This window comes from Herpetosiphon geysericola (assembly GCF_001306135.1).
GTDB classification, from domain to species: Bacteria; Chloroflexota; Chloroflexia; order Chloroflexales; family Herpetosiphonaceae; genus Herpetosiphon; species Herpetosiphon geysericola.
Genome location: NZ_LGKP01000032.1, coordinates 57,672 through 115,342 on the forward strand (window position 1 = coordinate 57,672; position 57,671 = coordinate 115,342).

Here is a 57,671-nt window from a genome sequence, read left to right on the forward strand (position 1 = left end):
TGGCGCTGATGTGCTGGAAATTCCGTTGCTGGTGGTGCTTGGCCATGAGCATTGTGGGGCGGTCAAAGCAACAATTTCGATGCTTGATCAGCAGCAGACTGCGCCCGATCGGATTGCTGTTTTAGTTGATCATCTGCGGCCTGCGGTTGCTGAAATTGATATTCATGATCCAAATCGATTGGATGCAGCGATTCGGGCAAATGTGCTGCATACGGTGGTGGAGTTGCAGCAGATTCCATTATTGGCCCAACGTGAGCACGCTGGGTTGCTGCGCATTGTGGGAGCCTACTATAGTTTGGTGAGTGGCGCAGTCGAATTACTGACTACGCCACATGGCTAAGCCTATTTTTCTTCGATCGTGACGGTCAAAATTGCATCGCCAGGTGCGCCGCCCATGCCTGGATCGCGGGGCGTAATTTGATCAACCACATCTTGGCCAGCGGTAACTTGGCCGAAGATTGTATAGGCATCGGGGGTCAAATGCAACGCTGGAGCCAAGGTGATGAAAAATTGTGAGCCATTGGTATTTGGGCCAGCGTTTGCCATTGCCAAAACCCCGGGCTTATCGAACAGCAAATTGCTGGTTTTATCTTCGTATTCGTTGACAAATTCATAGCCTGGGCCACCCATACCGGTGCCGGTTGGGTCGCCACCTTGCGCCATAAAGCCAGGAATCACACGGTGGAAGGTTACATTATCGTAAAAACCTTCGCGGGCCAAGAACACAAAGTTATTGACCGTGCGGGGGGCATTTTTGGCGTTGAGTTCAATCACAATATCGCCTTTTTGGGTTTTGAGCGTGGCGATGTATTGCTTATTGACATCAATCGTCATTGCTGGTTCGCTGGCATATTGCTTGGACGAACCTGGATTCGTGTTGCTGCCAGTATCGCTTGGAGCCGTCGTTGGGCGGCCAGTGCTGGCCTCGGTTGGGGCAACTTCGGCAGTTGGTGCGCTGGTTGGGCGCGGCTCAAGCGTTGGCATTGCGGTTGATTCTGCTGAACCACAGGCGGTTAATACAAGCGCTAAAAGCGCAATCGTGGTTGTTCGGCGCATTCGTTTGATACTCCTCACAGGACATAAAAAATTCACCGTGGGATTATAGCACGGGAGTGAGAACAAAGAGCAAAGAACAAAGAGCATAGAGCATAGAGCATAGAGCATAGGGTTGAAACCGCGAAGAGCGCGAAGAGCACGAAGGGCGACGGGCTTTAACGCCGTGGTTCTTGCGCAATGCGTCGGTAAAAACCGATGCTCCCCTCGCCCGCGTTCAGTGGGAGAGGGGCTGGGGGTGAGGGCATGTCCAGCGTTGCCAATCCAATGAACCAATACATCTATGTTCTATGCTCTATGTTCTTTGCTCTCATTCGCCTTTGGCAAACACCCCATCGAGGTGGGCTGCATCGTTGACCCGCAAAACGCGCCATTCATCGCCATGGGCCACAATTTCGACGAATGCGCCGTTATCGAGCCACAAACGGCCAAAATGGCGCAGTGGGGCTTCCAACAGATGGCAAACCAAGGCTCGAATAGCCCCACCATGCGAAACTGCGACCACAGTTTGGCCGCGATGATTGGCTACGAAATGATCGAATGCGTTGGCCATGCGTTGTTGCAACTCTCGATACGATTCGCCATTGAGCCGTTGAGTGCTGTCGGGGTTGAGTTTGATTAATTGCATATGATCGGGAAAGAGATCGTGCAATTCCTCTGGCGTGTGGCCAGCCCAATCACCATCGTTAATCTCGCGTAAATCGCTCAATGCTAGGGGCGCCAGCCCAATGTGTGCGCCAATGATGCTGGCAGTTTCCCAAGCGCGGGCAATATCGCTGGCATAAAGCTGATCAATTGTTAATGTGGCGAGCCGCTGACCAGCACGTAACGCTTGTTCGCGTCCACGCGCATTCAAGGGAATGGGCAAATGGCCTTGATAACGACGTTCAGCATTCCAGGCTGTTTCACCATGACGAACCACGATCAACCGCATAAGACGACCTCGCTTGACACTAATGCTAGGCTATTGTATCAAAGCCAAAACTTGGCTTCGTTGTCAAATCAATCTCTCCTCGCTATAATACGCCCTAAAGCGATAACTTTGCATTTTTTAGTAACCCACACTTCGTGGGGGAGGCGAGCCGAATGTCTCAAGTTGCCTTAACACCACGTTCTCAGCCAACGACTGTTTGGCAGTTACGGCGCAAAAAAGTCCCCGATCAACTTTCGTTGCCTGCTGACTACGTTCCAACTGACTATACCTCCTTGCCAACCCCCGAAGAACCCAAAAAAGGTGGTGGGCTTGGCATGATTTTGGTCGGCCTTGTGCTGCTGCTGGTGCTTGGTGCGGTGGCCTATGGCGTAATCAGCCAAGGTGGTGACGAAGAAATTGTGCCAACCCCCGTGGCCCAAACCGCGCTCGATATTGAGCGGGCCAGCATGATTGTAAGTGATGGCAAGTTAACGGCTCAAATCAACATTAGCACAGATGCCCCTGACAATAGCCAAGTGGGCGCAATCTTATTGGAAGATGGCCGCCCCTTTGAGTTTTTTGATACCGATGCCATGACCACGACTGTGGCTGCTGGCAAAGCGCGGTTAACTATTCCCGAAATCGAAGACCACGAAGATGGCCGCAAATCATCGGAATATACTGTCCAAGTGACGGTTGCCAACGCTGAGGGTGCGGTTTTGGCCACAGCCAACGAACCAATTGAAATCAAGGGTGATGCTCTTGATCGTTTCTTGGGCGATGCAGGGGTGACTCCAGTCGATGTTACTCCAACGGTTGAGTCAACTGAGCCAGTTTCTGGAACCGTCGTGCCAACCCCAGCTGATGGTTCGACGCCAGTAACCCAAGTTACTCCGCCAGTTCAACCAACTGTCGTTGCTGGTGGTGTGCCAGTGCCATTGGATAATGTTGTGATTAGCCGCCCAGGCATTATTTACACCACCCCATATGGCCCAGCCAACCAACGTGGCAACGTGACCGCTGGCGAAATTGCGCGGATTGTCGTGAAAATGCCAGTCAACGGCGAAGTGTGGTACTTGGTAGCGATTAGCCAAAGCGGCCAATCGGGCTGGCTTAATAGCAGCACGATCGATTTGCCTGCTACTGAAGTTAACAAAATTACCCCAGTGAGCGGCGATGCACCATTTGCCGTAACCTTCAATGGTGGTAATGTGCGCTCAGCGCCTGGTGCCGCGGTTGTCACGACGGTCGATGCAGGTGTAAACCTGACTTTGACTGGTCGCAGCAGCGATAGTGCTTGGTTCAAAATCAAGCTTCCCGATGGCACCGAAGGATGGGTCGTTGGTCAGATCTTGACTATCAACCCTGCGGTGCTAAATACCATCCCTGTAGCACCATAAAAAACAGGACTAAGCATCCTTGACTCAGCAAAAACCCGTGGGATACAATAGTCTCACGGGTTTTGCCATGGTTGCCGTATCTGTCTTGGAGGTTAAACGTATGGATGAACAGCAAAAAACACCGATCAGCGGTTCCATGCAACGAGCGGTGCGCGGTGATAAAAACCCACTCGATGCGGTTGAACAAGAATTACGCAGCAGTGTCTTTGGCCAAAATCGGGCGATCGAAAGCTTAATTCGCGCCTTAAATCGCGCCCGCTTTGGGTTTAGCGCTGGCAGCCAGCAACGCCCACGCGCAACCTTGCTTTTTCTGGGGCCAACTGGCGTTGGTAAAAGTGAATGCGCCAAGCGCTTAGCTGCCTTTTTGCATCCGCAAGGCGGTGGCTTCCTCAAGCTCGATTGTTCGCTGTTTAGCCAAGGCCACGAAGTTTCAGCCTTGCTTGGCGCTCCTCCCTCCTACGTCGGACGCGATCAGAAGCCATTGCTCGACCCCGATTTAATCGAGCAAGAAAATGCCGTGATCTTGTTTGACGAAATTGAAAAAGCAACATCCGAGCTGTGGAATTTGTTGTTGCAAATTATGGAAGATGGCGAGATTACCTTGCTCAACGGTGGGCGCAAAGTTTCGTTCCAACGCGCTATTGTTATCATGACCACGAATGTTGGCGCTCAGGAAATGGCAAATTATGTCTCGCAACGCACGATTGGCTTCCGCACTCCCAATCGGGTCGTCGAATCAACCGGCCAACAAATTTACCAAATCGGCTTTGAATCGCTGCAAAAGGTCTTTAGCCCTGAATGGATCAACCGGATCGATGAAATTATCGCTTTCCGTCCATTAAGCAGCGATACCTTGCGCCAAGTGCTCGATCGCATGGTTGCCGAATCGAATGATCAATATCGCCGCCATGGGGTTGAAATTAGCCTCAACGAAGAAGCGCGCGATTATATTTTGCGTCGTGGTTTCGACCCACGCTTTGGGGCGCGCCCATTGCGCTCTCGTTTGATGAAGGATATCGATGCTCCGTTGGCCGATTTGCTGGCTTCGGGCGGGATTCCGAATGGAGCGAAAGTGCAAATCGTGGTCTCTGAAGAAGAAGCCAAAGATGGGAACAACCTTGATTTCTTCTACGAGCCTGATGCTACCTTAGCCGCGTTTGCCGCCGATTATGCAGCCCAACAGCAGCAAGCGCCTCCATCAGTCCGCGAAGTCGCAGGGCCACCATCTCACACTCCAGGCCCTTCGATCGCCCGCTCGACCGAAAATAATAATCGGCGCTAGTGCGAACTGCAAACCAAAGCCCCGCTCCTCCGTTTGGGAAGAGCGGGGCTTTTTGGTTTATCGGCAAGCAATTGCCTAAAAGCGTTGGCTAGCGCTTTGTTCGGCGGTTTGATCACGTAATTTTACATAACTTTGATGGCGCGCTGCGCTGATTTGACCAGCTTCAACCGCTGTCAAGACTGCGCATTCTGGCTCGTGGGTATGGGTGCAATCGCTAAATTCACATTGGTCGATAAACGGGCGGAATTCGCGGAAGCACCATTCGAGTTCATCTGGCTCCATTTGATACAGGCCAAGCTCGCGAATCCCAGGCGTATCGGCCACGAAGCCGCCAGCATGCAAAGGTACCAATTCGCCAGCAACGGTGGTGTGCTGGCCTTTATTAACTGCATCGCTCACATCGCCAGTCCGCAAATTTAAGCCTGGTTGAATGGCGTTGAGCAAACTCGACTTCCCAACCCCAGAAGGGCCAGTAAAAGCCGAAATTTTATTATGAATTGCTTCTTGAACTTGCTCGATGCCTTGGCCGGTGGCGACACTGGTATAAAACATCGGGTAGCCAATTTGTTCGTAGATATTGAAAACCTCTTGTTTGCTCTCGCTGGCTAAATCGCATTTATTGGCGATAATCGCCACATCGAGGTTGTTGGCCTCGGCAATCACCAAAAAGCGATCGATCATGCGCACATGGGGCTCAGGGTGAGCAACAGCAAAGGTAATTAACACAATATCGAGGTTGGCGACAATCACTTGTTCAAAGCGGGCACCTTTGATTGCGGTTCGCGCAAGCTTGCTGCGCCGTGGATAAATCTCTTCGACAGCGCCCTCGCCGGGCATGGTTGGGGTAATGCGCACATAATCACCGAGCGTTGCGAGGTCGCTATATTGTTTGGTTTTTTTGAGCCGCCCGCGCAGGGTGCAGCGCAAGGTTTCGCCAGTTTCGTCGAGTTTTACCCAGAAAAAGCCACTTTGGGCCCGCATGATTGTTCCGTTCATTCACGCTCCTTCAATGCTTTGTTCAGTTGTGTGATCATGGTTTTGCTCCATAGAATTACTATCTTTGTCTATAAAATCTTCGTCGGCCACCGGGCGGCCTGTGAGCGGCATAAAAACGGCGTCCATTAAGGTTTCTAAGGCGCTCAGATGCTTAAAAATCGTAGCCTCGATGCTGAACCAATAAGCATTTGACTGCTTTCTCGTCGTTGCGCAGAGCAAGGCCAAAACCGGAATCTGGCCAGAATCGGCAATTAGTAAAGTTGTGATCAAGCGAATCAAGCTTGATTTGCTTGAACCATTGGCCCCGAGCAAGCCAAAAATTTTGCCTTCGGCCACATCGAGGCTCCCTTAATCAAGCGCAACGCCCGAGTGTATGGTTGGAATGTGGGCGACGAGTGAGCCAATCTTTGACTTCACTCGTGCCACATTGTTAAGCGCTATGGCACCCCTAAAGCGGGTGCTTGATTGTTGTACTCCATCCAATGCTTGCACGAACCGGTCAACTGCTAGGGATGCTAGCAATTCCATGATATGCGATAGATGGAATCGATCAACACTCGCTCTTCGTTGAGGAGAATTATCGACGTTTGCTGGCGTGGTCGTCGCTGACATGTAACTCCAAGCGCCGGAAGCCAAGTTGATCGAAGGCCAAGTCGACCAAACGGCCAATGCGGCTAGTTTGATCTTGATCTGGCTCGTGGGGCAACTCAGCATACGCCCGTTTCATGGCGTTTGGTTTGGGCTTGGGCTTTTCTACACACAGGACGGTTCCATCGCGGTCGAGCATTAACACTAGGAGCCTCCTAAACAAACGTAATAGACCATGAGTATCTTGCTTGAAAGAATGCTCACGGCCCATCATAGAAAGGCAGGTCCACAGCCGCAGAAAACAAGAGCCGTGAGCGTTGTTAGAATCACGCCCACGGCCCTCGGTGCTTATTAGCGTATCGCTTTAGGAGAGAAGCACGAGGTAGATGGGCGCATGGGTGCCTGCATCACTTGCAGTGCGCACTGGATTGTTGATCAAGTTGATCATCATGCAGCCTCCATCTAAGAAAATAGCAGAATTGATTTCGAACAGGCCTAGAATAGCATAGCGGCTTGCAGGCCGTCAAGTAGCGATCTCTCAGTCTTTAGGCGGATTATCAAACTAGGACTCTTGGGGGAGCTAGCAATCGTTCGGATTGCCCAAAAATATGGTAGCATAGCCTTATTCGCGATCTCAAAGGATACCCCATGGATGACTGGCAAACCTTACACTCGGCAACTCGGCTTGGCGTGCTTGATGCCCCGTACCCGTTACGCTATTTAAGCACCGACGATGGGGTCGATTTGGGTCGCTTGGTGCATGCCGCTGGCCTGCCGCTGCCCAACGAGCCTACGCCAACCCTCTCGGCTTGCATCGATTGGGCCTTTGCTGCCTTACAAGGTGACTATGGCCGCTTACTCGATGCTTGCTCATTTGTAATCGAAACTCGCAGCGGTTTGCTGGGCGCGATTGTGGTGGTCAAACAGGCCAATACGGTCGAAATTTTGCAGCTGGCGGTTGATCAGGCGTTTCAACAGCAACACTTTGAGCGAGCCTTGCTCAGTGCAGCCCTCAACGGCCTGGCCCAAGCGCGCTATCCACAGGTTCAAGTCCGCGTACTCGCCAATAGTTCACAGGCCCACTTTTTTACCAATCACGGTTTCATGCTAGCAGAGGACGTGAACGATGCATCCACTTCAAACCACGATTGATCAGTATGCAGCCCAATTTGATCGTCGGCGGATGACGATTTTAGCTGCCCACGTCGAAGAAGACAATGGCACGGTGCTCCGTGGTCGGGTGTTGGATCGGAGCCAGCATGATGCGCTTATGGCCTTGTTGCCGAATGTGCGCGATGAGTTGATTGTGCTGCGCGAGCAGCCAGAACATGGCTTTGCAACGGTTGGGTTTGGGGTTTTGGATGTGCGCTGGCAGGCCACCCGCGATTCTGAATTGGTCACCGAGGCCAGTTTTGGCGAAGGCTTAGAGGTGCTCGCTCATGATCAACAATGGTTAAACGTTATCACGAGCGATGGTTATCTTGGTTGGGTGCATCGCAACGGCGTTGTGCTCCACGAGCAGCCTAGTGATTATCGCAACGCTGCTACCCACGTCATCACGAGCCGCTGGTTGCCATTGTTTGGCCTAGAAGGCGAGCAAATCGGCTTGTTGCCATGGGGCATTCGGCTTAAAATCGATGAATTTCGCGATGGCAAAGCTTTTATAAGCACCCCTGCTGATGTGCCTGGCTGGCTTGAAGCCGATTCATTAACGCCTGTCGATGATTTGGCTGTTGATCACGCTGGAATCGAGGATATGTTGCGGGCGGTTCGCCAATTAATCGGCGTGCCCTATCTTTGGGGTGGCACTACCAGCTTTGGCTTCGATTGCTCTGGCTTGGCGCAGGCGGCCTATCGTTGGTTGGGCGTGCAATTGCCCCGCGACGCCGATCAGCAATCGCAAATTGGTCATGTGATCAGCCGTGAAGAGGTTGCTGCTGGCGATTTGCTGTTTTGGGGCGTGCTGCGCAACATCGAAGATTATCGCCACGAGCGGATTAACCATGTCTCGATTGCGCTTGACAACGAGTGGATGATCCATGCTAATCAGCGTAATTGGAGTATCTCGCTTGATCGCATTGATGAAGTCCATCAGCAAGTGTATCAGGCCCAAGGTAACCCTGGTTTGGTGGTTATTCGACGGATTCGCGAGGAGCAATAGCCATGGAATGGGCGCTTTATCCGGTTGAACTTCGGCTACGTAATACCTTTCGGATTGCCCACGGGGCCAGCACAACGCGCCATAATGTGCTGTTGAATTTAGATGATGGCTGGGGTGAGGCCGCTGCTGTAGCGTATCACGGCGAAACTGCGGCCAAAATTCAGGCGTGGCTCGAACGCTATCGGGCCACAATCACCAGCAGCTATGATCCAGCGGCAATTAGCTGGCTTTTGGGCAAGCTGGATTTTGAAAGTCGGGCTGCGCGTGCTGCCGTCGATTTGGCCTTGCATGATCGTTTGGGCCAGCAACTTGGCGTGCCCTTGCGCCACCTCTTGGGCTTGAATGGCTTGGAATTGCCCCAAACCTCAGTGACCTTGCCAATTGAAGAAGCTGAAGCCTTGCGCCAACAAGCCTTGGCCGTCGCCCATTATCCCATTCTCAAGGTAAAATTGGGCGGGCCTGCCGATTTGGCCAGCGTGGCGATTATTCGCGAAGCTGCGCCCAACAGCCGCATTCGAGTTGATGCCAATGCTGGTTGGAGCCGCGAAACCGCTGCTGAATTGATTCCAGCTTTAGCCGAGTTAGGCGTTGAGTTAATTGAGCAACCTTTCGCGGTTGATGATTTTGCTGGTTATGCGCAGCTCAAAGCTGCCAAGTATGGCGTGCCAATTTTTGCTGATGAGCCAATTAAAAGTGCTGCTGATGTAGCGCGCTGGGCCAGCTTGGTTGATGGTGTGAATCTTAAATTGATGAAAACTGGGGGCATTGTTGGCGCCCAAGCAGCGATTGCTACCGCTCGCGCCCATGGCTTGCAGCTGATGCTTGGCTGTATGATTGAAACCAGCATCGGCGTTTCGGCAGCTTGGGCCTTGGCTGGTTTGGCCGATTTCGTTGACCTTGATGGGCCGTTATTGATTGCCAATGATCTGGCAACAGGGCTTAGCTTTGAAACTGCCAGCATTCAACCAGCTTCAGCGCCAGGCTTAGGCGTACAGATCGATTGGCCAGCGCTCAACGCTGCGCTGCTTGAAACACGCTAGCATACAGCCTACATCGCCTAGAGAAGCGCTTTTAGGCTCGTACAGCTGGCGAGTTGGCAATAGTACAAGGTATGCGTTGCTAGACTTGTGTACCTACTGTACAATACGCATCGTAGTAGCTTCGGAAGGAGACCACGCATGGCGTTTATCGGGCGTGCGTTACGCATTAACCTCGACACAGCCAGTACTTCCACGTTTGACATCCCATCGCCAATACGCGAGCTATATTTGGGTGGACGTGGGCTGACAGCGGGCTTGATGTATCATTTTGTTCCCCCCGATACAGCAGTTCGCTCTCCTGATAATCCTTTGTTACTGGCTCCTGGGGTGTTGGCTGGCACTCCGGCCTACGCTACTGGCGGCTTTGTTGCGACCACTCGTTCGCCTCTCACTGGCAATTTGATTCATAGTTGGGCGGTTGGCGATTGGGGCGCGGCGCTCAAACGGGCTGGCTTCGATGCAATTTGGGTTGTTGGTCAAGCAACTGCTTGGCTCTACGCTGTGATTGATAATGGCCAAGCAGAGCTTTACCCCGCTAATCACCTCAATGGCCTTGATACCCAGCAAATTAACGATGCCCTGATGGCCGAGCATGGCGCTGATGCGCGAGTTTTGACCCTTGGCCAAGCTGGCGAAAAGATGTTGCCCTATGCAGCTTTGGTGGCCGAAGGTCGCTACATGGCCGAGCCAGCTGGCACCGGCATGGTGATGGCCCTAAAACGGCTCAAGGCGATTGTGGTGCGTGGCACGCGCATGGTCAAGCCTGCTGATACCGCTACTTTCCTCTCAGCGTTTAAGCCAATTACCGAGCGGATTGGCCGCGATCCACTGGCAGCAGCAATTCGTGATTATGGTTCGAGCTACTACATTGATTTAGCTGCCCATCATGGGGCGATTACTGGGCGCAACGGCCAAGACCCAGAGCCAAGTGTCATGCCAACCACTGGCGATTATGCTGGCGAGATTTATGATCGTGGCTGCCCGCGTTGCCCGCTGCCGTGTTACCACGATTTTGCCACAACCAACCAACCACGGCCTGAGCTTGAAGCAATTGCTAGCTTTGGCGCACGCTGTGGCTTGCAAACTCCCGCCGCAATTATTGAAGCCAACCAACGCTGTTTGCGCTATGGGCTTGATCCAAATGCAACCGCCAATGCGATTGGCTTTTTGATGGAATGTCGTCAGCGCGAATTGACCCGCCAATACGATTTGCAATGGGGCGATGAGGAAGCGATTTTGGCGGCGATTGATGCGATTGCCACCAAGCAAGGCATCGGGGGCTTGCTCTCGTTGGGCGTGTATGAGATGAGCCAAGTCTTTTATGGCAGTGAGCAATTTGCCCCGCTGGCCAATAATTTGCCGCTTAGCCCGCTCGACCCCCGCGCGGCCCAAGGCTGGGCCTTGCATTTAGCGACCAGCCCAATTGGTGGCGATGCGCGTGGCGCGATGCCTTGGTACGAGTGGCTTGATACGATTCCCCAATGGCTCAAGGGCAGCGACGACCATCAACCAAGCGTGGTTAATGGCAAACCTGAACGCCTGATTTGGCACGAACGCTTTGTGGCTGGCCTCGATAGCGCCGGAGTTTGTCGGCGTTTGGCCAGCTTAGCCTACCAAATGACCCCCAAAGAACTAGCGACGATTCTGAGCGCCGATATTGGCAAGCAGGTTTCTGCAACCGATTTGGCCAAAGTTGGCGAGCGCATTATCACCGTCGAGCGGCTGCTGGCCTTGCAATGGGGCCATCACGATGAACTTAGCACACGCTGGCAAGAGCAAGCATTACCCAGCGGAATTGCTGCCAATCAAATTCCCACTCTTGACACACTGCTAACGAAATATTATGCTCTGCATGGATGGGACAGTGATGGGATTCCCACAAATGCCCGTCTCGCTGAGCTAAGTATTCCCGAACCCGATTCCCGACCATGGGTGACGGAATAGGTCATACCGTATTGATGACCAAGCGCAGTGCCGCAATCAATCAACGAGAAAATCAATGTGGCTTGCAATTATTCTGACGGTATTGCCAACGCTGCTGTACGTGACCTTTTTATGGTGGCTTGATCGCTATGAAAAGGAGCCATGGCCGCTGCTGTTAGCAGTGTTTGTCTGGGGTGCGGTGCCTGCCGTGGCCCTCGCACTGTTGGCTGAATTGCCCAATACTGCTTCGACCTTGGGCTTTGACCGTGGCAGCCAACCAGTTTGGTATGCACCCTTGGTCGAAGAACCACTCAAAGCCTTGGCCTTGTTTGGCATCTATATGTTCTTTCGCTATGAGTTCGATGGCGTGCTTGATGGCATTATTTATGGCGCATTAATTGGCTTTGGTTTTGCCATGACCGAAAATGCGATTTATTTTGCCAGCCGTGGCGGCTCGATTACCTCGTTGCTGTGGCTGCGCGTAGTGCTTTTTGGCTTTAATCATGCCTTCTATACCAGTATTATTGGCGTGGCCTTGGGCATGATTCGCTACGAACGGCGGCGTTGGGTGGTGATTGTAATGCAGCCGCTGAGCCTGGTTTTGGCAGTAGTATTTCACGCCCTGCACAACATGACGATTAGCTATCGCTTCCCTGGGGTCTTGATTGCCTGGTTGATTAGCAGTGGTGGCGTGCTGATTGTGGTCTTGGTCGCGGTGATTGCTTGGCGCAAAGAACGCTATTGGATCGATTTGGAGCTGATCGAGGAAATTCATTGTGGGTTTATCGATCAAGCAACCTATCAAACGGTGCGTTCAAGCAGGCGACGGGTGCAAAGCCAATGGCATGCCTTGTTTCGTGGCGGCTGGCGAGCACTGCAAATCGTGCGTACTCGCCATCACTTATTGACCGAATTGGCGTTTTTGAAGTATCAATTGCGGATTGGCGATGTGCATTGCCGTCCCGCCGATTTATACCCTTTGCGCCGCCGTATTTTAGAGGTTCAAGAAGATTATTAGGCGCTAAATAAGCTTAATAAGCCAACCTCAGGTGTTGCGCCAAAGCGAATTGGCAAGCCTGCCAACCCTCGACTGACATACAGCCCACACTGGTCGATCAGAAAGCGACCGTGTGGGTATTTTTCGCCCCAACGTGGCACGACCAGCGGCCCCAACCACGGTGCATTGATATGCCCAGCGTGCGCATGCCCTGAAAGTTGCAAGGCAACCTTGTGTTGGGCGGCAGTGTCGGCAAAATCAGGGCCATGGGCTAGCAAAATAATCGGGGCCGCAGGTGCATTGTGCAATGCCAGCTCCAAATCTGCGTCAGCTTGCCATGGGTCAGTTACGCCAGCAATCACAATTGCTTGCTCTCGCCAATGCACCACCCGATGTTGATTGAGCAAAACATCGACACCAACCTTGCTGAGCGTGCGCGCAATCAGCTGCGGATCATCCCAGTAATCGTGGTTGCCGAGGCAAGCATAAACCCCTAATGGCGCGTTGATGCCAGTCAGCATGTGCTCCAATGTGCCAACGTCGCTTGGCCGATTCACAAAATCGCCAGTTAATACAATAATATCTGGCTGCCATTGCTTGATCGTTGCTAAGGCTTGGCGCAGCACGTGCTGACTGTAATTCGGCCCGAGGTGCAAATCGCTGAGTTGGGCAATTTTGAAGCCATTTAGGTTGCTTGGCCAATGCGGCAAGCGCAAGCTATGGCGTTCCACGGCCAAGCGCCAAATGTTGGTCACGCCTAGGCCTGCTGCGGTTGCACCTGTGGCAAATAAACCACCGAGCATTGGCTTGGCCCAGCGTGGCGGTTGGCTGGTGAGCAAGGTGCTGGCGCTGCCCAAACCAAGCAGCGCTAGCAGCCCACCAAGATATTGCCAGCGGCGGGAATAAACCAGATGCGACACATTGGCACTATCTTTGCTGCCGCGTGGCACGGCTTCTAATGCGCTAAAACGATCATCAATCATCAATTATTTTTCCTTGTATGTGCGTGGGTTACGATGAATTTGATTGAACACGCTGCTGCATGTATATCACAGCGAGCTTAATCTGCGATGAAAGCTACTACACAGCTTGGCGATCTCACCCTAGCGGTAGGACTAACCTAGGACTAATGGCCATGCATTAATCCAGTTAGTGGCATAACCTATGATATACCAAGCGTAACCGCTCGAAACACCACATTCATGCCAAATTTGGAGGCGCTATGGATAGAGAACATCGTAGAGGATTACTGCAAGGTCAGCTCGTGCTAGCCATGATCCTCGTTATCAGTTTGCTGGGAATCGCCCAGCCTGCGCCAGCGACCCAACAAGTGTTAGTGCAGGGTGGCTCGCTCAGCCAACAAACCAGCGCAATTCAGGCAGTTGGTGGCACAATCCAACGCCAATTCAGCCGTTTCGAAACCAGTGTAGCTCATGTATCCACCACCCAAATTGAACAACTTAAAGCCCAAGGCTTGCGAGTTTTTGCCGATCAAACAGTCGAGGCCTCGGCCCAAACAACAAGTGCCCCAGCAACTACTGTGATGGCTGGCCCTGGACCAAAAGGCAAAACCTCGCCCGCGTTGCAATATCCATCGATTGTAACCGGTGCTGATGCATTGCAACGGCGTGGGATCGATGGCCGTGGCGTAACGGTCGCAGTAATCGATTCAGGCTTGCCTGCAATCGAACGGCCTGAGCGCTGGCAACGGATCAATAATACGACCGCCCGCTACAGCCAAGGCAGCCGTTTCTTAGTTTATAAAGATATGTTGGCAAGTAGCCAAATTACCAATAGCAGCGACCCATACGGCCATGGAACTCACGTTTTTGCAACATTGGCCGATAATCGCGCTTTGCCACCAGAGTATGGTACTGCCAAGGTTGGTATTGCTCCAGGCGCGAATTATGTGGTTGTCCGCGCTTTAGATTCGCAAGGTAAAGCATCGTATAGCACGATTATTGCAGCGATTGATTGGGTGATTGAAAACGCCGATGTCTACAACATTCGCGTATTAAATCTCTCGTTGCAAGCAGAAGTTGTTTCGCCCTACTGGTACGACCCCATGAACCAAGCAGTGATGCATGCTTGGAACGAAGGGATTACGGTAGTTGCAGCAGCAGGCAACACCGGTTCAAATCCGGCTACGATTATGGCGCCTGCCAACGTGCCATATATCGTTAGCGTTGGCGCAATTCGGCCAGCAGTCTATAACGACAACGGCAGCGATACCATTGCAGCCTATTCATCAGCTGGGCCAACCGAAAGTCGCTTTGTTAAACCAGATGTGGTGATTGCAGGCTCACGGGTGATTGCACCATTGCCAGCTGATAGTTTGCTTGCTAATTCCAGCGCTGCTGGCTTGGTGAGCGAACGTGCCCAACTCCAATGGGCCGACCTTAAAACCTCGCAACAACTCAATTATTATGCTTTGAGTGGCACATCAATGGCCGCCGCTGAGGTCAGTGGAATTGTGGCGCTGTTGATCCAAGATGAACCAACGCTTAGTAACAACCAAATTAAAGCTCGTTTGACGGGCACTGCGCAAGTTGCGACCTTAGATAATGGTCAAGCAGCCTACAGCATGTGGCAACAAGGTGCAGGTAAGGTTATTCCAACCGCCGTGGTCGATGGCAGTAATACTGGCAGCGCCAATGCAGGCATGGATCTTACGACCGACTTGATTGTCAGCAGTAATCCTGACGATACCAGCAACCACTATCAAGGGACGACTGAATACGATTCAACCAGCAATACATTTAGCGATAGCACAACGGCCTATAGCTCAACGCTTGCCACGAGTTATAGCACGTGGGCAGGCAGCTACAGCACCTGGGCTGGCAGTTATCTCACCTGGGCTGGGAGTTACAGCACCTGGGCTGGGAGTTACAGCACCTGGGCTGGCAGCTACAACACCTGGGCTGGGAGTTACAGCACCTGGGCTGGGAGTTACAGTACCTGGGCTGGCAGCTACAGCACCTGGGCTGGCAATAACGCCGATGCAGGCAGTCTCAACAGCAATATCAATGCAGGGAGTCTCGTTAGCGACTAAATTTCAACCATTTCGAGCGGGAAGCGTGGGAGTAGCAATACTTCCACGTTTTGGCATAGCGCAATAAGCAGCGCTGGTTTGGAATTCCAAACCAGCGCTGCTTTCGATTACTGACCTGTTTTGGATTAACTTAGGCTTTAGACATACTCGCGAAGCATGGTTGGGGTGTTCATTTGCTCGAATAAAATTTCGGCCCGTTCTTGATGCGCCAAGGCTACCGTGTAATCGCCGTTAAGTCGTTTGATGGTTGCACCAATCGTCAAGCCCAGCGCCAACAAATAATTATTGTTGAGCGAGAGTTGCAGCAATTGATCAATTGCCTCGCTCGCCTCACGCCGTTGGCCATTGTAGGCTTGCAAATAGATTTGCAACACTTGGCTACGGAAGAGCGATTGCGGCTCGTCAAGCTGCTTGGCCAGCCGAATTGCTCGCTTGGCCATCCGGTTGGCACAGGCGCGCCGACCTTCGACAAAGGCAATTCGTCCAAGCATTTCTGCAATAATCACCCGTTTGGGATCGTAGTGGTGCAGTTCGCAATACAATTTTTCTGCTTGCAAATAGTAGCCGCGTGCCCGTTGATAATCTTGCACATAAAACGAAATCGTGCCTTGTTGAATGAGGGCTGTCGCCATGTGTAGCTTTGCGCCAATTTGGCGGGCCAAACGATAGGCCATTTGCGAGAAGCGCAAGGCATCGTTGAACGAGCCAAGCATCATCATACAATGCGAACGGTTGTTAATTGCCAAAATCTGACCATTTAAATCGCCAATTGCTTGGGTTGTTTCGAGACTTTGCTCGTAGTAATTAGCGGCGGCATGCCAATCGGCAAGCTCCATCGCAATTACGCCAAGGTTGTTGAGCGCCCGACTCATGGCGGGCAAATCGCCGAGATAGCGGCTCACCGCCAAACTTTGGTTGACCAAGGCTTGCGCGCCTTTGAGATTACCACGTTGCCAAAAAGTCCCCGCTAGCCGATTAGCTGCCAAGGCTTGTAAGCCATGATGATTATTGAGTTCGCTGATGGTAAGGGCATTGTTGAGCAAACGCTCTGCTTGGTCTAAATTCCCACGATGAAAGGCAATCCAGCCTGCATCACAATCGATCCGAGCGTGATCAAGCAATGCGCCATCGGCCAACACCAAACGCGCTTGCTCTAAATGCTGCATAGCTTCGTCATAATTGCCTTGCTTTTCGTAGGTGGCAGCAAGTTGCCGTAAAATCGTGGCATGGGTGGCTTCGTTTTCTGGCATAGGCTGAATCATGCCAAGTGCTTGTTGATAGGCGACGCGTGCTTCATCATAGCGCCCAACAAAGCTCAAAATATCGCCACGCCCGTGAAACAGGCTTGTGCCATGTTCTGGGATTGGTGGCTCAAGTGCACTTAGCAATGGCAACGCTTGATCATACAAACGCAACGCATCATCATTAGCAAAACGGCTAGCAGCGCGTTGGGCCGCCAACAGCAAATATTCCAAGGCTTTGTGGGTTAATTGCGAATGGCTAAAGTGATAAGCCAAGGCATCGATATACAGCTCTGGATGTTCGCCAGCTTGGGCTTCGAGCGCTAGCGCCACCTCGCCGTGGAGCATATGACGTTGCTGGTGTAGCAGGCTGGCATAAATCGTTTCTTGTAGGAGCAAATGGCTAAATGACCAATCGTCGTGATGATTGGCTACTGGCTGCACAAAGCCACGTTGTTGCAATTGCTGAAGCTGCTCGCTGATTGGCTGTTCTGGCCGCAATTGGCTGAGCAATTGTTGACTAAAGCGGCGGCCAATCACCGAGGCAATCGCCAAACTTAGCGCCAAGTCAGTTGGCAAACGATCATAGCGCGAGCGCATCAACGCTTGCAGCGAGAGCGGCATCGTGGGCATTTGCAGGCTATCGCTGCTTTGGGCTTGAATATCGAGGCCAGCATGCAAGGCATGGCGGGCTAATTCTTCCAAATAAAAGGGCACACCATCTGCTTGGCGCACCAAATGCTCGATCATCACTGCTGAGGCTTGGGGCAGAATTTGCTTAATCAAGGCTTCAGCGGCTTCTGTGCTAAGCGAATTGAGTTCAAGCACCAAGCCTCGTTGTCGAGCCTGCGCCAAAATCCGATTGAAAGTTTGGCGAATTTGCGGGGTTTCGTCGTCGCGCGCAACCAAGTAGAGCAAGAGCGATGAAGCATCGAAGGTTTCGGCTATAAACTCCAATAGCTCCAGCGACAAATCGTCGGCCCATTGCACATCGTCGATCACAATCGCCATCGATTGTTGGCGCGTGCAGGCAACAAACAATTCGCGAATTGCCAAAAATACGTGGCGCTTCAATTGCGCCGCATCAAGGTGCTGCACCCGTTCAGCCAAACTTTGATCGATAAAATCGAGCGAGAGCAAATATTCGATATAAGGCATCAAATCGAGCGGCATATTGCCCAACTCATGAATCAGCAATTGAATTTTATGATGCATGGTGGCGGCAGAATCGGCATGATCAATTTGAAATAATTGGCGAATCAAGCCCAAAAAAGCGCTATAGGGCACAATTCGCGTGGCACTACTACAATCGTTGACCAAGACTTTCACATCACGACTGTGCAAATGTTGAATAATTTCGCCAGTCAGTCGCGTTTTGCCTACACCAGCCCTGCCCGTTAGGCCAATGACCCCGCCCATGCCATTGTGCAACAGCTCTGTCGCGCCGATCAAATTGTGTAATTCGGCATCGCGGCCAATTAATGGCAGTGCAAAACTTCCATCAACTACCGTTTGCGATAATTGCTTGCCTGCGAGAATCGCCGCTGCGATCGGTTGCTCAAAGCCTTTGAGCGAAACCGTATGTTGTTCGCTAAAGACAAAATTCTGCTGCAAATTTTGGGCTAAATCATCATCGACCATAATCGTGCCAGCATCGGTCACCTGCTGCAACCGCGCTGCCAAATTTACTGGGCCGCCAATAACCGTTAAATCGCTGTAGCGGTCGGAGCCAAGCAAACCTGCAATCACCTCGCCGCTGGCTAAGCCAACCCGAATTTGAAATTGAACGCCTGCATGGGCAATTGTTTCGTTGTAGGCTGCCAATTCTTCGAACATTGCCAACGCTGCATAGGCAGCTTGGGCGGCGTGGGCTTCGAGTGCGACGGGCATACCAAAAACCGCCATCAAGCCATCACCGGTAAATTTATCGATCGTGCCTTCAAAGCGGCGTACCGTTTCGCCCAAGCGGCGCAAGCATGGGTCGAGCAAACTATACATATGCTCAGCGCCCAGCCGATTGGTAAGGTTGGTATAGTTGCACACATCGGCAAATAAAATTGTCACCACGCGGCGAGTTGTCGCAGCAGGAACATACTCGATTAATGCAGTAGCACAGGTGCCGCAAAAGCGAAAACCTGGTGGATTAGCCGCGCCACAACTAAAACAGTGCAGCGGCAATGGGCTGGCACAATTGCCACAAAAGCGCGCGCTAGGCGGATTTTCGGCAAAGTTGCAGGTTGAGCAGCACGTAGTTGTTTGAACTGTCATAAACCGATTGGTGCTCCATGCGAAACGATAGTTTAGCCTATAGCAAAAATTCGGCCAGCAGAATGAAGATAAAGGATGAAGGATGAATTATGAGGGATGAAGGGGAAATCAAAAGTCAAAAGTACGCTGAGGTTATAGGCTGTTGACTATCGGCTATCGGAACATTGTGTGTGCAATCGTGCAATTCGTGGCGAAAAAATTGTGCTTCGTGCGCTTCGTGTCCTTCGTGGATCAGTTTTAACGCAGAGGCGCAGAGGAAAAACGGCTATTGGCTCATGGCTATAGAAATATTGTGTGTGCAATGTGTGCAATTCGTGGCGAAAAAGCTGAGGATGGGGGATTGGAACAGCGAAGAGCGCGAATGCCGCGAAGGATAATGCTGGGGGAATAGGAAACACAGCAACAATCCAACGCGTGAATATTAGGGGGTGTCGGGGGATGAAAACCCCTGACGTTTCCCGCCGGGGCGGGACGGAAGGGTGGCGAAACAAATGAATAGGGATTGGGGATTGGATGCTGGGGATCGGGCTATTGGCTATCGGAACATTGTTCGTGCAATTCGTGGCTAAAAAATTGTGCTTCGTGCGCTTCGTGTCCTTCGTGGATCACAAACCAGCAAATGTTAAGCAATATGCTATAGTTATTGGCGATCAACGGCGATCGTGCGACAACAACTTTACCAATGGACAAGGAACTAAGGCTATGGCGAATCCATTTCTTGAACAACTAGGGCAACGAGCCTTGCTTTGTGATGGCGCGATGGGCACTCAATTGTACAATCGCGGCAACGATTTTGACGAGTGCTTCGATGCCTTGAATCTGACCCAGCCAGATGTCGTGCGTGAAGTTCATCAGAGCTATATTGAGGCTGGGGCCGATATTATTGAAACTAATACCTACGGCGCAAATCGCTTTAAATTAGAGCCGTTTGGCCTTGCTGATAAAGTTCGTCAAATTAACCATCGCGGGATGAAGCTGGCCCGCGAAGCCCGCGAAATCGCTGGCACCAACACCTTGATTGCTGGCGCAGTTGGCCCGCTAGGCGTGTTATTGCAACCCTACGGCCCCTTAACCGAACAAGCAGCCCACGAAGCGTTTGCCGAACAAATTGGCACGTTATTGGAGCAAGGCGCTGATCTGTTGATGTTTGAGACATTTAGCGATCTGCGTGAAATGGTGATTGCGGTTAAGGCTGCCAAGCAAGTTGGCGATTTGCCAATCGTTGCCCAGATGACCTTTGCCGAAGATGGCCGCACGGTGCTTGGCAACACGCCTGAAGAAGTGGTGCGCAAACTTGGCGAGTTGGGCGTGGCCGTGGTCGGGGTCAATTGTTCGGTTGGTCCGCAACGGGTGTTTCGGGTTGTGCAAAGTATGCGCGCGGTCAACGCCACCATACCAATTTCGGCCCAACCAAATGCTGGCTGGCCAACCGAGCGCCATAATCGCGTGTTTTATCCTTCGTCGCCTGAATATATGGCCGATTACGCGCGACGTATGGTCGAAGAATTGAATGTGCAGATTGTTGGGGGCTGTTGTGGCACCACGCCGCAGCATATCAGCAGCATGCATGCTGCCTTGCAGGATCTGAATCCAGCCAGCACGCTCAATATTACGATTGTTGATGACGAAGCGCCAAGCGTGCAATTGCCCAGCAAAAGCGCCGAAACCACCCAACTTGGCCGCATGTTGGCCGATGGCGCGTTTGTTACCAGCGTTGAAATCGACCCGCCCAAAGGCCACAATCCTCGGCGCTGTCTCGAAGGCGCACGCCAAATGCAGGCCGCAGGCGTGAATTTTATTAATGTTGCTGATAGCCCGATGGCGCGGGTGCGGATGAGCGCCTTGCCCATGTGCAACTTGATTCAGCAACAAGTTGGCATGGAAACAATTCTGCACTTTACGACCCGCGACCGTTCATTGATGGGCTTGCAAAGCGATTTGCTTGGTGCGCATGCCTTGGGTGTGCGCAACATCTTGGCCTTGAAAGGCGATCCGCCGTCGTTTGGCGCCTATCCTGGCACCTCAGGCGTGTTCGATGTTGATACGATTGGCTTGGTCAAGGTAATTGCTGGGATGAACAGCGGCGTTGATACTGCTGGCAACGATATTGGCACGCCAACCAACTTCTTAATTGGCGTGGCCCTCAATATTAACGCCGAAGACCCAGATTGGGAAATTGATCGTTTGCATCAAAAAGTGGCTGCTGGCGCGCACTATGCCATGACTCAAATCGCATACGATGCGGCCGAACTTGATCGTTTTCTCGATAAACTTGGCCCGCTGCCAATTCCCATTTTGTTGGGTTTGATGCCAGTTCAGAGCTATCGCCATGCTTCGTTTTTACATAACGAAGTGCCAGGCATTACCTTGCCCAACGAGGTGCTGGAGCGCATGAAGCAAGCTGGCTCCAATGGTCGAGCGGTTGGGGTGCAAGTTTCGCAAGAAATTCTGACCGCAGCCTACGATCGCATCCAAGGGGTGTATATCATGCCATCGTTTGGCCGCTACGAAATGGCCGCCGAAGTGCTCGAAGTGTTGAAGGCAACCAACGCCTAGGCATAGCCGTAGTGCATGGCGAATTCTGGTTTTGTGGAGATTCGCCATGCATTGCCCCCGTTGTCGTCAAAACGTCGCTCTGACCGTCAATCGCTGCCCCAACTGCCAACAAGCGATTAAACCGCTGCTGTTGAGCCAACAAATCCCCTTAGCGCCGCAACAACGCCAATCGCTGATTAATAAAATTTTGCTGCCAAGCGCTTGCTTGCTGTTTGTTGCGATCGTGCTGGCTAGTTTGCGGTTTGCGATTAATCCTGTGTCAAGCTGGGCTTGGCTGGGCGTTACGGTGATGATTGCCGCAACAAGCATCTATTTGCTTAACCTCGTGCGCGATTTGCTGAGTGGTTTTGTGACGGTTCAAATTGCTCAATTGGAGTTGCTGCGGGAATATAGCAATCGCGCGGGCACACGTTTTTATGGCGATTTTGGCGTACTCGGCAAACTCCAATTGAGCAAAGAGCACTTTGATTTGGCGATTGAAGGCAATTATTACAACGTGACCTATAGCCCAAAAAGTAAAACTGTGTGGGGATTAGCGCCGCTTAGCCGTGAACTGGCTTAATTTCAGCTTGCTGCTTGCAGGAAATCAAGCCAGCCAATGCTGCGTCTTAGCTCGCGAATGTTGGTTTTGTGGAGATTCGCCATGCACTGCCCCCGTTGCCAGCAAAAAGTTGATCTGCACATCAACCAATGCCCTAAATGTAAACGCAAGCTCAAACCGCTGGTGTTGAGCCAACAAATTCCGTTATCGGCACAGCAACGCCAAGCCTTGCGCAGCGAAATTATTACCCTCGGCATTGCGCTTGGGTTTCTGGTTTGTATCGCCACGATCCTACTTTTTGCGCTCAAGGATGTATCTGGTTTGATTTGGCCAATTTTTGGCCTAATGCTTGCGGTTGTAGGCTTCTATTTGCTCAGCCGAGTGCGCGATCTGCTTGGTGGCATTGCCCACGTGCAGATTGATCAGTTGCTCGAATTACGCTATGTCCGTACCAGGCGCAAAACCCGTTTATATGCCGATTTTAAGCTCATTGGCAGCCAATTATTAACCATGGAGGATCGCGATATTGCGATCGAAGGCAACTATTATGTTGTAACCTATAGCCAGCGCAACAACAATGTGTGGGAGTTAGCCAAGCTGCGGCGTGAAGTTGCCTAGCGCACGGTGCTTTCGCGCACAATCAAGGTCGTTGGCAGGGTTGTGATCACTGCTGGCATCTGCTCGTCGCTTGGATTGATTAATTGCAGCAGCGTTTGCACCGCCAAGCGGCCTAATTGACGCAATGGCTGGCGAATGGTGGTTAGGGCTGGCGAGAAGTAGGCCGATTCAGCCAAATCGTCAAAGCCCACGATTGCCAAATCTTCGGGCACCCGCAGGCCATGGCTGCTGGCATAATGCAACGCGCCCAAGGCCATTTGATCGTTGCAGGCAAAAACTGCATCCATCGCGGGATAGCGGTTGAACAATTCGCCGCAGGCTTGTTCGCCGCTGGCCGCCGACCAATTGCCGATGCCAATTTGTTGTTGCGTTGGCGTGATACCTGCCGCCAGCAAGCCATCGTACCAGCCGCTGCGGCGTTGGCGGGTTTCGAGCCATTCACTTGGCCCACAGATGATGCCGATTTCGCGGCGCCCAATGCTTAGCAAATGCTCGACTGCTTGGCGCGCACCGCCATAATTGTCGATGCCAATTGTGGTGAAGCGTGGGTTGGGTTGGCTTTTGACAAAGACAATCGGTGGGCAAGTTGCTGGCAATTGGGCTTGCACAACCTCAACATTTTCGTTCAGTTCCGCCGCTGCAAAGATAATCCCATCGACATGGCGTGCCATCAGCGCCTCGATAATTGGCACAATATTGGTCGCATCAAAACGCGGCAATTCCTTGAGCAACAAAGCATAATTCGAGGCTTCGCTTTCCTCAGCGATGCCATTCAACGTCAGCGACACGCCCATATATTGCAAGCCTGCGGTAATCACACCCAAAGTAAAGCTCTGTTGCTGCACCAAGCTGCGGGCCAAGGCGCTTGGCTGATAGCCCATCTCAGCAATTGCTTTTTCTACAGCCTCGCGGGTTTGCGGCGAAACATCGGGCCGATTGTTGAGCACCCGCGAAACGGTTTGGGTCGAAACATTACACAGTTTTGCAATATCTTTGATCGTGACTTTTTGTGGACGTTGAATGGTCATGGCGAACTCCCAATAGCACGCTGCATTTTAGATCGCTGGGATGCAAGCTGCTAGTATAGCCGATCTTGCCCCGACGTTGCTTCGGCCACGCTGCAACGCTGCTCAGGGTGGCGGTTCAGTGCCATTGGTGCGCAGCGTTGCGGCGTTGGTTGCTGAGGGTTGGTTTACAACCCTTTAGCCAAGTGATAGTAGAGATCGTTCCAGCGCAGCTCTTGCTTGAATTGGCTGACGTTAGTGGTGCGATCGATTTGCAAATATTCCATGCCTGCAATTTCTGCAAAATCGGCGAGATGTTCACTGGTCAGGTCAAAGCTAAAGCCGGTGTGATGCGCGCCGCCAGCGTAGATCCAAGCCGCCGCAGCGGTTTTGAGATCTGGTTGAGGCAGCCACAAGGCGCGGGCAACTGGCAAGTTTGGCAATGGCTCGTCGGTTTCAACTGCATCAACCACACTATTGATCAAGCGCAAACGATTGCCCATTTCAACGATTGAGGCGTTGACTGCTGGCCCAGTTTTGGCATCGAACACCAAGCGCACTGGGTCGGTCTTGCCACCAATGTCCAACGGATGGACTTCGAGCCGTGGTTTGGTTGCGGCAATTGAAGGACAAATTTCGAGCATATGCGCGCCCAGCACTTTCATGCCGTTGCTTCCAAAGTGATAGGTGTAATCTTCCATAAACGAGGTGCCGCCAGTTAATCCAGCGCTCATCACCTTCATCGCCCGAACCAGGGCTGCGGTTTTCCAATCGCCCTCGCCAGCAAAGCCATAGCCGCGATCCATCAGCCGTTGCGGGCCTAAACCTGGCAATTGCACCAAGCCATGCAAATCTTCGAAGGTGGTTGTAAAGCCTTTGAAATTGCCATGCTCAAGAAAATAGCGCAAGCCTAGCTCGATGCGAGCAGCTTCACGTAGCGATTGATGCTGCTCGCCGCCAGCTTGCAGGCCTGCTGCCAAGTCGTAGTGTTCAGCATATTCTTGTAAGGTACTGTTGATATCTGCGTCGCTAACTTCGTTGACAAAGCGCACCAAATCGCCAACGCCATAGCCGCTGACGCTATAGCCAAGCCGCATTTGGGCGTTGACTTTATCGCCTTCGGTTACGGCAACTTCGCGCATGTTGTCGCCAAAACGGGCAAAGCGCGCGCCTTGGGCATCGTGCCAAGCAGCGGCGGCTCGCGTCCAGGCTGCGATTCGATCATGGACTTCGCTATCTTGCCAGTGGCCAACAATCACTTTGCGTTCCAAGCGCATACGGCTGACGATAAAGCCAAATTCACGGTCGCCGTGGGCTGCTTGGTTAAGGTTCATAAAATCCATGTCGATTTGCGACCATGGAATTTCGCTGTTGAATTGGGTGTGTAAGTGAGCGAGTGGTTTTTGCAAACTGCGCAGGCCGGCAATCCACATTTTGGCTGGCGAGAAGGTATGCATCCATGCCACCAAGCCAATACAGTTTTTGGCGGCGTTGGCTTCGAGCACCAAATTGTAAATTTCGTCTGGTGTTTTGAGCACAGGCTTGAACACCACGCGCACCGGAATCGCGCTGCTTTGATCAAATCCTGCGGCGATAATTTGTGAGTGTTTGGCAACTTGTTCTAAAGTTTCGGGGCCATACAGATGTTGGCTCCCAGTAATAAACCACACTTCATACTGTTTCAAATCAAGCATCGATTGGCCTTTCTATAATTGAGGTTGGGCATCGGGGGCTGGGGGTCGGAATTTTATTCTGATGCGAATGCCGACCCCCGCTTCCCAACAACCGATCCCTCTATTTATTAAATCTTGAGCATTTGGATGATCATGGTTGTTAGAATCCGATCCTCGATCCCCAACAACCGATCCCCAACTTTACTGCCCATACACATTGGTATAGCGATAGTGCAATTTGGCAACGTCGTCGCTGGCGATCTCCTGCGGTTGGCCGATTTGCAAGGCATACCACGTAGTACGGGCCACATCTTCGGTCATTACGGCAGCTTTGACGGCGGCTTTGGCCGATTTGCCAATCGTGAAAACGCCATGATTTTGCAGCAGCACCGCTGGCGATGTGCCAATGTGTTCGACCACTTGCTGGCCAATTTCCTCGCCACCGATCAAGGCAAAGCCAGCGCAAGGAATCGGCCCGCCAAATTCATCGGCCATCGCAGTTAAATAGACTGGAATTGATTTACCGTTTGCTGCAAACGCCGTGGCAAATGGCGAATGGGTATGCACAATTCCATTCACATCAGGCCGATGGCGATAAATGTACAAATGGCTGGCGGTATCCGATGAAGGCTTGAGTTCGCCTTCGATCACATTGCCGTCTAAATCGAGCACTACATGGTCGGCGGGCTGCAAATCTTCAAACATCACGCCGCTGGGCTTGATCACCACCAAATTGGTTTCGGGATCGCGGGCGCTGACATTTCCCGAAGTCCAGGTTACCAAGCCATTTTTGGGCAATTCAAGGTGCAATTTCCAGAGTTCGTGTTTCAGGGTTTCTAACATGGTTCTATTCCAATCTGGCTGCAACTAGGCGGTGAGCGCGGCGTGACGGAGCATGCGCAAGCGCTTCATCACGTCGTTTTCGCCACGGCCAAAGTAGTTGTATAGCACTTTATATTCAGCATAAAGCTGGTCGTAAATTTCAACGTTGGCGGGAATTGGCTTGAAGGTTTCGGCTTTCAAGCGGCCCATTTGTTTGGCGGCGCTAGCAATATCGGCGTAGCCACCTGCTTCAAGGCCTGCGGCCACTGCGCCGTGCATAGCTGCGCCCAAAGCTGGGGCCTGTTTGCTGGCAATGACGCTAATTTCATAGTTGGTTACATCGGCGTAAATTTGCATCAACAAATGGTTTTTTTCGGGCAAGCCGCCAGCTGCAATCAATTTGCGAATGGGCACACCCGATTGATTGAAGGTTTCGATAATTTCGCGTTTGCCAAAGGCCGTTGCTTCGAGCAAGGCGCGGTAGATTTCGGGCGCAGTCGTGGCCAAGGTCATGCCCAACACCAAGCCATTGAGTTCAACATCGACCAAGGTTGAGCGATTGCCATTGAACCAATCGAGGGCTAAGAGACCGCTCTCAGCAGGCTTAAGTTTGGCGGCTTCGCGTTCGAGCAAGCTGTGAATATTGAGGCCTTCAGCCTCGGCTTGGGTGAAATATTCGCCAGGCACACCATGCTCAATAAACCAAGCAAAAATGTCGCCAACCCCGCTTTGGCCTGCCTCGTAGCCCAACATGCCTGGCACGATCCCGCCATCGACTACGCCACACATGCCTTCGACGATTGGCAATTGGTCGCGCTGTTCGCCGTTCATCACGTCGCAGGTGCTGGTGCCCATAATCATCACCATCGTGCCAATGTCGGTGTTGCCGGTAACTGGCAGGGTGACGTGGGCATCGACGTTGGCGACGGCAACCGCTGTTCCTGCCAGTAAGCCCGTCCATTCGGCGGCTTGTTGGCTAAGGCCACCAGCTTTTGCGCCAAGTGGCAAGAGCGTGCGCGACATTTTCTGATCGACGATGAGCTCCATTCGTTCGTCGAGCGCCTTAAAAAATTCGTTGGGTGGAAAGCCCTCAGATTTCGACCACATGGCTTTGTAGCCTGCAGTACACTCGTTGCGGGTTTCGACCCCAGTCAACTGCCAAACTACCCAATCGGTTGCTTCGATCAAGCGATCGGCGGCAGCATAAACTTCTGGCGCTTCATTGAGAATTTGCCAAGCCTTGGGGAAAAACCATTCTGAGCTAATCTTGCCGCCGTAGCGATCAAGGAAGCTATAGCCAAGCTCGCGGGCAATTTGGTTGAGCTGGTTAGCTTCGGGCTGGGCGGCATGATGTTTCCACAATTTGACCCAAGCGTGCGGCGTGTTGCGCCACTCTGGCAGCATACACAAGGGCGTGCCATCAGCTTTGGTTGGCAACATCGTGCAGGCAGTAAAATCAACCCCAATCCCAATTACGTCAGCAGGGTCAACGCCACTTTCTTTGAGGATGGTTGGGATTGTGTTTTTGAAGACATCGAGATAATCGTTGGGGTCTTGGAGCGCCCAATCTGGCTCAAGCCGAATGTTGGTGCCAGGCAGTTTATCATCGATAACCCCGTTGGCGTAGGGATAAATTGCGGTTGCGATTTCTTGGCCATTGCGCACATCAACGAGCACAGCACGGCCCGACTCGGTGCCAAAATCGACCCCGATCGTGTAAGTTTGCCGACTCATGGCAACTCCTTGTATGAGGTTGCAAGGCACGAACCAAGCCTAGCTCATGCCTTGCGCTGCTTCAACTAGCCTTTGTTTTTGCTTGATACGTCGAAGTAGACGGCGATCAAGAGCACTGCACCTTTGACCACTTGTTGCCAGTCGACGCTTACGCCAGCGATTGACATGCCATTATTGAGCACGCCCATCACCAAGGCCCCGATGACCACGCCAAAGATTGTGCCGATGCCGCCTGAGGCCGATGCGCCGCCGATAAAGACCGCCGCAATTGCATCGAGTTCAAAGCCATCGCCAGCTTTGGGAGTGGCCGAGTTCAAGCGACCTGTGAAGATCATGCCGCCGATAGCTGCCAAAACACCCATATTGACGAAGGTGTAGAATGTCAGACGGTCGGTTGGTACGCCAGAGAGTTTGGCGGCTTTTTCGTTGCCACCCAAAGCATAAATCCGCCGCCCAATCACGGTCTTTTTGGTGACAAAGATATACAAGACGATCAATGGGATTAACACCAACAAGACGTTGGGCAAGCCTTTGTAGGAAGCCAAGATATAGCAGAAGGCCATAATGATCGCCACAACCGCTGCATTTTTGACAATAAACAAAGGAGTTGAGATTACTGGGAAGTTGAATGCGCGGCTATTTTTGCGCCCTACAATATCCAAGTAGACGATGATTGCGGCAAACGCTAAACCGATGATAAGCGTCATCACATGCAGTTTTGCGTCAGCGCCACCAAAGGGGTTGCTCATAAAGCCAGTCGTGGCTTCGTTGCCGCTAATGAAACCGCGGCTAATATTGCTGAAGCTTTCAGGGAACGGGCCAAGTGAGCTGCCGCCGAGCAGCACCAAAGTCAAGCCGCGAAAGATCAACATCCCGGCGAGGGTCACAATAAAGGCCGGAATTTTGCGGAAGGCCACCCAGTAGCCTTGAAAGGCGCCGATCGCAGCCCCGATTGCAATACAGGCAGCAATCGAAAGGATCACCGGATAATCGTTTTTGACCATCATATAGCCAGCGACTGCCCCGACAAAGGCCGCCACCGAGCCAATCGAAAGATCGATATGGCCTGCCACAATCACCAGCAGCATGCCCAGCGCCATCACCACGATATAGCTATTTTGCAAAATCACATTGGTGATATTGGTTGGTTGCAGCAACACGCCGCTGGTTTCAAATTGGAAATACAGCACAATTACCACAAGGGCAACCAGCATGCCATATTCGCGCATATTGTTTTTCAAGAAAGCGAAAACGGTGGCGAGATTGAACCCAGCCGCTTTGCTGGATTCGTTGGTTTGCAGTTCAGCGCTCATTGCTGGTTAACCTCCTGCTGCATAATGCACTTCATGATCTTTTCCTGAGAGGCATCGGCGGCAGGCATTTCGCCAACCAGCTGACCTTCATTCATTACATAAATGCGATCACACATGCCGAGAATTTCGGGTAATTCTGAAGAGATGATGATCACGGCTTTGCCTGCTTGCGCCAGCTTGTTGATAATCGTGTAGATTTCGTATTTAGCGCCCACGTCAATCCCACGGGTTGGCTCATCGAGAATCAGAATATCGGGGTTGGCAAACAACCACTTGCTGAGCACCACTTTTTGTTGGTTGCCGCCTGAGAGATTGACGGTTTTTTGCAGCACGCTGGAGCTGCGAATGCCTAAATCGTCCCGATATTGATTGGTAATGCGCAATTCTTTTGGCTCGTTAATCACCGATTTATTGGCAATCGCTGGCAGATTCGCGAGCGAAATATTATTTTTAATTCCATCGATCAGCACCAAGCCATAGTTTTTGCGGTCTTCGGTAACGTAGGCAATGCCGTTACGAATGGCCTTTTGAATCGTGCGTACATCGATCTCTTGGCCATTTTTATAGACATGGCCACTGATATGTTTGCCATATGCGTGACCAAAAATACTCATTGCTAATTCGGTGCGGCCAGAACCCATCAGGCCTGCAATCCCGACAATTTCGCCTTTGCGCACGCTGAAGCTGACGTTATCGACAACTTTGCGCTCGGCATGAAGTGGGTGATAGACATTCCAGTTGCGAACTTCAAACAGAGTTTCGCCAATCGTGGCCTCGCGAGGCGGAAAACGATGGCTCAAATCGCGGCCAACCATGCCACGGATAATCCGGTCTTCGCTAATTGTTTCTTTGTGACAATCGAGGGTTTCAATCGTTGCGCCATCACGGATCACCGTAATCCTATCGGCAACTTTGGAAACTTCATTTAGTTTATGCGAGATCAGAATCGATGAGATGCCTTGTTGTTTAAATTGCAGCAGCAATTCGAGCAAGGCTTGGCTATCGCTTTCGTTCAAACTGGCGGTTGGTTCATCGAGAATCAACAGCTTAACTTCTTTGGCAAGCGCTTTGGCAATTTCAACTAATTGTTGCTTGCCTACGCCAATATCAGTAATTAATGTGTTGGGCGATTCGTTCAGCCCCACTTTTTTGAGCAAAGCTTGGGTTTTGGCAATCGCCGCATTCCAATTGATGACGCCGCGTGAGGCAGTTTCGTGGCCGAGAAAGATATTTTCGGCAATCGAGAGGAACGGAATCAAGGCCAGTTCTTGGTGGATAATCACGATGCCAAGTTTTTCGCTGGCGCTAATATCGTTGAAACGACATTCTTGGCCCTCGAAAATAATCTCGCCTGTGTAGCTGCCATGCGGGTAGACGCCGCTAAGCACCTTCATCAAGGTCGATTTGCCTGCGCCATTTTCGCCCACCAGCGCGTGAATTTCTGCGCGGCGCACTTGCAAATTAACATCATTGAGCGCTTTAACCCCAGGAAAGGTTTTGGTGATGCCGCGCATTTCAAGTAGTAGATCAGACATAACCTGTGCCTCGTTTGCTGAGAAGATGGCCAAGTTTCGGATGCAAAGCAGGCCTAAGCATAAGCCATGCTCACACTCAGACCTGCTGCCAGAACTATTTGGTTATGTCTTCTTTTTTGTAGTAACCACTGTCGATCAACACTTTTTCCCAGTTGGTTACATCAACAACGACCGGAACCAGCAATTGTGACGGCACAACTTTGACCCCGTTGTTGTAGGTGGTGGTGTCATTGACCGCTACTTCTTTGCCTGACAATGAGGCTTCGACCATACCAACGACTGATTTTGCCAATTCGCGGGTATCTTTGAAGATGGTTGAGCTTTGTTCGCCAGCGATGATTGACTTGACCGAAGGAACTTCAGCATCTTGGCCTGAAACAACTGGCATTGGTTGGTCGGCGCTGCCGTAGCCAACACCCTTGAGCGATGAGATGATCCCAATGCTAATCCCGTCGTATGGTGAAAGCACTGCATCAACTCGTTTGTCGCCGTAGAAAGCGCTCAAAATGTTGTCCATGCGTGATTGAGCGGTTGCCCCGTCCCAGCGCAAGGTAGCGACTTTGTCCATGCCCGTTTGGCCACTGACAACCACCAACTTGCCGCTATCGATGTAGGGTTGCAAGACCGACATTGCGCCATCGTAGAAGAAGAAGGCGTTGTTATCATCCGATGAGCCACCGAACAACTCGATATTGAAGGGGCCTTTGCCTTCTTTCAAGCCAAGTTTGGTTTCGATCGATTGGGCTTGCAAGACCCCAACCTTGAAGTTATCGAAGGTTGCGTAGTAATCGACGTTAGGCGTCTTTTTGATCAAGCGGTCGTAGGCGATAACCAGAATTTTCTTATCTTTAGCACTTTGCAGAACATCTGAGAGGGTTTCGCCGTCGATTGCCGCAATCACCAAAACATTGACCCCTTTGGTGACCATGTTTTCAATTTGCGAAAGTTGGGTTGGAATATCGTCTTCAGCGTATTGAAGATCGGTTTTGAAGCCTTTTTCTTGGAAATACTTCACCATATTGTCGCCGTCGGCGATCCAACGAGCAGATGATTTGGTGGGCATTGAGATCCCAATGGTGTATTTGCTGTTATCAGCGTTAGCGGTTGTGCCACCGCTGTTGGTTGTGCCGCCATCGGTTGCTGCAGGCGTTGGGGTTGCGGCTTCGCCACAGCTTGCCAAAACCATTGTCATCAGCACCATCAAAACCAGCATGAACTTCGCGCGAGGAGACTTCATCGTCATGTCCTTCCTTGGAGTAAGTTTTCGTGGGCGGTGGCTTAAGTTGTGCCACAGCTAGGGTTGCTGCGCTTAAATGGCGCACCCAACGAAGACAGGTTACGAACATTGAAGCATTTACATTGGAACGGTAAGCTAGGGAGGGGTTTAGAGGTGGTACCGACCTCGTTATCGATCCCGTTATCGATCCCGTTATCGATAACGGTGGCATTATAACAATCCAGTTAGCCGCTGTCAAGCAGCGAGCTGAGGCTGAAGTACTGGTCTGATCTAGCCCATCAGTGGGTGATCGAGTACGCTTGCCCGACGAACGCAACCCATGCTGATTCTTGACGTACACTACTATTGGAGGACTATCCAGATGAAATGCCCAAATTGCTATAGTAATGTTGCAAATAGCAGTACCACCTGCCCACGCTGCGATTGGCCGTTACGCACGCCCCCTGCTTCGACCGCCTCAGCAGCATTTGGCCAATCACCAACCGCCAATGCTTGGGGCCGCGATCAACAAAATGATGCTGGCGTTTGGGAGCCAAGTAAGCCAGCGGCAACAGCTTGGGAGCCAAGTGCGCCTGCTGATGCTGCTTGGAATCAAGCAACCCAAGCATTAAATACTTGGGAGCAGCCAGCTGCCGAACCTGCCTCAACCTGGGATCAATCGCCAATGCAAAGCGTTGCCGCGCCGCCAAACGCCACAATGATGGGGAATGCCATGCCCACCAGTGTGCCCTTGACGGGCGGCCAAAAAGCCAAACTGTTGTTTGGCGCGATCATTCCATTGATCGTTATTACAATCGGGATTTTGTATGTTAGCCGCGCCCCGATGACTGGCGAATTAAGCTTTGTCTGGATTTTTATTGGCGTGCTAAGTTTGATTTTTGGTTGGCAAGCTATTACCAAGTTGATTGATTTTTTCAGTGGCGTTGCCTTGGTTCAAGTTGATCGCTTAACCAAAACCCAAATTGTTAAAAACAAAAATAGTCGCAATTACTATGGCCATTTTGAACGCATTGGTCGGCTGAATATTGGTCGCCAAAATTACGATACTGCCTTGCAAGGCGCAATTTATCAAGTGACCTATAGCGCCCGTAGCAAAAGCTTGTGGGCGATGCAACAAGTTGGCTAACCCATGCCGAACTAGTGAAAGAAGCAGAGAGGAATGGTTATGAAATGTCCGAAGTGTCAAACGATTGTTCCCGACCGTAGTCGCTGTGGCGCATGTAGCTTTCCGTTTTATGCCCAACTTGATGAGGCTAAGGTTTTGCATTTAGCGACTCATCCTGATGGCAAGAGTATTCGCTTGCCAAGTGGCCGCTTTATCAGCATTCCCGAAGACCACAATCTTGTGCCAATGATTATGCCATTGACGCACGCCCAAAAGAATAAACACCTTTTGATGGCACTCTTGTTTCTGGTACTGATTGTAATCACGCTGATGGTGATTGGCTATTTAAGTTTGGCTGTTGATATCGGCTTTATCTGGGTATTTGTGGTGATTTTTGGCTTAGCATTGAGCTGGCAGATGATTGCCCACTTGATCGATTTCTTTAACGGCGAGGCTGAAGTCTATGTTGACCGCTTAATCGAAACCGAACGTTATTGTGCAAGGTATGAACGCAGAAGAATCTATTACTTTGGTTATTTCGAGCAGCTTGGCCGAGTATCTATTAGTGTCAATGATCATTATGCCGCGATTCCAGGTACGCTCTATAGATTGAGTTATGCTAAAGCTTCCCACCATTTATTAGATGTAGTGCAGGTTGATAGTCGATAATGGTCTTTTCCTAATTGAAAGAAGCAGAGAGGACTGGTTATGAAATGCCCGAAGTGTCAAAAGCTTGTTCCCGACCGTAGTCGCTGTGTCGAATGTGGTTTTCCGTTTTATGTCCAACTTGATGAGGCTGCAGTTGCGCATTTAGCTACCCATCCTGGTGGCGAGAGTGTTCGCTTGCCAAGTGGTCGCTACATCAGCATTCCCACTGACCATAATCTTGAGCCAACGATCATGCCATTGACGCGCGCCCAAAAGAACAAACACCTTCTGATTGCCTTGGCGAGTTTGGCGGCGCTATTTGTGGCAATGCTGATTGTTGGCTATTTAATTAAGCTTGGCGATTTTGGGTTTATTTTGGCATTTGTGGGAATCCTTGGCCTCGCGGCAGGTTGGATGCTCGTTGCCCACTTACTGGATTTCTTCAATGGTGTGGCTGAAGTCTATATTGATCGCTTAATCGAAACTCAACGTTATCGTTTCAAGCATCAACAATCAAAAGCCCATTACTATGGCTATTTCGAACAGCTTGGCCGAGTCAATATTAGCGCGAATGATCATTATGCCGCTATTCCAGGTGCGCTCTATAGATTGAGTTATGGAAAAGCTTCCCAACGTTTATTGGATATGGTGCAGGTTGATGGCTCATTTTGATGGATCATTGGATACAGCTCACGTTGATAGTGCAGCAGAATAGGAATCACGATGCAATGCCCAGAATGTAATGCGACCCTCACGAGCGCTGCTGGCAATTGTGATACGTGTGGCGCAGTCATCGACAACCAATTATTGCAGCTGGTGGTTGCACCGCCTGGTTCGCGGCCATTAACTGCCAAACAAGCGTGGCAATTCTTTTTGGTTGGTCTGATTCCTTGGTCAATAGTGTTCCTTTTTTGTTGGTGGTTTTTGAACGACGATAGCTGGCCATTTTGGCTGCTGATGGGAATTTTAGGTTTGTATTTGGTGGGTAAGCTAGGCCGATTAGCCATCGATCTTTGGCGTAGCAAAGCCCGCAAACAATGAAAGGCAACTATTTATGAACTGCCCAATTTGTAATACACCGCTGGCAACTGCGAGTCAGCCATGCCCAATTTGCAATCAGCGAACTCGGCGTTCGATTGCTACTCCACTCTTTGGCGAATTTCCCATGGCCAATGCCTACCAGCGAACTGAACCGATGTCCGAACCACTTTGGGAGCCAGAGGCCGAGCCAGCGCATGAACCTACAAAAGCAGAACTTGCATGGCTTGAAACCTTTGCGCCAACGACTATTCGGCTTACGAGTGATCAAAAGAGCTTACTTTTGGAGAGCAGCATATTTCATTTGACCATGCTGATCGCGGTTGCGTGGTTCGTGCTGCGCATCGAGCTAGCTGAGACGATTCCTGGCTTTTTCAAACTTGTATTCTTTGGTTGGGTTGGCTGGTATTTGATGGGCTATTTGCTTGATTTGCTGAGTGGCGTTGCTCAAGTCGCCGTCGATCGACTAGGCTCGAAATCGCACAGCAGCAGAAATAGCATCTATAAGGCTCGATTTGAGCGCGTTGGCAGACTCGATATAGACTGGACAACGTATAGATTGCTAGTCAAGGGAGCGATATATCAGATCAGTTATAGCCGCTTCTCCAAACGTTTATGGACAATCCATCAAGCGATTCCTAAGCAGTCATTAGATGCTCAACGTGCGCCCGAACGCGAAAATTGGTCTACGATGCTCTATCTTATTCTTTTTGTGGCCTTTTGGTATCTCTTTCGTTCGCCTACGCTGAATATTTTTAATCCCACGTTGGAGGCTATTGATCCCACTTTCTTTTGGGCGCTTGGCGAGACGCTTGCAATTATTGTGCTTGGGCGACTGTTAAGTGCGCTCGTAGGCCGCTTGCTGCATCCAACTACAAAATAAACTGAGCCATGAGAGAAATGATGAATGTCATGTATTGCCCAAAGTGTTATATCAAATTTCCGTCTGGTGAGCGCCGTTGCCCCAAATGTGGTGGGCCAGGCTTGCCCAGAAATACACCATTAAAAGCCAATTCAGTCCAACCCAAAACAGTTAGTCTAACTGGATCACAAAAGTCGAAGCTGTTGTTTAGTAGTGTTATGGGATTATTGTTTCTAGCAATACCCAGTAGCATTATTTTTGGCATTCTTTTGCCATTGCAATTTAATTGGCTATGGTTTTTGCTTGGTATAGGCATTATTTGTATTGGAATCTACACCAATAGTAGTTTGCACGAATTGCTTGATGGTACTGCTTCGGTTAAATCAGCGCAACTGCTTAAAGTTGATCGTTTTGATGTGGGTGCTAGGATCTGTTTTGGCTTCTTTCATGGTATTGGCCGATTAACGATTGATAATGCTATGTGTGAGGCAGCTACAGTAGGTGCAACGTATCAGTTGATTTATAGCCCGCGAAGTAAAATTGCTTGGAATATAGAACTTCAAACTGAACAAAAATCTAATACTATTGCTCATACACAACCAAATGCTCAGGAAAATGCAATAGCTCAATCAAAAAAGTTAAATTTTGCTCAGCGAAAAGAATTATTTTCAATGTTAATCAAAAATCTTATGCTAACCTCATTGTTTCCGATATATATACTTATTAATTCAAGTATCGATATGGCTAGTATAAGTATAATGGCTTTTGGTTTTATGCTTGGGATGGTTATGTTTACTGTATTTTACCTAAAAGAAGTCATTTTAATTGGATTAGATTTAATTTCAAATCCAATTGAAATTGATAATACCCGCTTGATCCGCGTAAAATTCACTTATAGACGAGGAAAAACACGTTATTATGCACACTTTGAAAATACTAATCGATTAATGATAAATGAGCAACAATATATGTATTTGATTGAAAATCAGCAGTATCATCTTAGCTATAGCCTATGGACGCGCAAGTTGTGGTATGCGCAATTAATCGATTCAAAATAATTATCATTTGAATGCACTTTAAGGATCAATATTATGTATTGCCCACGCTGTTATATCAAATTTCCATCAGGCGAAACTCGTTGCCCCAAATGTGGTGGGCCAGGCTTGCCAAGAAACACCCTATTAAAGCCTGCAACAGCTGCTCCAACGCAGGCTCCAAGCATGGCCATGACCAGCAAACAAAGCAGGTATCATCTAACCAAAGCGCTGTTTCCATTTTTAGTGATAACAGTGCCAATTATTGGAATATGTACACTTGTTTTAGCTAGAAATTTTACGTTGATTCCATTGTTGATCATTATTGGCTTGATTGTTGCAGCTATAGCTTTAAATAAACATTTATATGATTTTATTAACGATGTTGTGTATGTTGAAACAGATCAGTTGCTTAAAATTGAACGGATGTATATTAGGAAAGACTATCGGATTTACGTGGCTTTTTTTAAGCGCCTAGGTGATTTTCAAATTGATAGTGAGTTGTATGCAAATGCTCAATTACAATCATTTTATCGAATAATGTATAGCCCAAAAAGTAAAAAGCTTTGGAACATTAAACTTGAGTCAAATCAAGCAGCTATTGATCAATTATTAAATACGCAAGAAGTAGAAGATTTAAAAAATACTGAATATTTGGCAGCACAATCTCGATTATCGTTGAATCAACGCAAAGAGATTATTAAAATGATGTTGATGAATTTAGGACTTGGGGTGATTGTTGCATTTTTTGCAAGAGGTTCGATCGAACAGCTAATCGCAGGTTCTTTTAGCTTTAGCAATCTAGTTCAAGTGCTTTTTCTGTTTATGCTTTGGATGTTGATTATTCAAACTGCATTTCAGCTCATCGATTTAATCACAGGCAAGCTGGAATCATCGATTGATATCTGTATTGGTTTTGATCGCAGAAGTAGCCCACTGGGGAATCGCTATACGGCGAAATTTCAACAACTTGGCAAAACATTTGTTAATCAACAGCATTACATGCACATGCGCAAAGGTGAACGCTATCGGATCGTTTATAGTCGTTGGAGTAAGCTGGTGTGGGATGTGCAGAAAATTACTTAAACGCGCGCTAAAACGTAAAACCGCCACTCAGTTGAGCGGCGGCTTAGCAAAATTAACGCCCGGGTAAGGGATCGTCCATTGGCACAAGGCGTTGGCGTAGGGCATAAATCGCCGCCTGCGTGCGATCCGCCAAATGCAATTTCGACAAAATATTGCTAACGTGGGTTTTAACAGTTTTTTCACTGATGATCAGCGAATCGGCAATTTCACGGTTGGAATGGCCCCGGGCGATCAAGCGCAGCACATCCATTTCGCGCTCGGTCAGCGCTTCTGCATCGGGATCATTGTTGCGAGGCGTTGAGAACTCTTGCATCAATTTGGCAGCAACCTCTGGGTGCAAGACGGCCTCGCCACGTTTGGCTGAACGCACGGCGCGGGCTAATTCCAGCGGACTAACATCTTTCAACAAATATGAGATCGCGCCTGCTTTGATTGCAGGAAAGACTTTTTCATCGTCGGAGAACGACGTTAAGACGATAACTTGAGTGCTTGGGCTAACGGCCTTGACCCGACGGGTAGCTTCCACGCCATCAATTTCGGGCATCACCAAGTCCATAATCACCACATCTGGTAACAGTTGCTTAATTTGGCCAACTGCTTCGACAGGCATACCTGAATCGCCAACAACCTCAATATCGTCTTGGAGTTCGAGAAAATCACGCAAGCCTTGGCGGACAACCAGATGATCATCGACTAAAAAAACGCTAATACTTTCCATAAGAACCTCATTGTGAGTGAATCGCGCTCTATTGATTGTACACGCAATAGGCAAATCAGCGGCAACTGCTCACCACTTTTTCACTTCCAAGCGGCCAAAGCTGTGATATGCTCAGTACACGTTTGAGAGATCTCGGCCTAGTTTTGAAGGAATATCCATGAATCGAACACGTGTTGCAATAATTGGGCTAGTGGCGTTGCTGCTGGTGGCACTCGGCGCTAGCGGTTGGCTGTGGGTTGAACGAGGTACGCTTATCTCGCGCGATGCCACGACCCAAGCCGAATTTGGCAAATTGAAAGATCAAGTTACTGCTGCTGATGAGGTGCAAGATAAAAATCGCCAGCTGCAAGATCAAGTTACCGATTTACAAGAGCGGCTCAATAATCCGCCGACCAGTGTGGCCGAACCAACCAGCCCAGCGCTGGAGCCAACTGTCATCCCCGAGGCTGGCCCGACTCCAACCGTTGACCCTGCTGCTCCAACCCCAACTGGCCCAGGCGGCGTTGAGCCACCAGCCGAAATTGTTGAAGTGATGAAGCAAATTGAGCAAGAAGTGATTGCCTTGCGCGGCTTGCCTGAAGAACGGCCTGTGACTCGGCGCATGCTGACCCGCGATGAATTGCGCGATTACATTGTCAAAGAAATGGAAACCGAAAATACCCCAGAAGATTTTCGCCATGAAACCAGCCAAATGTGGATGCTTGGCTTAGCCGAAAAAGATATTGATTTGCAGCAATTGTATATCGATTTGCAAACTGAACAAATTGGCGGCTTCTACGACCCAGAAACTGATACCTTTTATATTATTGCTGAAAATAATAATTTTCCAGCAGCAGATCAAATTACTTACGCGCATGAATTTAATCACAACTTACAAGATCAATTGATCAACTTGCAAGATGGCTTGAAAGTTGGCGAATTTGATGCAGACCGCTCATTAGCGTTTCGTTCGTTGGTTGAAGGTGATGCAACCAAATTAATGAGCGATTGGCTGCAAACCGATTTAGTGCCGCGTATGTCGCCTGAGCAATTGCAAGATTTGTTGCGCACCTTGCAAGAACAACAAGACAGCAGCGACATTTTGGAAAAAGTACCAGGTGTCTTGCGCGATGGTTTGGTGTTTCCCTACGAAGATGGCTTGACCTTTGTTGAGAAAGTCTATGCAGCAGGCGGTTGGGAGGCAGTGACCAAGGCCTTGCAAGACCCACCAACCTCGACCGAGCAGATTTTGCACCCTGAAAAATATTTGAGCGCGACCCGCGATAACCCAAGCTTGCCCAATCAATTTGATCTCTTGCCAGTGCTTGGCACAGATTGGACGACCGCGATGACCAACACGGTTGGCGAGTTTGACGTTAAATCGTTGCTCAACTATACCGCGACTGCTGGCGATATAGACGCTGCAGCAGCAGGAATTGGTGGCGGTCGTATGACCCTGTATGAACATACCAGTGATTTCACGCCAGTATTGCAATGGACATTACGCTGGGATACCGCCACTGATGGCGATGAATTTTTGAGTTTATTCAACGGTACGCTTAACCCAAATGGCGATTTGCTGCTACGGGCTGGAGATCCAAACCGCAGCGATGATGATGTGCATGTTGGAGTAAAAGGCAGTGGCCAAGAATTTGTGATTGTTTTTAGCGCAAACCAAGATTTGGTGCGCAATGCCTTGAATGCTTTGCCCTAAATTGTGCTTGATAAGCCTGAACAAGCCCCTGTGCAACTGTGGTTGGGCAGGGGTTTTAAGTTCCCCTTCCCACGCGGCGAGCAACTTTTTTACTTGTTGCTTTGTCATCATCATCGTGCTGCGTTTGTGGGTTCCGCATCGAACCATTCTTCCGCTAGTTCATCAAAGATTTCCTGCCCACCCACCGATTGTCCTTGAGGGGGTACAGGGGGATTAAAGCCCCCTGTGTCTCCCGCCTTGAGGCGGGACGGAAGGGTAGTGATCATCAATGTTAGATAAAAACCTCGTTGAAAGGAGCAACTTAGGAAACGTAGCGAGGATGAAAAGCTAGCGCTAAGCTGCGAGACAATGCTATAATCGTTGCGACTGCCCATCGTTTTTGCAGTGGAATTTCGGAGGAGCTATGTCACGGCTCAATCATGAGACAAACGAATGGCATTGCAAGGTCGTGCTGTTTGGCCCACCTACCCGCAATGCAGTGAAACTAGCCGCCCAATTGGTTACAGCCATTCCGCTCGCTGAACGCGAAGTAACCTGGGATAGCCCGCCAACGGACGAACCAACCCTCGTAGCTCGTTACCGGCCTGCAAATGCTAGCCTCGGCGATATTAAGCCCGTCTACATGCTGCATGCCTTGCGTTCTGCTGGCTCAACTGCCGCCGACCGCCAGCACGTTTTGCATAATACCGATGGCGTGATTCTGCTGCTAGACCTTGAAAGCGAAGAGCAATCGATTTTTGCCGAGCGCGAGCTTGAACGCTTTTTGAGCACCTACGGCAAAACCATCGCTTCCATGCCCGTGCTTTTGCTTGGCGCTAGCCCGCTTGATGATGGCCAGCAGGCCCGTTTGAATGCCAATAGTCTCTCGTATTTTGCCGCCGAAAATGCGACAACCTTGCAACGGGCGTTGCATACCCTAACCAGCGGCCTCGAAGAAGATTCGGGCTTGGCTGGGATTGGCTTTGACCTTGATGATTTCGATAACGACGGCAGTGCTGTCGATCTCGATGATATAGAGTTTGATGATTTACATGCCTACGACGACGACGAACTCAAATAGACTCAGCCTGCGCCCAGCTACCAGCGCCGATCGCGAGCCGATTGTGGTTTGGTGCAATACCCTCTGGAATGGTCAACCAGATTATCTTGGCGATGTGTGGGATTATTGGTTGCCCCAAGGTCATTTGTATGTTGGCGAGATTGCTGGCTGGCAAGAACCGGTGGTTGTGCTGCGCCTGCGGGTGCTTTCGCCAACCCAAGCTTGGTTTGGTGGCTTACGGATTCATCCAGAATTGCAAGGCCAAGGCTTGGGGCGCGAGTTGGTCGAATATGCGATCGCATGGGCCAAAAGTTGGGGCGCGCACACCATCGGCTATATGACCGAGCGGAGCAATCATCGTATGCATTCGATGGCCGAAAAGCTCAATTTTGCCAATGTTGGCTTTATTGAATGGTATGGCTTGAACGATCTTGCTGCTGCTCCGGCCAATGTTGTGGCCGATGCAAGCTTGATCGATCTGAGCCAAGCCCAGAATTTGCACGATCATGGCGGGCGCTATGTGTATCAGTGGACGGTGCGCAACCTTGATCAAGCTGAGCTTGAACGCCGTACTGCTAGCCAAGAACTGTATGTGCTGTCTGATCGCAGCGGCTGGATGATTTGCCAGCCAGATGGCTTTATTGCCCATATCGAAGGCGATGCTACCGCCCAAGCTACGCTTTTGGCCCATGCTCGCACTCTGCCCGAATGCCAAGAGCTGCTGACTCCAATGTGGCGTGGTAGTCGTCAAGCCCAATTAATTGCCCAACTCAACTGGCACGATACCAACGAAGCCTATAGTTTGTTTGAATTAGACCTGCGCTGAACGCAAATAGCCCATCAGCATCGTGTATAATCGTGAGAGCACAGAGCATAGAACATAGAACATTAATGGTTTGAGCACAATAATTGGCTTTGTTCTATGCTCTTTGTTCTATGTTCTTAATATCTTGAGGTTCCCAAATGAAAGGTTCAGAGCTACGGCAGCGTTTCTTAGACTACTTTGCGCGGCAAGGGCACGCCGTCGTGCCAAGTAGCTCGCTGATTCCTGCCGATAATCCCACCCTGTTGTTTACAGTGGCTGGGATGGTTCAGTTTAACGATGTCTTTTTGGGCCGCGAAAGCCGCCCTTACAGCCGCGCAGTTTCGTCGCAAAAATGCTTGCGCATCTCTGGCAAGCAAAACGACCTCGAAAATGTTGGGCCATCGCCGCGCCACCATACCTTTTTTGAAATGCTGGGCAATTTTTCGTTTGGCGATTATTTCAAAAAAGATGCAATTCGTTTTGCATGGGAGTTTCTGACCCAAGAAATTGGGCTTGATCCCAAACGCATGTGGGTCAGCATTTACGAAGGCGATGATCAGATTCCTGCCGACGAAGAAGCCCACGATTTATGGCTGGCCTATATGCCTGCTGAGCGGATTTTGCGCTTCGATGCCAAAGATAATCTGTGGTCTGCCGGCGATGTTGGGCCACGCGGACCATGCTCAGAAATTCATTATTACATTGGCGACGATCCTGATAACCAAGTGCCAGAAGGAGTCAACTCCGAAGACGACACCTACATGGAAATTTGGAACTTGGTGTTTATGCAATACAACCGTGATGAAAACGGCGTATTGACTCCGCTGCCCAAGCCATCAATCGACACTGGAATGAGCCTCGAACGCTTGGCAATCGTCAAACAAGGCGTGTTTCGCTCGTATGAAACCGACTTGTTTACCCCAATTATTCACACGGTGATGGAATTGCTGGGCACTGGCAGCGAACATTATCAAGCGAATAGCTCGGCCTATCACGTGGTGGCCGACCATAGCCGCTCGATCGCTTTTATGATTGCCGACGGCTTGCGGCCTGGCAACGAAGGCCGTTCGTATGTGCTGCGCCGTTTGGTGCGCCGCGCCGCCTATTTTGGCCAAACCATCGGCTTCAAAGCGCCATTCTTGGCCGAAACGATCACTACGGTGATCGATATGATGGGCGATGCCTACCCAGAGTTGCGCAGCAAACAAAGCTACATTGCCGAGGTAGTGACTGGCGAAGAAGAACGCTTCAACAAAACCTTGGCTGGCGGTTTGCGCCAACTCGAAGCAATGTTGCCAAATCAAGCAGATAAAGCAGTATTTAGCGGGGCTGATGCCTTCAAGCTCTACGATACCTACGGCTTTCCGCTCGACTTGACCGAACGAATTGTGGCCGAACGTGGCTTGACAGTTGACTTGGCAGGCTATGAGGCTGAGCTTGAAGCGCAACGCGCTCGTGGCCGCGGAGCTGCCCAATTCAAAAAAGGCGCAGTTACCGAGCGCTGGGCAGAGCGCAATTTGGCCCCAACCAGCTTCACTGGCTATCACGAGCTAGAAAGCTGGGGCCATGTGCTGGCGCTAGAATTTGATGGCGAAGAACTTGGCACCGTCCAACGTGGCCAAGAAGTCGCTTTTGTGCTTGATCGCACGCCATGTTACGCCGAAAGTGGCGGCCAAATGGGCGATAGCGGCCTGTTGGTTGGGCCACATGGCAAAATTGTGATCGACGATGTGCAAAAGCCTGTGCCTGGCGTGTTTGTCCATCGTGGGCGGGTGAGCGAAGGCAGCGTGAGCCTTGGCGAGCAAGTAACCGTCACGGTTGATGCAGCTCGTCGCCGCGATATTGTGCGTAATCACACCGCCACCCACTTGTTGCACCGCGCATTGCGCGACAGCTTGGGCGATCATGCAGAGCAAAAAGGCTCGTTGGTTGCGCCAGAGCGCTTGCGCTTCGACTTCAACAACCAAAAAGGCTTGAGCAGCGACCAACTGCAGCAAATCGAAGACCAAGTAAACGCTTGGATTCGCGCTGATAGCAAGGTTGAGGCAGCAGAAATGGCTCTGCCACAAGCCCGCGAATTGGGTGCAATGGCCTTGTTTGGCGAGAAATATGGCGATGTTGTGCGCGTCGTGACCGTTGGTTGTGGCGATAGCAGCGATCATGTGCACGTCAACAGCGAAGCTCCGGTTTGCTCACGCGAGCTGTGTGGCGGCGTTCACGTTGCCCGCACTGGCGAAATTGGCTTTTTCAAAATCGTCAGCGAAGGCTCGGTGGCCTCAGGCGTGCGCCGAATCGAGGCCGTCACTGGTCGCGCCGCTGCCGAATGGGTCAGCCAACAAGCCCAATTAATTCGTACCTTGGGCGAGAAACTTGGTGCGCAGCCTGGCAAAGTTGAAGAAAAACTCGATGCCTTGTTGCTCGACCAAAAAGCCCGCCGCGACGAAATCGAACGCTTGCGTGGCGAATTAGCTGCTGGTCAAGTCGATAGCTTACTAGCCCAAAAAACTGAGCAAGCAGGCACGCCATTGGTTGTGGCACGGGTTGAAGCCAGCGACGCTGATAGCTTCCGCCGACTTGGTGAGCAACTACGCGATAAACTTGGCAGCGGTGTCGTCATTCTTGGCACGGTCATCGATGGCAAGCCGTTGTTGCTCGCAGCAGCAACCGCCGACCAAGTTAAAGCTGGTCGCCATGCTGGCAATTTGGTCAAAGCCTTGGCCGCCAAAGTTGGTGGTGGCGGTGGTGGCCGCGCCGATTTTGCTCAGGCAGGCGGTCGCGATGCAGCTGCGCTTGATCAAGCTTTGGCTGAAGCCAGCAGTTTGCTGTAGCCGGAAATTCCCCAGCCTCGCCCTCACTAAGCGGGAACGAGGCTCTGCAAGGGTAGGTTTCTGCTGAGCATCACGAATTCACAGGTTCATCAGTGGATGCTTGCGACCCTTAACATGTCCTTGAGGGGGTGCAGGGGGATTAAAGCCCCCTGCGTCTCCCGCTGGCGGGACGGAAGGGTGGTGATCTCAATCGGTTGTTAAAACCTACACTTGTAAGAGAGGTGTTGGAGTTGAGGGAACGCTCTTAGCCTACCCCAATCGCCCAATGAGGCAACAAACTGTGGTGTTGTCCTCAGCGGTAGCAGATCGTTGTACAATAAAGCCGAGATTCTACCAAATACCACAATATTCGACGTGTGTTCATTCTGAAAGCTTTGGGGGCAACCCAATGACAACTGGCAAAACTGAACTGATCACCATTGCCCTTGCTGATTCAATCGATAGTATTCTTCAGCAGGTGCGTAATGCCAAAGCAGAGCATGTTGATATCTTCATGCCCGAAGGTTCGATTTCGTTACAAAGCCGTAAAACCTGCGATCGATTGCGCGAAACTGCCAACCGCGAAGGTATCGAACTGACGCTCTATACCAGCGATCCCAAAGTTGTCAAAGCTGCTTTGACCTGCCAGATGATGGTGGTAGAAATTGAGCCAAGCGTAGTAGCCAGCAAGCCTGCGCCAGCTGCCGCAGCTCCAGCCCAGCCAGTTGCTCCTGTTAGCCCCGAAGAAGATTTCTTGGCTTCGCTGGAAGGTTTGCCCACAGCTTCGACGACCGACCGTTTGCAAACCAGCTCGAGCGTAAGCAAGCCAATTGCAAGCCAACCAATTCCCAAGCCTGCGCCCCAACAGCCACGCAGTGAAATTGACGATTGGGCTGATGCCTTGGATAGCCTTTCGGTGGCTTCAACTGCTGGCGAAACTGGCTTGCGCCAACATGAGCAAGCTCGTGGCAACGACAACTGGGATTTTGATGGCTTCAACGATTTCTCGGATACGCTCAGCGGTGATACCGCTACTGCTACTGCTACTGCACCCCCAGCTCGCCCGCGCATTCGCCCAGAAGATATTGAATTAACCAGCGATGACATGCAGCGCCAAGATGCCAAAGCCCGCCGCGCACGATCTGAACAAAAGCGCGCCGACGAAAAGGCCGAACTCAAGCAACAAAACGCGCCAAAACGCAATTATCCGTTGTGGGGCATGCTGATTCTGGCGGCGATTGCGATTGCTGTCTTGTTATGGTTTTTGTTTGGCAATAAGGTTGCGAGTGGGGTTACGATTTTGGTGCGGCCAGCCCCAAGTTTGGGTGGCCAAACCTACGAAGATGTGCGGCTCAACTATCAAGCAGACCCAATTAGCGAGCCAAGCTCAGCGGCAATTCAAGGCCGTTTGATTACGGTGCCAATTTCGGTGCCAGTGCGTGGCACGGTCATAACCGCAACTGAGCAGCCAGATCAAGCTGCTAGTGGCCGTCTCGAAGTTTATAATCGCAATACCCAAGCCTATCCGATTCCGCCAAATACGCGGGTTAAGGTGCTCAACGCTGCTGGCGAAGAAATTATTTTCTTGACCCAAGGCGAGGCGACGATTCCCGAAGCGAGCAGCAGCATTACTGGCGTGACCAACGGGGTTGGATCAATCCAAATTGTGGCCAGCGCTGGTGGCACTCGCTACAACATGCCAGCCAGCGGCGATGTTATTTGGACGATTGAAGGCTACGAAGGCGCACTGTTTGCGATCAATTCTGAGCCAGTTCAAGGCGGCACGACTGCCCTGTTAAAATTGCCAACTGAAGCAGATTGGCTGCCACTGTTGCCCCAAGCTGTAGCCCAATTTCGCAGTGCAATCCCTGCCCAAATGCAAACTGTGCTGCAAGAAGGCGAAGTGCTTGCTGATGTAAATTTCTTGCCCAATGTCGATGATTTGACCCAAGACCCAAGCTTATATGATGTGCAGACCCGCCCAGTAGCTGGCACCGATGGCGATTTTGAGTTGATTGTAACCGCAAATTTTCAGGGCTTGGCGGTGCGTGGCAATTTTGCCGAACAACTAAATCGAGCCTTGCCAAATGCCTTGCGGATCAAAGATCCATCGTTCAGCACCGATACTAGCAGCATCGTCAAAAGCGAAGTTCGGCTCGATGATTCGGGCGCGAGTTTGTTGTTGGCAACGGTTGAAGTTGCGCCAAAAACCAATCTTGGCTTGCCCGATAGTACCAAGCTGAAGATTGCCGAAAGTATCAAAGGCCTAACCCCAGCAGAGGCCATGGTGCAATTGCAAGCCTTGCGCGAAAGTGGCTTGATTGGCGATATTGTTTCCGTGCCCGAGGTGGAGCGCCTGCCAATCGACCCTGCCGAAATCAATGTTCAGGTGCAAGAATGAGCGAGCGACCCAGCCGTGGCCGTATTATCGCCTTGGATGTTGGCAATAAACGTATTGGCGTGGCAATGTGTGATCCCGAGCGGATTATCGCCAGCGGCCAGCCGACGTTGCCCGCGCAACCAAGCGATAAAGCCTATGCTCAGCTTTTACAAATGATTGCTGATAATGAAGTGGTTGAGTTGGTGATTGGGCTGCCGTTAACCTTGCGTGGCGAGGTTGGCACTCAGGCCAAGGCGGTGCAAGCCTTTATGCGTGGTCTGCAAAAACGCACCAATATTCCCATCACCTTGTATGATGAGCGGTTTACCAGCGTTGAGGCTGAGCGCTCGCTCGAAGCGATGGGCATCAAAAAAAGCAAACATCGCGATCACGTCGATGAACTAGCGGCAATTTTAATCTTGCAAGATTATATGAGCTCGATTGCCCCGCCGCGCCCGCTCTACCACGACCCTGATCACGATGATGATTGGGATTAACGAACAAGCCCCGTTGATGCTACTCAACAGGGCTTGTTTGTTTTAGGCTTGTTGCAACCAACGAACGCCTAAGCTGGCAATTTCGCAGCTATTGCTGAATTCCTCGCCACTCAAGCGATCGTGCCATGTGCCTTGTAGCTTGATCGTTTGAGCTTGCTCGCCATGGTTGCACCACAACACTCCATCAGTTAATTCAATTCGCTCAATATCGTCGGGCAAGCGTTGAGCATCAGGCCACAAGCGTGGCAAGAGATCGCCCAAAATTTCCTCGGTTGGATAGCAGCCCATCAACACTGCCAAGCCCTTGCCATAGGTTGCGGCGCTAATCGCGGCCTGCCCAGCAGCATAGCACTGATCCCACGTCGCCAACGTATTGGCGTGGCTCACGTTCAGCACTTCCATCCACAGCGGCGCGGTGTAGCTGGCATCGCCAAGCTTTACTGCCCATGGCTTAGCCGGATCAAGCGCGCTCCATTCGGCCACATCAGCGCCAAACAAATCGGTCAAACCGCTCGGGAAGCCATCAGGAGCTGTGCGATTATCGCTGCGTTTGGTCAAACTGCGTGGAGTGCAGATCAATGTGCCGCCTGCTTGCACCCACTCGCGCCAGCCAGCAGTTTCAGCAGGGTTATCGAGCATTGGGGCTACAGCAATCGCCAATTGATACTCGTCAAGTGGTGTGCCACGTTGCACAATATCCACCCCAACACCATAGCTGGTGAGCGTGCGATGAATCGTGCGCAACAGCTGCCAATAGCTCCAGCCTTGGGCATGTGGATCAAGCTGTTGCGCCCAATGATCGTCGTAGGAAACGAGCAAGGCAACTTTGCGCGGGGCTGCTTCTGGCTGGCCATGCTGTTGCCATTCGTCGGCAACAACGCGGGCTTCGACGCTGCCACGGGCTGGCCGATTGGCATGATCGCGCAGGCCGCTATGATATTGCTCTTGGCCAAGCCAGCAGGCGCGCCAGCGAAAATACAACACATTGGCTGCGCCATGAGCTGCATCTTGGTAGCTCCACAAACGCACTTGGTTGGGCGGCACTGGCGGATTGGTCGGAGTCCAGTTGATTTGGCCTGGCTGTTGCTCCATCACCCAAAATGGCTGGCGTTTGAGGCCACGAATGTGATCGTGATACATCGAGACTGCTTGCCAGTTGGGAAAGCCATGCGGATAGTTATCCCAAGCAATCGTATCAACTTGTTTGGCCATATCAAACCAATTAATCTCATCGTCGCCAGGGGCAATGTTGGTTAAAATTGTGCGATTTGGCGAGTGCTGGCGCAAAATGTCTGCTTGCATGCCACAGTAAGCAACCTGCTGATCCGAGGCAAAGCGCCGATAATCGAGCACCAGCGAAGGATTATGGCCGCCACCGACTGGCACATTTGGCAAGGGAATTTGTTGCCAATCGCTGTAGGTTTGGCTCCAAAATGCAGTGCCCCAAGCCTCGTTCAAGCCCGCCAAATCGCTATAGCGTTGTTCGAGCCATTGGCGGAAGGCTGCGGCGCAATGCTCGCAATAGCAACGAGCTGAGCCATGATTGCCAATTTCGTTATCGATTTGCCAGGCGGCGATTGCAGGATGGTTGCCATAACGCTCAGCCATGGCGCTGACGATTTGGCGGCTATATTCGATATACTCGGGATTGACCAAACAAGCTTGGCGCCGCCCACCATGGCCTAAACGCCGACCTTGAGCATCGATCCGCATCAGGTCTGGCTGGCGATGAGTTAGCCATGCTGGCGGCGTGGCAGTGGGCGTGCCAAGCACAATTTTCAAGCCTTGACTGGCCAAGGTTTCAATTGCTTGATCAAGCCAAGCCCAATCGTATTGGCCTGCTGCTGGCTCCATCAAGGCCCAAGCAAATTCGCCGATCCGCACATAGTCTAAGCCCAAGGCCCGCATTTGCTGGGCATCATCGGCCCACCACGTTTGTGGCCAATGCTCCGGATAATAACAAACACCTAATGGCATAAAAAAACCTCTTTTGACAAGGATGAAGGATGAACCCAAACGTGAGAAGATTAAGTTTTTAACCACGAAGGACACGAAGAGCACTAAGTTTCGATCAATCGGCGACTAAAATTTTGTTGCAATTTAGGCATTTAACAAATCTAACATTCGGGTTCTTCGCGTTCTTAGCGGTTAAATTTCATCCCTCATAATTCATCCTTCATAATTCAGTCGTTATCCTTTGACTGCGCCTGCGAGTGCGCCGGAAATAAATTGGCGTTGGAAGGCGATAAAAATCATCATAATTGGCAAGGTTGTGAGCGCCGTGCCCATCATCAATTGGCCATAATCGATAATCGACAAGCCAACGAGGGCATTGATCCGCACGGGCAGGGTTTCCATGGCTTTATCGCGCATAATAATCAATGGCCAGAAGAAGCTGTTCCATTGAAACATAAACGAATAAATCGCCAAGGCTGCCAAGGTTGGGCGCATAGTTGGCAAGGCAACCTTCGTGAAAACTCGCCATTCGCTGGCGCCATCCATGCGCGCAGCATCAAGCAAATCGTCGGGCAAGGCTTGCATGCTTTGGCGCATCAAGAAAATGCCAAACGGATTGGCTAGCGCTGGCAGAATCACTGCTTGGTAGCTGCTGATCCAGGTTGGGTTGCCAAAAAAGGTAATTTTGGCCATCAGTTGAAACAGCGGCACAGCGGTGACGTGATAGGGAATCATCAAGACCAACAAAAACATGCCAAACAACACCGAGCGCCCGCGAAAACGGAATTTGGCAAAGGCATAGCCAGCCAGCGAGGCAATAAACACGCTCAGGCTAGCATAGACCACCGCAATAAAGGCCGAATTAAACAGCGAGCGCCCGAAGCCATTGGCAAAAAGCCCTTGAATATTTGCCCAAGCCGAGCTACCAAACCACAGGTGCGGCGGAAAGCGCAACACTTCGCTCGAAGGCTGTGAGGCTTGAACAAACATATAATAAAAGGGAAACAGCGAGAAGAAGGCCCCAATCACCAACACAATGTAGATCATGATGCGTTGGAAACGGCTGACCAACGACTTTGGCATGCCATCGTTTGCAAGCTTGGTTTTTGCCATCGCTTAGTCCTCCCCGCGCTGAGCAAGCCGAAATTGCAGCAGCGAAAAGGCTGCAATGATCAACACCATCACATAGGCAATTGCCGACGCATAATTAATTTCAGCACTTTGGAATGCAGTGCGATAGAGCAAGGTTGCCATACTCAGGGTCTCGTTGGATGGCCCGCTGCGGGTTAGCAGATATGGCTCATCGAAAATTTGTAGCGTGCCGATTGTTGAAAGCACGGTGGTCAACAGAATTGTTGGGCGCATCATCGGCACGGTAATTGACCAAAATTTGGCCCATGCGCCAGCGCCATCGAGCTCAGCAGCCTCGTACAACTCATCGGGAATGCTCTGCAAACTGGCGAGATAAATCACCATGTTGTAGCCTGTCCAGCGCCATGTAATTGCGGTAATTAGCGAGAATTTAGCGGGCCATGCATTGCTGAGCCAAGGCACCGATTGAATGCCCAAGCCATTCAGCACATAATTGACTAAGCCTTTTTCATCGTTTAGCAGCAGCCGAAAGATCAAGGCTACCGCGAAGAGTGCGGTAATTGCTGGCAGAAAATAAATTAAGCGAAAGACAGTGCGAAACTTCAAAACGGCATTATTGAGAATGACCGCCAAAACCATTGCCAAGCCAAGTTGCAATGGCACTTGAAACAGCAACAGAAACACCGTGTTGGTCAACGCTTTGCGAAATACTTTATCGCCAAATAAGCGGCGATAATTATCAAAGCTAAAGCCACTGTTGGGGTTAAGTTGGCTCTCGAAGCTCAATTGCAACGAAGAAACAATTGGATAGAGCATAAAGATGCCAAACACCAACAAGGCTGGCAACAAAAACATGTACGGGGTAAGTCGCCGTCGCCATTGGTGGCGGCGCTCTGCTGGCGTGAGCATCTGCGACCCCATAGAACCCTCCTAGGCATGACCATTAATTGGCGAGAGTAACCAGCATTCCCGCAGGTATTAAGCCAAACTCCCCTCTCCCGCCCGCAGGCGAGAGAGGGGTTGGGAATGCGAGCATAAACTTACTGGGCGATTTCGCGGCCAGTTTGGTTGGCTAATTCGTCGGCTGCCTCTTGCAGGGCTTGTTTGGGGTCCATGCCTTGGCTCAAGACTTTAGATTGGGCTGAGGCCAACACAGCTTGACCTTTAGCATAATCTTTGGTGTAGGTTGCTGGTGGAATGTTTTTGATTTCATCAGCAAACATCTTCCAAATTGGTTGATTGTTGAAGAAGGCGACTGGTTTGCTATACAGATCGGCGCTGTAGGCTGGCTGATAGCTTGGCCAAATCCCAAATTTTTCCATCATGAGATTTTGGCCTTCGTTGGTGGCCAAGGCGTACTCGACGAATGCCCAGGCAGCATCAATATTTTTGCTTGCTGCGGGGATTGCCAAGGTTGAGCCACCAAGGTTAGCAGCGCGATTGCCGCCCTTTTCGAAGGCTGGCAACAACATTACATCCCATTTGCCCGAGAGATCAGGCGCTTGGTCGATGATGGTGCCGCTATACCATACGCCGAAGGGAACGGTGGCAACGTCGCCGTTTTTGGTAGCGGCAACCGTGCCATCCCAGCCATTGATATTGGCGATTAAGCCTTTATCGTTGATTTCTTTGAGCAAGGTCAGGGCTTGAACTGATTTTTCGTTGGTCAGGTTAATTTTGCCATCGCTGTTGAAGTAGCAGCACACACCCAATTGATTGGTCATCATGCGGAAGCCAGCATCATCGGCCACAATATCGACGGGCAAGAGCTTGGTTTTGCCACCGGTAGTGGTCAAAATCTTTTCGCCAGCAGCGATCAAATCGGCCCATGTTTCAATCGATTTGGGGTCTACGCCAGCTTGCTGGAAGATATCGACCCGGTACCACAAGCCAGTTGGGCCTGAATCCCAAGGAATCGAGCGAATTTTATCGTTGATTTTCGATTGGGCCCATTTTGAAGGATCGAAATCTTTTTCGTATTTGCTGGCGCGGCTGGTTAAGTCGGCCAAGCCTTCGGGGAAGGTTGCGGTATAAACATCCATACGGTCGGATTCGATTGCAACGACATCGGGTAAGCCAGCGCCGCCAGCTTGCAGGCCGGTCGTTAGCCGATCATAAACATCTGTGCGCCCAAGGTCTTGGATTGTAACTTTGACGTTGGGATATTTTTGGTTGAACGAAGGTACGGTAGCTTCGAGGCTTTTGGCAGCCACGTTCCAAGCCCAAACCGTAATTTCGCCTTTGACATCTGCAGGGTTGGTTGAGCCAGTGTTGCCACTGGTGGTTGTTGCGGTGCTATCGCTGCCACAGGCAGCCAAAATCAGGGTCAAGACCAATAAACTAATCAGCGAAAGATGCATATTTCGGCGAACCATCAGCGGATCTCCTTGCGCTACATTGCACATATCACCATTACCATCCGACTATCGATAGGAGCGTTCTTCAGCATGGATGTTACGTCTGCCAAGCCTCCTTTGGATGATTAACACGAGTGGGAAATTCAACGGATAAAGCATATCACGCTATCAGTATCATAGCATATTATTCCTAATTCGTGGGAGCGTTTCCATTGGTCTAATTATCCTAGCTTTGGGGGTGATTCGGCTGGAGAAGAAGTGCGAGGTCGATTAGTTAGCTGTGTAAAGAAGTGCTAGGTAAATAGAGGTATGGATAATGGGTTTTATCGCTATTTGATCATCAATATTCACCCATGAAGGTGAAGCATTTTAATAGTATTTTGACTATACTTTAGCCTGAAGGATGAGTGATCGTATTTGCTCACAATGCTGCCAGAGAGAGCCATCCACAGATCAATAGCATCATTGATTGGAGAAGGTATGCATGCTCCTTTTATCCAGGTTGAGTACAATCAACTTTTAGCGCTTGCCCAACGCTTTAAGCATAACGCTACAATCCTCGCGACGCTACGGCAGCAACTTCAAACCATGGTCGATCAATTATAGCCCCATTGGAGCGGCGCCGCTGCAACCATGTTTTTTCATGAATTTGAAACAGTTGTTAAGCCAGCAATTGGCCGTTGTCATGAAGTCTTCTTGGTTGCCGAGCATGTTACGCTTCAGATTCGCACGCTCATGCGGACTGCCGAAGAAGAAGCGGCAGCCCTGTTTAATGATAGTTTTGGCAATCTTCAAGCTCAGAATCCAGCTGGATCAGTAACCGTAGCTGTATGACCACCGAAAAAAGGGCCTACACCGCTGCCTGGTGGGCCAGTCTTTGATGCTAGCGGTAGGTTGATTCGGTTTGATTTAACCCTTGCCGAATTTGAGCTGCTGACTGCTGAGGAGCGAATTCGCTGGGTCGAGGCGCTAGAGGCTCATGCTAAAACCCCAAATTGGTTTCATAATATCCAAGATATTATTGCCTTTTTTGATGAATCGCATGATATGCGCAATATGCGGCATGGTTTTTGGGCATCAGTTGCCGATGCAGGGGTGCTCGAAGCAATTCAAAATGGCTATCGGCTTCATATCACAAAAGGGGCTGTGCCTGCTGGCTTTAATGACTGTGATGGGGCGGCTGTGGCTTGGCAGAACTTCTTCGATGGCAAGGCTGCACGTAAAAGTGATCCTGAACTATTGCCACTCTGGGCAATGGCCGAGCAACGCGGGGGTAATTATGGCTCGCGGGTTGCCAATGGTTGGGCAGGAGTTCCACCTGCTGGCACCGATGAAGGCGATCTGATTCCGCAATTTGTGGCCTATGGTAATTGGTATCGCTTTATTGCCCGCATGGAGAATGGCGACAACGATTTTGTTAATCGTTATACCAAGGTGGTTGGTGCTACGGTTGGCTCTAAAGTTGCGGCGAATCCAGCCACTGGCTATTTTACCCAACAGCTTGATTCTTTTGTGGACATCTTTGCTCCTGGTTATTTTCCGATCAAAGAAAGTATCGATTTAGGGTTAATCATACTTGGTGGTGAAGCGGGGGCCGTTGTTGCCGATTATGCTGTGCCTGATGACGCAGGTAGTTGGTTTTTCGACCCGCGTACTACTGTTGGGACTGATACCTATACAGACTCGCGCTTTACTCCCTTTCGTAAGCCAGAATTGGCCATTACCCAGCCCACGATCATTCATGACACGATTCAAATGACGCACAGTCCAACCTACTACATGGGCAAAGTTCTCGATATGGGGATGATTCCTTCACTGCCAGGGGTTCATGTTGATCCTTCAGGAGTATTAACCATGGATAATGGGACGATTATTCAGCCCAATGGTGACGCTCAGCTCAGAGATGGAACAATTATTGGCACTGATGGATTTGTGACCAAGGCGGATGGTTCGCGGATTCGGCTCGATGGAACGAAGTTTAATCCTGATGGCTCGTATACCCTCAGTGATGGAAGTATTGCCAAATGAAACAGCGCTTTGTGTTGTTCTTGATTATCATAGGATTAATAGAGGGATGTGCTACCGTGAAACCAAGTACTACCATTTTGCCTGCTATACCGCAGCCGTTAACGATTCCTCCGGTGCAATCTGGCAAATATAACAACTTAGTTTGGCTTGACCAAGGGTTGCTGGCCCAAAAGCAAACACTTATCCCGCCGCTTCTTCAAGAATTATGGTGGATTAATGAACAAGGAGAAGCAACCAGCCAACTTGTATTACCGCTCGATCCTGCTTCAACCTATACCGAATACGTCTTTCCCCAGCGCTTGCCGAATAAGCTGCTTGGGGTTCGGCAGCAAATCTCCACGATTCAGGATGGTCAATTTGTTAGTGATGGCTATCAATACGTCCAATTTGATCCGACGACCGATCAATTAACCACGCTGCTGCCCGCCGCATTACCGCGTGAAGTCATGAAAAATAGTGGCGTGGTTTGGTCGCCCACCATGGATCGGGCGTTGATCACCGATGGGGAATATCTCGAATCGCATTTTTATTGGTGGACTGCTGCTGCTGGCTTGCAGCCGTTTGATCTCGGGGTTGTGGTTGCGCAATATTTTGCGTGGTCGCCTGATGGGGCAACGATTGCCTTTTTTGGTAAGCCGAGTGTGGGCAGTGGCACGGTGCCTGGCGCGCTGACCAAACCCGCCAACTTGTATCTGATGGATGCTGATGGCGGCAATCGGCGCATGATTCTGGCTGATGCCTATGGGGTTGCTGGCTTACAATGGTCGCCGAATGGGCGCTGGTTGGTGATTGTGGCGCGCTTCAATGGTAGCCGCGATATTGTGTGGTTGGTCGATTCGCAGAGTGGCGACCGCATGCAACTAACACCCGAGGGGCGCTATTAATGGCCGGTTTGGTCGCCCGATGGCAGCGAGCTAGCAGTGATTTGGTATGATCCTGCGGATACGGGCGTAGACGGCAACGATTATGTGATTCGCTTGGCCGTGCCGCCGATTGCCCGCTAAGAGATAAATCCAGCTTGCAGTTTTATAGCAAGTGTTTATCTAAACAACCCATGGTCAAGATTTAATCAATATTACTAGCGACAGTTAATTATAGATACTTCATAGGGTATATAGCCATCTGCGCTTATTTTAATCTCATTGGTAAGTCTCAGGGTTACGGTAAAGTTTCCATGGGCATCAGTAAAAGTTTCATCATGCGAACCATACATTTGATCATGTGAAACATAGACGCGTGCATTCGGGATTGGCTGATTTGTATAGCGATTAACAACGCGACCCTGATGCACATAACGATGGCCCTTCAACTGCGCTGATAATTCGGCTGAGTAATCCAAGGTTACTTTCATGGGAGATGGAATAAAGTTCCACATGCTAAATAGCAGCATAAGGCCAACCGTCCACTGCCGAAAGATTTTGGAACGAATCATGGAAGTGTCTCCCTAGCATGCATAATCAAATGATAGAGAGAGTATAGCTGGCACATACTGGCTGATGTTGCAACATCGTTGCAGGAATGCAGCAGCATTGGTGCAATCAATTCCATTAATAAGCAACACTCTCGCCTACTCAAGGTAGGTGAGAGTGTTTGGGTAAAGAAATCAACTCTACGGGGTGGCAACTTTTTGCTTCAAGCTGGATTGAAGCTCGCTACTTAAATTGGTGAAGAAAGTATAGCCAGTTTTTTCCTCGATGGTGGCAACCGAAACGATATACTCGCGCCAATCTTTATCGCGAATACCATCGCGGTTGGGCATGCGCAGCGCAATCACTTCGGTGTTGGCGTTGATGTCGCTCACTTGGGCAGTGGCATCAAGCACTAGCGCAATCTTCCAAACATACTTGGGCACGCGAATTTTGGGATCGCCAATGCTGCCTTCGGAGCCTTCGGGGCCAGCGATTAAATACAATTGCTTGCCATCACGCACCAAATCACGACAATAATCTTCGAATTCTTTCCATGGGCCTTGGTTGTTGTCGGGCGCTTGAGGCACGATGTTGGTCATATAAAAGACCGAACGATTGATGCTTTCCGAGGCGGTGCGATCAGCTGATGGCAACATATGGCCGCGATCATAGCCGCTGTTGGTGTAATCGCTGGGCTTAACCCGATACCAGCCTTCGGGCAAGTCGGGGTCGGTGGTAAATTGGCTGCGGTCGGTGTTGCCCAAATCAGCAATATCCAAATGCCAACTGACCCAATTGAGAATGTTGAGCTTGCGATTGTAGGCCAAACTATATTCCGGGCGCTGCATCAGATAATTGTTGCTGCTGCTGGTTTCGGGCAAAGCTCCACTGGGGTTGCCCAACGCCATGTGATTAACGTCAGTTTGCGGTTGATTTGAGCTATTGGGCTTGGTTGGCTTGGGGGTGGCCAAAAATTGCTGAGCCTCGCAGCCACTCAGCAGCATCATTAATGTGATAATCGCAATCCAAAAACGGCGCATACAGTTCCTCACAGCAAACAGAATGGTTCCTGCTAGGCAGTGTAGCACAATTGGGCGAGTTGGCGATTATTTGAATTCTAAAGTCTCTGGCTCAATCGTGGAAATTGGCTTGCTACAGCCGCTTTATTGC

The 57,671-nt window shown here is 50.7% G+C and carries 50 protein-coding genes (1 of these 50 only partly in view); 29 read left to right on the top strand and 21 right to left on the bottom strand.

Annotation, left to right across the window (positions count from 1 at the left end):
* A protein-coding gene (locus SE18_RS20070) for a carbonic anhydrase (RefSeq protein ID WP_054536258.1) crosses the window boundary here: on the top strand, positions 1–340 show its 3' portion. Its footprint begins 299 nt before the window's first position; 340 of the gene's 639 nt are visible here — the last part of the coding sequence; its start codon lies off the left edge, out of view; its stop codon occupies positions 338–340.
* Between the two features lie 2 nt (positions 341–342).
* Here SE18_RS20070 and SE18_RS20075 read toward each other — a convergent pair whose 3' ends face one another.
* Positions 343–1,056 carry a peptidylprolyl isomerase gene (locus tag SE18_RS20075; RefSeq protein WP_330218470.1) on the bottom strand — a complete coding sequence of 238 codons (714 nt, stop codon included), beginning with the start codon at positions 1,054–1,056 and terminating at the stop codon, positions 343–345.
* Positions 1,057–1,363: 307 nt separating this feature from the next.
* A complete protein-coding gene (locus tag SE18_RS20080) occupies positions 1,364–1,987 on the bottom strand; it encodes a histidine phosphatase family protein (RefSeq protein ID WP_054536259.1) in 624 nt (207 codons plus the stop codon).
* Positions 1,988–2,139: 152 nt separating this feature from the next.
* On the opposite strand from SE18_RS20080, the gene SE18_RS20085 reads away from it, so the two are divergent.
* Together SE18_RS20085 and SE18_RS20090 are read left to right on the top strand one after the other, a co-directional pair.
* A complete protein-coding gene (locus tag SE18_RS20085; protein ID WP_054536260.1) occupies positions 2,140–3,366 on the top strand; it encodes an SH3 domain-containing protein in 1,227 nt (408 codons plus the stop codon).
* Between the two features lie 100 nt (positions 3,367–3,466).
* Positions 3,467–4,648 (top strand): AAA family ATPase, encoded by a 1,182-nt coding sequence (locus SE18_RS20090; RefSeq protein ID WP_054536261.1) that lies wholly within the window; start codon positions 3,467–3,469, stop codon positions 4,646–4,648.
* A 75-nt stretch (positions 4,649–4,723) separates the two neighbouring features.
* On the opposite strand, the gene rsgA is transcribed toward SE18_RS20090, so the two are convergent.
* The 3 genes from rsgA to SE18_RS20105 all read right to left on the bottom strand — a co-directional run bounded on the left by rsgA (position 4,724) and on the right by SE18_RS20105 (position 6,437).
* Positions 4,724–5,644: a ribosome small subunit-dependent GTPase A gene (gene rsgA, locus SE18_RS20095; RefSeq protein ID WP_054536262.1), complete on the bottom strand. Its 921-nt coding sequence runs from the start codon at positions 5,642–5,644 to the stop codon at positions 4,724–4,726.
* Positions 5,645–5,980, bottom strand: coding sequence for an ATP-binding cassette domain-containing protein (locus SE18_RS20100; protein ID WP_054536263.1), 336 nt, complete (start codon positions 5,978–5,980; stop codon positions 5,645–5,647).
* Positions 5,981–6,221: 241 nt separating this feature from the next.
* Positions 6,222–6,437: a hypothetical protein gene (locus SE18_RS20105; RefSeq protein ID WP_054536264.1), complete on the bottom strand. Its 216-nt coding sequence runs from the start codon at positions 6,435–6,437 to the stop codon at positions 6,222–6,224.
* Between the two features lie 443 nt (positions 6,438–6,880).
* Between SE18_RS20105 and SE18_RS20110 the strand changes: the two genes are divergently transcribed.
* From SE18_RS20110 to SE18_RS20130, 5 genes are all read left to right on the top strand, one after another.
* Entirely contained in the window at positions 6,881–7,384 is a 504-nt protein-coding gene (locus tag SE18_RS20110) for a GNAT family N-acetyltransferase (protein WP_054536265.1), read from the top strand.
* Positions 7,359–8,393 carry a C40 family peptidase gene (locus SE18_RS20115; protein ID WP_054536266.1) on the top strand — a complete coding sequence of 345 codons (1,035 nt, stop codon included), beginning with the start codon at positions 7,359–7,361 and terminating at the stop codon, positions 8,391–8,393. The genes SE18_RS20110 and SE18_RS20115 overlap by 26 nt, the downstream gene beginning before the upstream one ends.
* Positions 8,394–8,395: 2 nt before the next feature.
* Complete coding sequence (locus SE18_RS20120) at positions 8,396–9,433, top strand: dipeptide epimerase (RefSeq protein WP_054536267.1); 1,038 nt, start codon at positions 8,396–8,398, stop codon at positions 9,431–9,433.
* A 138-nt stretch (positions 9,434–9,571) separates the two neighbouring features.
* Positions 9,572–11,377: an aldehyde ferredoxin oxidoreductase family protein gene (locus SE18_RS20125; protein WP_054536268.1), complete on the top strand. Its 1,806-nt coding sequence runs from the start codon at positions 9,572–9,574 to the stop codon at positions 11,375–11,377.
* A gap of 55 nt (positions 11,378–11,432) precedes the next feature.
* Entirely contained in the window at positions 11,433–12,374 is a 942-nt protein-coding gene (locus SE18_RS20130) for a PrsW family intramembrane metalloprotease (RefSeq protein WP_054536269.1), read from the top strand.
* On the opposite strand, the gene SE18_RS20135 is transcribed toward SE18_RS20130, so the two are convergent.
* A complete protein-coding gene (locus SE18_RS20135; protein WP_054536270.1) occupies positions 12,371–13,336 on the bottom strand; it encodes a metallophosphoesterase in 966 nt (321 codons plus the stop codon). The genes SE18_RS20130 and SE18_RS20135 overlap by 4 nt on opposite strands.
* 239 nt (positions 13,337–13,575) lie before the next feature.
* Between SE18_RS20135 and SE18_RS20140 the strand changes: the two genes are divergently transcribed.
* Positions 13,576–15,405, top strand: a complete 1,830-nt coding sequence (locus SE18_RS20140) for a S8 family peptidase (RefSeq protein ID WP_083470044.1) — start codon at positions 13,576–13,578, stop codon at positions 15,403–15,405.
* Between the two features lie 137 nt (positions 15,406–15,542).
* Here SE18_RS20140 and SE18_RS20145 read toward each other — a convergent pair whose 3' ends face one another.
* Positions 15,543–18,914, bottom strand: a complete 3,372-nt coding sequence (locus SE18_RS20145) for an ATP-binding protein (protein WP_054536272.1) — start codon at positions 18,912–18,914, stop codon at positions 15,543–15,545.
* Between the two features lie 702 nt (positions 18,915–19,616).
* On the opposite strand from SE18_RS20145, the gene SE18_RS20150 reads away from it, so the two are divergent.
* From SE18_RS20150 to SE18_RS20160, 3 genes are all read left to right on the top strand, one after another.
* Positions 19,617–21,470 carry a bifunctional homocysteine S-methyltransferase/methylenetetrahydrofolate reductase gene (locus SE18_RS20150; RefSeq protein WP_054536273.1) on the top strand — a complete coding sequence of 618 codons (1,854 nt, stop codon included), beginning with the start codon at positions 19,617–19,619 and terminating at the stop codon, positions 21,468–21,470.
* 46 nt (positions 21,471–21,516) lie between these two features.
* A complete protein-coding gene (locus SE18_RS20155) occupies positions 21,517–22,032 on the top strand; it encodes a hypothetical protein (RefSeq protein WP_054536274.1) in 516 nt (171 codons plus the stop codon).
* 81 nt (positions 22,033–22,113) lie between these two features.
* A complete protein-coding gene (locus SE18_RS20160; protein ID WP_054536275.1) occupies positions 22,114–22,629 on the top strand; it encodes a hypothetical protein in 516 nt (171 codons plus the stop codon).
* Here SE18_RS20160 and SE18_RS20165 read toward each other — a convergent pair.
* The 7 genes from SE18_RS20165 to chvE all read right to left on the bottom strand — a co-directional run bounded on the left by SE18_RS20165 (position 22,626) and on the right by chvE (position 31,953).
* Entirely contained in the window at positions 22,626–23,657 is a 1,032-nt protein-coding gene (locus SE18_RS20165; protein ID WP_054536276.1) for a LacI family DNA-binding transcriptional regulator, read from the bottom strand. The genes SE18_RS20160 and SE18_RS20165 overlap by 4 nt on opposite strands.
* A gap of 164 nt (positions 23,658–23,821) precedes the next feature.
* Positions 23,822–25,327 carry an L-arabinose isomerase gene (gene araA, locus SE18_RS20170; protein ID WP_054536277.1) on the bottom strand — a complete coding sequence of 502 codons (1,506 nt, stop codon included), beginning with the start codon at positions 25,325–25,327 and terminating at the stop codon, positions 23,822–23,824.
* 180 nt (positions 25,328–25,507) lie between these two features.
* Positions 25,508–26,149, bottom strand: a complete 642-nt coding sequence (locus SE18_RS20175) for an L-ribulose-5-phosphate 4-epimerase (RefSeq protein WP_054536278.1) — start codon at positions 26,147–26,149, stop codon at positions 25,508–25,510.
* A 24-nt stretch (positions 26,150–26,173) separates the two neighbouring features.
* Positions 26,174–27,862 (bottom strand): ribulokinase, encoded by a 1,689-nt coding sequence (locus tag SE18_RS20180; RefSeq protein ID WP_054536279.1) that lies wholly within the window; start codon positions 27,860–27,862, stop codon positions 26,174–26,176.
* Between the two features lie 65 nt (positions 27,863–27,927).
* Entirely contained in the window at positions 27,928–29,175 is a 1,248-nt protein-coding gene (gene mmsB / locus SE18_RS20185; protein WP_083470045.1) for a multiple monosaccharide ABC transporter permease, read from the bottom strand.
* Positions 29,172–30,710 carry a multiple monosaccharide ABC transporter ATP-binding protein gene (mmsA, locus tag SE18_RS20190; RefSeq protein ID WP_054536280.1) on the bottom strand — a complete coding sequence of 513 codons (1,539 nt, stop codon included), beginning with the start codon at positions 30,708–30,710 and terminating at the stop codon, positions 29,172–29,174. The genes mmsB and mmsA overlap by 4 nt, the downstream gene beginning before the upstream one ends.
* A 94-nt stretch (positions 30,711–30,804) precedes the next feature.
* Positions 30,805–31,953 (bottom strand): multiple monosaccharide ABC transporter substrate-binding protein, encoded by a 1,149-nt coding sequence (chvE, locus tag SE18_RS20195; RefSeq protein WP_201783517.1) that lies wholly within the window; start codon positions 31,951–31,953, stop codon positions 30,805–30,807.
* A gap of 355 nt (positions 31,954–32,308) precedes the next feature.
* Between chvE and SE18_RS20200 the strand changes: the two genes are divergently transcribed.
* From SE18_RS20200 to SE18_RS20230, 7 genes are read left to right on the top strand one after another with little or no spacing between them, the layout of a single operon-like run.
* A complete protein-coding gene (locus SE18_RS20200) occupies positions 32,309–33,073 on the top strand; it encodes a hypothetical protein (RefSeq protein ID WP_054536281.1) in 765 nt (254 codons plus the stop codon).
* A 39-nt stretch (positions 33,074–33,112) separates the two neighbouring features.
* Positions 33,113–33,721, top strand: coding sequence for a hypothetical protein (locus SE18_RS20205; RefSeq protein ID WP_054536282.1), 609 nt, complete (start codon positions 33,113–33,115; stop codon positions 33,719–33,721).
* A 39-nt stretch (positions 33,722–33,760) separates the two neighbouring features.
* A complete protein-coding gene (locus tag SE18_RS20210) occupies positions 33,761–34,372 on the top strand; it encodes a hypothetical protein (protein WP_054536283.1) in 612 nt (203 codons plus the stop codon).
* A 51-nt stretch (positions 34,373–34,423) separates the two neighbouring features.
* Positions 34,424–34,741, top strand: coding sequence for a hypothetical protein (locus SE18_RS20215; RefSeq protein ID WP_054536284.1), 318 nt, complete (start codon positions 34,424–34,426; stop codon positions 34,739–34,741).
* Positions 34,742–34,754: 13 nt separating this feature from the next.
* Positions 34,755–35,621, top strand: coding sequence for a hypothetical protein (locus tag SE18_RS20220; protein WP_054536285.1), 867 nt, complete (start codon positions 34,755–34,757; stop codon positions 35,619–35,621).
* Positions 35,622–35,650: 29 nt separating this feature from the next.
* On the top strand, positions 35,651–36,658 hold the full coding sequence (locus SE18_RS20225; protein WP_152976700.1) for a hypothetical protein: 1,008 nt from the start codon (positions 35,651–35,653) through the stop codon (positions 36,656–36,658).
* A gap of 33 nt (positions 36,659–36,691) precedes the next feature.
* Positions 36,692–37,720, top strand: coding sequence for a hypothetical protein (locus tag SE18_RS20230; RefSeq protein ID WP_054536287.1), 1,029 nt, complete (start codon positions 36,692–36,694; stop codon positions 37,718–37,720).
* Positions 37,721–37,772: 52 nt separating this feature from the next.
* Here the strand turns inward: SE18_RS20230 and SE18_RS20235 are convergent, their stop codons facing one another.
* Positions 37,773–38,438 (bottom strand): response regulator, encoded by a 666-nt coding sequence (locus SE18_RS20235; RefSeq protein ID WP_054536288.1) that lies wholly within the window; start codon positions 38,436–38,438, stop codon positions 37,773–37,775.
* Between the two features lie 157 nt (positions 38,439–38,595).
* Here SE18_RS20235 and SE18_RS20240 point away from each other — a divergent pair, with 157 nt between their 5' ends.
* The 6 genes from SE18_RS20240 to ruvX all read left to right on the top strand — a co-directional run bounded on the left by SE18_RS20240 (position 38,596) and on the right by ruvX (position 47,659).
* Complete coding sequence (locus SE18_RS20240) at positions 38,596–40,131, top strand: hypothetical protein (protein WP_054536289.1); 1,536 nt, start codon at positions 38,596–38,598, stop codon at positions 40,129–40,131.
* Between the two features lie 403 nt (positions 40,132–40,534).
* Positions 40,535–41,191, top strand: a complete 657-nt coding sequence (locus SE18_RS20245) for a hypothetical protein (RefSeq protein ID WP_054536290.1) — start codon at positions 40,535–40,537, stop codon at positions 41,189–41,191.
* Entirely contained in the window at positions 41,163–41,996 is an 834-nt protein-coding gene (locus tag SE18_RS20250) for a GNAT family N-acetyltransferase (RefSeq protein WP_054536291.1), read from the top strand. Before SE18_RS20245 ends, SE18_RS20250 begins: the two co-directional genes overlap by 29 nt.
* A 137-nt stretch (positions 41,997–42,133) precedes the next feature.
* Complete coding sequence (gene alaS / locus SE18_RS20255) at positions 42,134–44,803, top strand: alanine--tRNA ligase (RefSeq protein WP_054536292.1); 2,670 nt, start codon at positions 42,134–42,136, stop codon at positions 44,801–44,803.
* A gap of 388 nt (positions 44,804–45,191) precedes the next feature.
* Positions 45,192–47,183 carry a hypothetical protein gene (locus tag SE18_RS20260; protein ID WP_054536293.1) on the top strand — a complete coding sequence of 664 codons (1,992 nt, stop codon included), beginning with the start codon at positions 45,192–45,194 and terminating at the stop codon, positions 47,181–47,183.
* Entirely contained in the window at positions 47,180–47,659 is a 480-nt protein-coding gene (gene ruvX, locus SE18_RS20265; RefSeq protein ID WP_054536294.1) for a Holliday junction resolvase RuvX, read from the top strand. Before SE18_RS20260 ends, ruvX begins: the two co-directional genes overlap by 4 nt.
* Before the next feature lie 42 nt (positions 47,660–47,701).
* On the opposite strand, the gene SE18_RS20270 is transcribed toward ruvX, so the two are convergent.
* The 4 genes from SE18_RS20270 to SE18_RS20285 all read right to left on the bottom strand — a co-directional run bounded on the left by SE18_RS20270 (position 47,702) and on the right by SE18_RS20285 (position 53,082).
* Entirely contained in the window at positions 47,702–49,636 is a 1,935-nt protein-coding gene (locus SE18_RS20270) for a beta-galactosidase (RefSeq protein WP_054536295.1), read from the bottom strand.
* Positions 49,637–49,849: 213 nt separating this feature from the next.
* Positions 49,850–50,728, bottom strand: coding sequence for a carbohydrate ABC transporter permease (locus SE18_RS20275; RefSeq protein ID WP_054536296.1), 879 nt, complete (start codon positions 50,726–50,728; stop codon positions 49,850–49,852).
* Between the two features lie 3 nt (positions 50,729–50,731).
* Positions 50,732–51,628, bottom strand: a complete 897-nt coding sequence (locus SE18_RS20280) for a carbohydrate ABC transporter permease (RefSeq protein ID WP_083470047.1) — start codon at positions 51,626–51,628, stop codon at positions 50,732–50,734.
* A gap of 119 nt (positions 51,629–51,747) precedes the next feature.
* Positions 51,748–53,082 carry an ABC transporter substrate-binding protein gene (locus tag SE18_RS20285; RefSeq protein ID WP_054536297.1) on the bottom strand — a complete coding sequence of 445 codons (1,335 nt, stop codon included), beginning with the start codon at positions 53,080–53,082 and terminating at the stop codon, positions 51,748–51,750.
* A 462-nt stretch (positions 53,083–53,544) separates the two neighbouring features.
* On the opposite strand from SE18_RS20285, the gene SE18_RS28195 reads away from it, so the two are divergent.
* The 4 genes from SE18_RS28195 to SE18_RS20300 are packed head-to-tail and all read left to right on the top strand — an operon-like array spanning position 53,545 to position 55,976.
* Positions 53,545–53,670: a hypothetical protein gene (locus SE18_RS28195; RefSeq protein WP_269083561.1), complete on the top strand. Its 126-nt coding sequence runs from the start codon at positions 53,545–53,547 to the stop codon at positions 53,668–53,670.
* 27 nt (positions 53,671–53,697) lie between these two features.
* Positions 53,698–53,898 carry a hypothetical protein gene (locus SE18_RS20290; protein ID WP_054536298.1) on the top strand — a complete coding sequence of 67 codons (201 nt, stop codon included), beginning with the start codon at positions 53,698–53,700 and terminating at the stop codon, positions 53,896–53,898.
* 60 nt (positions 53,899–53,958) lie between these two features.
* Positions 53,959–55,092 carry a hypothetical protein gene (locus tag SE18_RS20295; protein ID WP_054536299.1) on the top strand — a complete coding sequence of 378 codons (1,134 nt, stop codon included), beginning with the start codon at positions 53,959–53,961 and terminating at the stop codon, positions 55,090–55,092.
* Between the two features lie 56 nt (positions 55,093–55,148).
* Positions 55,149–55,976, top strand: a complete 828-nt coding sequence (locus tag SE18_RS20300) for a TolB family protein (RefSeq protein WP_160319531.1) — start codon at positions 55,149–55,151, stop codon at positions 55,974–55,976.
* Between the two features lie 194 nt (positions 55,977–56,170).
* On the opposite strand, the gene SE18_RS20305 is transcribed toward SE18_RS20300, so the two are convergent.
* The gene (locus SE18_RS20305) at positions 56,171–56,524 is read right to left on the bottom strand and encodes a carboxypeptidase regulatory-like domain-containing protein (RefSeq protein ID WP_054536301.1); all 354 of its coding nucleotides are present in this window, start codon (positions 56,522–56,524) and stop codon (positions 56,171–56,173) included.
* A gap of 177 nt (positions 56,525–56,701) precedes the next feature.
* Complete coding sequence (locus tag SE18_RS20310) at positions 56,702–57,541, bottom strand: DNA/RNA non-specific endonuclease (RefSeq protein WP_054536302.1); 840 nt, start codon at positions 57,539–57,541, stop codon at positions 56,702–56,704.
* Between the last annotated feature and the right edge of the window lie 130 nt (positions 57,542–57,671).

Coding starts and splice junctions, on each gene's coding strand:
- rsgA (WP_054536262.1), bottom strand. CDS start 5,644: ATGAACGGAACAATCATGCGGGCCCAAAGTGGCTTTTTCTGGGTAAAA.
- SE18_RS20290 (WP_054536298.1), top strand. CDS start 53,698: ATGTTTTTTCATGAATTTGAAACAGTTGTTAAGCCAGCAATTGGCCGT.
- SE18_RS20160 (WP_054536275.1), top strand. CDS start 22,114: ATGCACTGCCCCCGTTGCCAGCAAAAAGTTGATCTGCACATCAACCAA.
- SE18_RS20230 (WP_054536287.1), top strand. CDS start 36,692: ATGTATTGCCCACGCTGTTATATCAAATTTCCATCAGGCGAAACTCGT.
- SE18_RS20310 (WP_054536302.1), bottom strand. CDS start 57,541: ATGCGCCGTTTTTGGATTGCGATTATCACATTAATGATGCTGCTGAGT.
- SE18_RS20075 (WP_330218470.1), bottom strand. CDS start 1,056: ATGCGCCGAACAACCACGATTGCGCTTTTAGCGCTTGTATTAACCGCC.
- chvE (WP_201783517.1), bottom strand. CDS start 31,953: ATGACGATGAAGTCTCCTCGCGCGAAGTTCATGCTGGTTTTGATGGTG.
- SE18_RS20155 (WP_054536274.1), top strand. CDS start 21,517: ATGCATTGCCCCCGTTGTCGTCAAAACGTCGCTCTGACCGTCAATCGC.
- mmsA (WP_054536280.1), bottom strand. CDS start 30,710: ATGTCTGATCTACTACTTGAAATGCGCGGCATCACCAAAACCTTTCCT.
- SE18_RS20175 (WP_054536278.1), bottom strand. CDS start 26,149: ATGTTAGAAACCCTGAAACACGAACTCTGGAAATTGCACCTTGAATTG.
- alaS (WP_054536292.1), top strand. CDS start 42,134: ATGAAAGGTTCAGAGCTACGGCAGCGTTTCTTAGACTACTTTGCGCGG.
- SE18_RS28195 (WP_269083561.1), top strand. CDS start 53,545: ATGCATGCTCCTTTTATCCAGGTTGAGTACAATCAACTTTTAGCGCTT.
- SE18_RS20145 (WP_054536272.1), bottom strand. CDS start 18,914: ATGACAGTTCAAACAACTACGTGCTGCTCAACCTGCAACTTTGCCGAA.
- SE18_RS20210 (WP_054536283.1), top strand. CDS start 33,761: ATGAAATGCCCGAAGTGTCAAAAGCTTGTTCCCGACCGTAGTCGCTGT.
- SE18_RS20180 (WP_054536279.1), bottom strand. CDS start 27,862: ATGAGTCGGCAAACTTACACGATCGGGGTCGATTTTGGCACCGAGTCG.
- SE18_RS20240 (WP_054536289.1), top strand. CDS start 38,596: ATGAATCGAACACGTGTTGCAATAATTGGGCTAGTGGCGTTGCTGCTG.
- ruvX (WP_054536294.1), top strand. CDS start 47,180: ATGAGCGAGCGACCCAGCCGTGGCCGTATTATCGCCTTGGATGTTGGC.
- SE18_RS20250 (WP_054536291.1), top strand. CDS start 41,163: ATGCCTACGACGACGACGAACTCAAATAGACTCAGCCTGCGCCCAGCT.
- SE18_RS20260 (WP_054536293.1), top strand. CDS start 45,192: ATGACAACTGGCAAAACTGAACTGATCACCATTGCCCTTGCTGATTCA.
- SE18_RS20245 (WP_054536290.1), top strand. CDS start 40,535: ATGTCACGGCTCAATCATGAGACAAACGAATGGCATTGCAAGGTCGTG.
- SE18_RS20200 (WP_054536281.1), top strand. CDS start 32,309: ATGAAATGCCCAAATTGCTATAGTAATGTTGCAAATAGCAGTACCACC.
- SE18_RS20225 (WP_152976700.1), top strand. CDS start 35,651: ATGTATTGCCCAAAGTGTTATATCAAATTTCCGTCTGGTGAGCGCCGT.
- SE18_RS20090 (WP_054536261.1), top strand. CDS start 3,467: ATGGATGAACAGCAAAAAACACCGATCAGCGGTTCCATGCAACGAGCG.
- SE18_RS20270 (WP_054536295.1), bottom strand. CDS start 49,636: ATGCCATTAGGTGTTTGTTATTATCCGGAGCATTGGCCACAAACGTGG.
- SE18_RS20305 (WP_054536301.1), bottom strand. CDS start 56,524: ATGATTCGTTCCAAAATCTTTCGGCAGTGGACGGTTGGCCTTATGCTG.
- SE18_RS20135 (WP_054536270.1), bottom strand. CDS start 13,336: ATGATTGATGATCGTTTTAGCGCATTAGAAGCCGTGCCACGCGGCAGC.
- SE18_RS20080 (WP_054536259.1), bottom strand. CDS start 1,987: ATGCGGTTGATCGTGGTTCGTCATGGTGAAACAGCCTGGAATGCTGAA.
- SE18_RS20235 (WP_054536288.1), bottom strand. CDS start 38,438: ATGGAAAGTATTAGCGTTTTTTTAGTCGATGATCATCTGGTTGTCCGC.
- SE18_RS20130 (WP_054536269.1), top strand. CDS start 11,433: ATGTGGCTTGCAATTATTCTGACGGTATTGCCAACGCTGCTGTACGTG.
- SE18_RS20165 (WP_054536276.1), bottom strand. CDS start 23,657: ATGACCATTCAACGTCCACAAAAAGTCACGATCAAAGATATTGCAAAA.
- SE18_RS20220 (WP_054536285.1), top strand. CDS start 34,755: ATGAACTGCCCAATTTGTAATACACCGCTGGCAACTGCGAGTCAGCCA.
- mmsB (WP_083470045.1), bottom strand. CDS start 29,175: ATGAGCGCTGAACTGCAAACCAACGAATCCAGCAAAGCGGCTGGGTTC.
- SE18_RS20275 (WP_054536296.1), bottom strand. CDS start 50,728: ATGGCAAAAACCAAGCTTGCAAACGATGGCATGCCAAAGTCGTTGGTC.
- SE18_RS20140 (WP_083470044.1), top strand. CDS start 13,576: ATGGATAGAGAACATCGTAGAGGATTACTGCAAGGTCAGCTCGTGCTA.
- SE18_RS20125 (WP_054536268.1), top strand. CDS start 9,572: ATGGCGTTTATCGGGCGTGCGTTACGCATTAACCTCGACACAGCCAGT.
- SE18_RS20280 (WP_083470047.1), bottom strand. CDS start 51,628: ATGGGGTCGCAGATGCTCACGCCAGCAGAGCGCCGCCACCAATGGCGA.
- SE18_RS20120 (WP_054536267.1), top strand. CDS start 8,396: ATGGAATGGGCGCTTTATCCGGTTGAACTTCGGCTACGTAATACCTTT.
- SE18_RS20205 (WP_054536282.1), top strand. CDS start 33,113: ATGAAATGTCCGAAGTGTCAAACGATTGTTCCCGACCGTAGTCGCTGT.
- SE18_RS20085 (WP_054536260.1), top strand. CDS start 2,140: ATGTCTCAAGTTGCCTTAACACCACGTTCTCAGCCAACGACTGTTTGG.
- SE18_RS20115 (WP_054536266.1), top strand. CDS start 7,359: ATGCATCCACTTCAAACCACGATTGATCAGTATGCAGCCCAATTTGAT.
- SE18_RS20110 (WP_054536265.1), top strand. CDS start 6,881: ATGGATGACTGGCAAACCTTACACTCGGCAACTCGGCTTGGCGTGCTT.
- araA (WP_054536277.1), bottom strand. CDS start 25,327: ATGCTTGATTTGAAACAGTATGAAGTGTGGTTTATTACTGGGAGCCAA.
- SE18_RS20215 (WP_054536284.1), top strand. CDS start 34,424: ATGCAATGCCCAGAATGTAATGCGACCCTCACGAGCGCTGCTGGCAAT.
- SE18_RS20285 (WP_054536297.1), bottom strand. CDS start 53,082: ATGGTTCGCCGAAATATGCATCTTTCGCTGATTAGTTTATTGGTCTTG.
- SE18_RS20150 (WP_054536273.1), top strand. CDS start 19,617: ATGGCGAATCCATTTCTTGAACAACTAGGGCAACGAGCCTTGCTTTGT.